This window comes from Bradyrhizobium sp. IC4060 (genome assembly GCF_020193715.1).
In the GTDB taxonomy this organism is placed as follows: domain Bacteria; phylum Pseudomonadota; class Alphaproteobacteria; order Rhizobiales; family Xanthobacteraceae; genus Bradyrhizobium; species Bradyrhizobium yuanmingense.
In genome coordinates this window covers 54,262-109,759 of the sequence record NZ_JADYVJ010000013.1, presented here as the reverse complement: position 1 = coordinate 109,759, position 55,498 = coordinate 54,262, and the positions used below count along the sequence as shown (strand labels likewise).

Annotated in this window: 57 protein-coding genes (1 of these 57 cut by a window edge); 31 read left to right on the top strand and 26 right to left on the bottom strand. The window is 64.4% G+C overall.

Annotation, left to right across the window (positions count from 1 at the left end):
• The first annotated feature begins 104 nt into the window (after nt 1-104).
• Nucleotides 105-1,298: a TrmJ/YjtD family RNA methyltransferase gene (locus I6F16_RS31145; protein ID WP_036027863.1), complete on the top strand. Its 1,194-nt coding sequence runs from the start codon at nt 105-107 to the stop codon at nt 1,296-1,298.
• Between the two features lie 4 nt (nt 1,299-1,302).
• On the opposite strand, the gene I6F16_RS31140 is transcribed toward I6F16_RS31145, so the two are convergent.
• Both I6F16_RS31140 and wrbA read right to left on the bottom strand, forming a co-directional pair.
• Nucleotides 1,303-2,502, bottom strand: a complete 1,200-nt coding sequence (locus I6F16_RS31140; protein WP_225114234.1) for an MFS transporter — start codon at nt 2,500-2,502, stop codon at nt 1,303-1,305.
• A complete protein-coding gene (wrbA, locus tag I6F16_RS31135) occupies nt 2,502-3,128 on the bottom strand; it encodes an NAD(P)H:quinone oxidoreductase (RefSeq protein WP_225114233.1) in 627 nt (208 codons plus the stop codon). The genes I6F16_RS31140 and wrbA overlap by 1 nt, the downstream gene beginning before the upstream one ends.
• A 102-nt stretch (nt 3,129-3,230) precedes the next feature.
• Here wrbA and I6F16_RS31130 point away from each other — a divergent pair, with 102 nt between their 5' ends.
• The 3 genes from I6F16_RS31130 (at nt 3,231) to I6F16_RS31120 (ending at nt 6,129) form a co-directional block, all read left to right on the top strand.
• Complete coding sequence (locus I6F16_RS31130; protein WP_109143213.1) at nt 3,231-4,139, top strand: LysR family transcriptional regulator; 909 nt, start codon at nt 3,231-3,233, stop codon at nt 4,137-4,139.
• A 215-nt stretch (nt 4,140-4,354) separates the two neighbouring features.
• A complete protein-coding gene (locus I6F16_RS31125; RefSeq protein ID WP_225114232.1) occupies nt 4,355-5,884 on the top strand; it encodes a tetratricopeptide repeat protein in 1,530 nt (509 codons plus the stop codon).
• Between the two features lie 44 nt (nt 5,885-5,928).
• Nucleotides 5,929-6,129, top strand: coding sequence for a hypothetical protein (locus tag I6F16_RS31120; RefSeq protein WP_225174274.1), 201 nt, complete (start codon nt 5,929-5,931; stop codon nt 6,127-6,129).
• Between the two features lie 221 nt (nt 6,130-6,350).
• Here the strand turns inward: I6F16_RS31120 and I6F16_RS31115 are convergent, their stop codons facing one another.
• The gene (locus I6F16_RS31115; protein ID WP_225114230.1) at nt 6,351-6,998 is read right to left on the bottom strand and encodes a TetR/AcrR family transcriptional regulator; all 648 of its coding nucleotides are present in this window, start codon (nt 6,996-6,998) and stop codon (nt 6,351-6,353) included.
• Between the two features lie 247 nt (nt 6,999-7,245).
• Here I6F16_RS31115 and I6F16_RS31110 point away from each other — a divergent pair, with 247 nt between their 5' ends.
• From I6F16_RS31110 to I6F16_RS31100, 3 genes are read left to right on the top strand one after another with little or no spacing between them, the layout of a single operon-like run.
• Complete coding sequence (locus I6F16_RS31110) at nt 7,246-7,788, top strand: OsmC family protein (protein ID WP_027576569.1); 543 nt, start codon at nt 7,246-7,248, stop codon at nt 7,786-7,788.
• Nucleotides 7,789-7,823: 35 nt separating this feature from the next.
• Nucleotides 7,824-8,957: an acyl-CoA dehydrogenase family protein gene (locus tag I6F16_RS31105; RefSeq protein ID WP_225114229.1), complete on the top strand. Its 1,134-nt coding sequence runs from the start codon at nt 7,824-7,826 to the stop codon at nt 8,955-8,957.
• Between the two features lie 48 nt (nt 8,958-9,005).
• Complete coding sequence (locus I6F16_RS31100; protein WP_036012962.1) at nt 9,006-9,884, top strand: sulfurtransferase; 879 nt, start codon at nt 9,006-9,008, stop codon at nt 9,882-9,884.
• 117 nt (nt 9,885-10,001) lie between these two features.
• Here I6F16_RS31100 and I6F16_RS31095 read toward each other — a convergent pair whose 3' ends face one another.
• Nucleotides 10,002-11,948, bottom strand: coding sequence for a sigma 54-interacting transcriptional regulator (locus I6F16_RS31095; RefSeq protein ID WP_225114228.1), 1,947 nt, complete (start codon nt 11,946-11,948; stop codon nt 10,002-10,004).
• Nucleotides 11,949-12,108: 160 nt separating this feature from the next.
• Between I6F16_RS31095 and I6F16_RS31090 the strand changes: the two genes are divergently transcribed.
• From I6F16_RS31090 to cynS, 4 genes are all read left to right on the top strand, one after another.
• Nucleotides 12,109-13,488, top strand: a complete 1,380-nt coding sequence (locus I6F16_RS31090) for a CmpA/NrtA family ABC transporter substrate-binding protein (RefSeq protein WP_225174273.1) — start codon at nt 12,109-12,111, stop codon at nt 13,486-13,488.
• 154 nt (nt 13,489-13,642) lie between these two features.
• Entirely contained in the window at nt 13,643-14,482 is an 840-nt protein-coding gene (ntrB, locus tag I6F16_RS31085; RefSeq protein WP_036027853.1) for a nitrate ABC transporter permease, read from the top strand.
• A gap of 5 nt (nt 14,483-14,487) precedes the next feature.
• A complete protein-coding gene (locus I6F16_RS31080; RefSeq protein ID WP_225114226.1) occupies nt 14,488-15,411 on the top strand; it encodes an ABC transporter ATP-binding protein in 924 nt (307 codons plus the stop codon).
• A 74-nt stretch (nt 15,412-15,485) separates the two neighbouring features.
• On the top strand, nt 15,486-15,974 hold the full coding sequence (gene cynS, locus I6F16_RS31075) for a cyanase (RefSeq protein WP_025037304.1): 489 nt from the start codon (nt 15,486-15,488) through the stop codon (nt 15,972-15,974).
• Here cynS and I6F16_RS31070 read toward each other — a convergent pair.
• A complete protein-coding gene (locus I6F16_RS31070) occupies nt 15,961-16,788 on the bottom strand; it encodes an isocitrate lyase/phosphoenolpyruvate mutase family protein (protein WP_225114225.1) in 828 nt (275 codons plus the stop codon). The genes cynS and I6F16_RS31070 overlap by 14 nt on opposite strands.
• 103 nt (nt 16,789-16,891) lie before the next feature.
• Between I6F16_RS31070 and I6F16_RS31065 the strand changes: the two genes are divergently transcribed.
• Nucleotides 16,892-17,866, top strand: a complete 975-nt coding sequence (locus I6F16_RS31065) for a LysR family transcriptional regulator (protein WP_225174272.1) — start codon at nt 16,892-16,894, stop codon at nt 17,864-17,866.
• 5 nt (nt 17,867-17,871) lie between these two features.
• On the opposite strand, the gene I6F16_RS31060 is transcribed toward I6F16_RS31065, so the two are convergent.
• Nucleotides 17,872-18,195: a DUF1476 domain-containing protein gene (locus tag I6F16_RS31060; protein ID WP_225114223.1), complete on the bottom strand. Its 324-nt coding sequence runs from the start codon at nt 18,193-18,195 to the stop codon at nt 17,872-17,874.
• 320 nt (nt 18,196-18,515) lie between these two features.
• On the opposite strand from I6F16_RS31060, the gene purC reads away from it, so the two are divergent.
• The 3 genes from purC to I6F16_RS31045 are packed head-to-tail and all read left to right on the top strand — an operon-like array spanning nt 18,516 to nt 19,731.
• Entirely contained in the window at nt 18,516-19,283 is a 768-nt protein-coding gene (purC, locus tag I6F16_RS31055) for a phosphoribosylaminoimidazolesuccinocarboxamide synthase (protein WP_172782948.1), read from the top strand.
• A gap of 14 nt (nt 19,284-19,297) precedes the next feature.
• Complete coding sequence (purS, locus tag I6F16_RS31050) at nt 19,298-19,540, top strand: phosphoribosylformylglycinamidine synthase subunit PurS (RefSeq protein ID WP_036012950.1); 243 nt, start codon at nt 19,298-19,300, stop codon at nt 19,538-19,540.
• Nucleotides 19,541-19,545: 5 nt separating this feature from the next.
• Nucleotides 19,546-19,731, top strand: coding sequence for a hypothetical protein (locus I6F16_RS31045; protein WP_036043481.1), 186 nt, complete (start codon nt 19,546-19,548; stop codon nt 19,729-19,731).
• A 19-nt stretch (nt 19,732-19,750) separates the two neighbouring features.
• On the opposite strand, the gene I6F16_RS31040 is transcribed toward I6F16_RS31045, so the two are convergent.
• Nucleotides 19,751-20,767 (bottom strand): magnesium and cobalt transport protein CorA, encoded by a 1,017-nt coding sequence (locus I6F16_RS31040; protein WP_225114222.1) that lies wholly within the window; start codon nt 20,765-20,767, stop codon nt 19,751-19,753.
• Between the two features lie 167 nt (nt 20,768-20,934).
• Between I6F16_RS31040 and purQ the strand changes: the two genes are divergently transcribed.
• Nucleotides 20,935-21,636, top strand: a complete 702-nt coding sequence (gene purQ / locus I6F16_RS31035) for a phosphoribosylformylglycinamidine synthase subunit PurQ (RefSeq protein ID WP_036012944.1) — start codon at nt 20,935-20,937, stop codon at nt 21,634-21,636.
• A complete protein-coding gene (locus I6F16_RS31030; RefSeq protein WP_225114221.1) occupies nt 21,633-22,622 on the top strand; it encodes a tripartite tricarboxylate transporter substrate binding protein BugD in 990 nt (329 codons plus the stop codon). Before purQ ends, I6F16_RS31030 begins: the two co-directional genes overlap by 4 nt.
• A gap of 47 nt (nt 22,623-22,669) precedes the next feature.
• Here the strand turns inward: I6F16_RS31030 and I6F16_RS31025 are convergent, their stop codons facing one another.
• The gene (locus I6F16_RS31025) at nt 22,670-23,068 is read right to left on the bottom strand and encodes a RidA family protein (protein ID WP_109143224.1); all 399 of its coding nucleotides are present in this window, start codon (nt 23,066-23,068) and stop codon (nt 22,670-22,672) included.
• Between the two features lie 130 nt (nt 23,069-23,198).
• Here I6F16_RS31025 and I6F16_RS31020 point away from each other — a divergent pair, with 130 nt between their 5' ends.
• The 3 genes from I6F16_RS31020 to I6F16_RS31010 all read left to right on the top strand — a co-directional run bounded on the left by I6F16_RS31020 (nt 23,199) and on the right by I6F16_RS31010 (nt 25,250).
• Nucleotides 23,199-23,804 (top strand): TetR/AcrR family transcriptional regulator, encoded by a 606-nt coding sequence (locus I6F16_RS31020; RefSeq protein WP_225114259.1) that lies wholly within the window; start codon nt 23,199-23,201, stop codon nt 23,802-23,804.
• Between the two features lie 144 nt (nt 23,805-23,948).
• The gene (locus I6F16_RS31015; protein WP_225174271.1) at nt 23,949-24,686 is read left to right on the top strand and encodes a tetratricopeptide repeat protein; all 738 of its coding nucleotides are present in this window, start codon (nt 23,949-23,951) and stop codon (nt 24,684-24,686) included.
• A 138-nt stretch (nt 24,687-24,824) separates the two neighbouring features.
• The gene (locus I6F16_RS31010; protein ID WP_225114258.1) at nt 24,825-25,250 is read left to right on the top strand and encodes a GFA family protein; all 426 of its coding nucleotides are present in this window, start codon (nt 24,825-24,827) and stop codon (nt 25,248-25,250) included.
• A 13-nt stretch (nt 25,251-25,263) separates the two neighbouring features.
• Here I6F16_RS31010 and I6F16_RS31005 read toward each other — a convergent pair whose 3' ends face one another.
• Nucleotides 25,264-26,229, bottom strand: coding sequence for a DMT family transporter (locus tag I6F16_RS31005; RefSeq protein WP_225114219.1), 966 nt, complete (start codon nt 26,227-26,229; stop codon nt 25,264-25,266).
• A 76-nt stretch (nt 26,230-26,305) separates the two neighbouring features.
• Entirely contained in the window at nt 26,306-26,785 is a 480-nt protein-coding gene (locus tag I6F16_RS31000; RefSeq protein ID WP_057029481.1) for a PaaI family thioesterase, read from the bottom strand.
• A gap of 186 nt (nt 26,786-26,971) precedes the next feature.
• Here I6F16_RS31000 and purL point away from each other — a divergent pair, with 186 nt between their 5' ends.
• Nucleotides 26,972-29,182: a phosphoribosylformylglycinamidine synthase subunit PurL gene (purL, locus tag I6F16_RS30995; protein ID WP_225114218.1), complete on the top strand. Its 2,211-nt coding sequence runs from the start codon at nt 26,972-26,974 to the stop codon at nt 29,180-29,182.
• A gap of 126 nt (nt 29,183-29,308) precedes the next feature.
• Here the strand turns inward: purL and I6F16_RS30990 are convergent, their stop codons facing one another.
• On the bottom strand, nt 29,309-30,496 hold the full coding sequence (locus I6F16_RS30990; protein WP_225114217.1) for an acyltransferase: 1,188 nt from the start codon (nt 30,494-30,496) through the stop codon (nt 29,309-29,311).
• Nucleotides 30,497-30,671: 175 nt separating this feature from the next.
• Between I6F16_RS30990 and I6F16_RS30985 the strand changes: the two genes are divergently transcribed.
• Nucleotides 30,672-30,845 carry a DUF1328 domain-containing protein gene (locus I6F16_RS30985; protein ID WP_225114216.1) on the top strand — a complete coding sequence of 58 codons (174 nt, stop codon included), beginning with the start codon at nt 30,672-30,674 and terminating at the stop codon, nt 30,843-30,845.
• 104 nt (nt 30,846-30,949) lie between these two features.
• Here I6F16_RS30985 and I6F16_RS30980 read toward each other — a convergent pair whose 3' ends face one another.
• The gene (locus I6F16_RS30980; RefSeq protein ID WP_036043505.1) at nt 30,950-31,309 is read right to left on the bottom strand and encodes a DUF427 domain-containing protein; all 360 of its coding nucleotides are present in this window, start codon (nt 31,307-31,309) and stop codon (nt 30,950-30,952) included.
• Nucleotides 31,310-31,506: 197 nt separating this feature from the next.
• Here I6F16_RS30980 and I6F16_RS30975 point away from each other — a divergent pair, with 197 nt between their 5' ends.
• Nucleotides 31,507-31,743 carry a BolA family transcriptional regulator gene (locus tag I6F16_RS30975; protein WP_011088461.1) on the top strand — a complete coding sequence of 79 codons (237 nt, stop codon included), beginning with the start codon at nt 31,507-31,509 and terminating at the stop codon, nt 31,741-31,743.
• Nucleotides 31,744-31,785: 42 nt separating this feature from the next.
• The gene (locus tag I6F16_RS30970; protein WP_225114257.1) at nt 31,786-32,979 is read left to right on the top strand and encodes a low temperature requirement protein A; all 1,194 of its coding nucleotides are present in this window, start codon (nt 31,786-31,788) and stop codon (nt 32,977-32,979) included.
• Nucleotides 32,980-32,988: 9 nt separating this feature from the next.
• Here I6F16_RS30970 and egtD read toward each other — a convergent pair whose 3' ends face one another.
• Both egtD and egtB read right to left on the bottom strand, forming a co-directional pair.
• Nucleotides 32,989-33,960, bottom strand: coding sequence for an L-histidine N(alpha)-methyltransferase (egtD, locus tag I6F16_RS30965; protein WP_036027840.1), 972 nt, complete (start codon nt 33,958-33,960; stop codon nt 32,989-32,991).
• Nucleotides 33,961-34,008: 48 nt separating this feature from the next.
• Nucleotides 34,009-35,304, bottom strand: a complete 1,296-nt coding sequence (egtB, locus tag I6F16_RS30960; protein WP_225114215.1) for an ergothioneine biosynthesis protein EgtB — start codon at nt 35,302-35,304, stop codon at nt 34,009-34,011.
• A 238-nt stretch (nt 35,305-35,542) separates the two neighbouring features.
• Here egtB and grxD point away from each other — a divergent pair, with 238 nt between their 5' ends.
• The 4 genes from grxD to I6F16_RS30940 are packed head-to-tail and all read left to right on the top strand — an operon-like array spanning nt 35,543 to nt 39,018.
• Nucleotides 35,543-35,869 (top strand): Grx4 family monothiol glutaredoxin, encoded by a 327-nt coding sequence (gene grxD / locus I6F16_RS30955; RefSeq protein ID WP_018647423.1) that lies wholly within the window; start codon nt 35,543-35,545, stop codon nt 35,867-35,869.
• Nucleotides 35,870-35,872: 3 nt separating this feature from the next.
• On the top strand, nt 35,873-36,424 hold the full coding sequence (locus I6F16_RS30950) for an O-acetyl-ADP-ribose deacetylase (RefSeq protein WP_225114214.1): 552 nt from the start codon (nt 35,873-35,875) through the stop codon (nt 36,422-36,424).
• A 46-nt stretch (nt 36,425-36,470) separates the two neighbouring features.
• Nucleotides 36,471-37,757 carry a serine hydrolase domain-containing protein gene (locus tag I6F16_RS30945; protein ID WP_225114213.1) on the top strand — a complete coding sequence of 429 codons (1,287 nt, stop codon included), beginning with the start codon at nt 36,471-36,473 and terminating at the stop codon, nt 37,755-37,757.
• Between the two features lies 1 nt (nt 37,758).
• Nucleotides 37,759-39,018, top strand: coding sequence for a serine hydrolase domain-containing protein (locus I6F16_RS30940; protein ID WP_036012920.1), 1,260 nt, complete (start codon nt 37,759-37,761; stop codon nt 39,016-39,018).
• A 112-nt stretch (nt 39,019-39,130) separates the two neighbouring features.
• Here I6F16_RS30940 and I6F16_RS30935 read toward each other — a convergent pair whose 3' ends face one another.
• The 7 genes from I6F16_RS30935 to I6F16_RS30905 form a co-directional block, all read right to left on the bottom strand.
• Nucleotides 39,131-40,198: a threonine aldolase family protein gene (locus I6F16_RS30935; RefSeq protein ID WP_036027826.1), complete on the bottom strand. Its 1,068-nt coding sequence runs from the start codon at nt 40,196-40,198 to the stop codon at nt 39,131-39,133.
• Between the two features lie 349 nt (nt 40,199-40,547).
• Nucleotides 40,548-41,165: a 30S ribosomal protein S4 gene (gene rpsD, locus I6F16_RS30930; protein ID WP_225174270.1), complete on the bottom strand. Its 618-nt coding sequence runs from the start codon at nt 41,163-41,165 to the stop codon at nt 40,548-40,550.
• Between the two features lie 222 nt (nt 41,166-41,387).
• Complete coding sequence (locus I6F16_RS30925; protein ID WP_225114212.1) at nt 41,388-42,155, bottom strand: acyltransferase; 768 nt, start codon at nt 42,153-42,155, stop codon at nt 41,388-41,390.
• 221 nt (nt 42,156-42,376) lie between these two features.
• Complete coding sequence (locus tag I6F16_RS30920; RefSeq protein WP_225114211.1) at nt 42,377-43,150, bottom strand: aldolase/citrate lyase family protein; 774 nt, start codon at nt 43,148-43,150, stop codon at nt 42,377-42,379.
• Nucleotides 43,151-43,211: 61 nt separating this feature from the next.
• Nucleotides 43,212-44,009, bottom strand: a complete 798-nt coding sequence (gene murI, locus I6F16_RS30915) for a glutamate racemase (RefSeq protein ID WP_036027824.1) — start codon at nt 44,007-44,009, stop codon at nt 43,212-43,214.
• A gap of 136 nt (nt 44,010-44,145) precedes the next feature.
• Complete coding sequence (locus tag I6F16_RS30910) at nt 44,146-44,952, bottom strand: cyclic nucleotide-binding domain-containing protein (protein ID WP_225114210.1); 807 nt, start codon at nt 44,950-44,952, stop codon at nt 44,146-44,148.
• A 229-nt stretch (nt 44,953-45,181) separates the two neighbouring features.
• Nucleotides 45,182-46,261, bottom strand: coding sequence for a hypothetical protein (locus I6F16_RS30905; RefSeq protein WP_057029492.1), 1,080 nt, complete (start codon nt 46,259-46,261; stop codon nt 45,182-45,184).
• A gap of 226 nt (nt 46,262-46,487) precedes the next feature.
• Between I6F16_RS30905 and I6F16_RS30900 the strand changes: the two genes are divergently transcribed.
• Together I6F16_RS30900 and I6F16_RS30895 are read left to right on the top strand one after the other, a co-directional pair.
• On the top strand, nt 46,488-48,395 hold the full coding sequence (locus tag I6F16_RS30900; RefSeq protein WP_109143239.1) for an acyl-CoA synthetase: 1,908 nt from the start codon (nt 46,488-46,490) through the stop codon (nt 48,393-48,395).
• A 168-nt stretch (nt 48,396-48,563) separates the two neighbouring features.
• Nucleotides 48,564-50,396 (top strand): caspase family protein, encoded by a 1,833-nt coding sequence (locus I6F16_RS30895; protein WP_249785662.1) that lies wholly within the window; start codon nt 48,564-48,566, stop codon nt 50,394-50,396.
• Between the two features lie 19 nt (nt 50,397-50,415).
• Here I6F16_RS30895 and I6F16_RS30890 read toward each other — a convergent pair whose 3' ends face one another.
• Nucleotides 50,416-51,588 (bottom strand): M20 aminoacylase family protein, encoded by a 1,173-nt coding sequence (locus tag I6F16_RS30890; protein ID WP_036012899.1) that lies wholly within the window; start codon nt 51,586-51,588, stop codon nt 50,416-50,418.
• Nucleotides 51,589-51,756: 168 nt separating this feature from the next.
• A complete protein-coding gene (gene purB, locus I6F16_RS30885; RefSeq protein WP_036027821.1) occupies nt 51,757-53,064 on the bottom strand; it encodes an adenylosuccinate lyase in 1,308 nt (435 codons plus the stop codon).
• Nucleotides 53,065-53,627: 563 nt separating this feature from the next.
• Between purB and I6F16_RS30880 the strand changes: the two genes are divergently transcribed.
• Nucleotides 53,628-54,215, top strand: a complete 588-nt coding sequence (locus tag I6F16_RS30880; RefSeq protein ID WP_036012895.1) for a TetR family transcriptional regulator — start codon at nt 53,628-53,630, stop codon at nt 54,213-54,215.
• 35 nt (nt 54,216-54,250) lie between these two features.
• Here I6F16_RS30880 and I6F16_RS30875 read toward each other — a convergent pair whose 3' ends face one another.
• The 3 genes from I6F16_RS30875 to I6F16_RS30865 all read right to left on the bottom strand — a co-directional run.
• The gene (locus I6F16_RS30875) at nt 54,251-54,556 is read right to left on the bottom strand and encodes a hypothetical protein (protein ID WP_074448241.1); all 306 of its coding nucleotides are present in this window, start codon (nt 54,554-54,556) and stop codon (nt 54,251-54,253) included.
• A 110-nt stretch (nt 54,557-54,666) separates the two neighbouring features.
• Nucleotides 54,667-55,320, bottom strand: a complete 654-nt coding sequence (locus I6F16_RS30870) for a response regulator transcription factor (RefSeq protein WP_225114375.1) — start codon at nt 55,318-55,320, stop codon at nt 54,667-54,669.
• 7 nt (nt 55,321-55,327) lie between these two features.
• On the bottom strand, nt 55,328-55,498 hold the final stretch of the coding sequence (locus I6F16_RS30865) for a histidine kinase (protein WP_036027819.1). The gene runs 1,200 nt beyond the window's last position; 171 of the gene's 1,371 nt are visible here — the last part of the coding sequence; the start codon falls outside the window, past its right edge — the gene reads right to left on this strand; it ends in the stop codon at nt 55,328-55,330.

Genomic DNA, 55,498 nt, shown 5'->3' with positions numbered 1-55,498 from the left:
GGCAAACGACAGACCGCGAGGCGGCCCGGTCGTGGGGGCCGCTTGAATCAATTCCTAAGGCGGCCTTGCCAAGGCCTTGAGACGAAGAGTGGAAGCGAAAGCAGATGTCGGGGACTGACAAGAGCAAAGCGGGCCTTTCCCTCGACGGTCCCATCGTGATCCTGGTCGAGCCGCAGCTCGGCGAGAATATCGGCATGGCCGCGCGCGCCATGGGCAACTTCGCCCTCGACCGGATGCGCATCGTCAATCCCCGGGACGGCTGGCCCAACATCGCGGCCCAGCGCGCCGCGGCCGGTGCGGACCATATCCTGGAGAAGGCGCAGCTGTTCGACACGGTCGAGCAGGCGGTTGCCGACCTCGACCTCCTGTTCGCCACCACCGCACGCCCCCACGACCAAGCCAAGCCCGTGGTCGGGCCGGAGGCCGCAGCGGCCGAGATCGCAGGTCACGTCGCGACCGGCGGCAGGGCCGGCATCCTGTTCGGCCGCGAGCGCTGGGGTCTGACCAACGAGGAGGTCGGGCTCTCCAACCGCATCATCACCTTTCCGGTCAATCCGGGCTTCGCCTCGCTCAACCTCGCCCAGGCCGTGCTGCTGGTCGGCTACGAATGGTTCAAGCGCGCGACGTCGGGCGAACTGCCGCACGCCATGCCGGAGCGCTCCGAGCGCGCCTCGCAGCACCAGATGCAGGCCTTCTTCGACAATCTCGTGCGCGAGCTCGACAAGGTCGAATTCCTGCGCCCGGCCGAGAAGCGCGACACCATGCTGGTGAACCTGCGCAACATCTTCACCCGGATGGAGCCGACCAAGCAGGATATGCACACGCTGCACGGCGTGATCATGGCGATCGCCGAGGGGCGCAAGGGTCCGGCCAAGGGCGGCGTGCTCGATGGCGAGCAGGCCACGCGCCTGCGCGCGCTGCTGGCCGAGCACGGGCAGGGCGGCGGCGTGCCGGACAGCGGCTCGACCGTGCGCGGCCTTGCCCGCCTGCTCCGCCGCAACCCGACCGACGCCGAACGCCTGCTCTGGCAGGCGCTGACGCGTGATCGCCGCTTCGCAGGTGGGTTCAAGCGGCAGACTCCCGTGGGGCGCCACATCCCCGACTTCGTCTCATTCCCGCACCGGATCGCGATCGAGCTGGTGAACCCGGGCGAGGGGGAGGCGATTGCGGCCGATCGCGCGGGACGGCGGACTTGGCTCGAGGCGCGCGACTATCGGGTGCTCGACATCCGGGCAGTGGATGTGGAGCGCGATCTCGAGGCGGAGCTGGTGCGGCTTGCCGGGATGTTGGGACAGTAGAATCTCAGCGGGCCGCGGCGTCATCGAAGCGAGCGGATGCGGTGACGATGGCGGCAAGCAGCGCGGCGATCAGGATGATGGCCAGTGCGGCCGTCCACCCATAGGCTTCAACGGCACTTCCGACCGCGACAGGCCCGGCCACCTGGCCGAGATTGCTGCCCTGCATCACCAGACCGGTGACAACAGGAATGAGTGCGGCGGATGGCGCGAGCAACGGGATCGATGAGATCAGGACGGCCGGCATCAGGCCACCAACCGCCGCGAACAGGATGCACAGCAGAAGCGTCGGCGTATCGCTGAACATCTGCAAGAAGATGCCAGGACCTGAAAAGCCCATGGCCAGACAGGCCGCGAAGATCAGCACTGAACGCCGGGCACCGCGCGCGAGCAGGTAGCCGGCAGCGACATTGCCGATGATGTTGCTTGCGGTGGCGAGGGCACTGAGCATGCCGGCCGTGCCATGGGGGATGTTCATCCGTTCCATCAGCAGCACCGGGAGGAAGCTGAACAGCGCGAAGAACATCAGGCTGTAGAGGACAAAACATCCGGCCAGCAGAAGCGGGCCTTTGCTTGCCGCCACGTACACGGCATCGGACATCGTCCGTCGCCACGATGCCGGGGTGCGCTTCGGAGCGGCCGGAATACTCATCCACGCGGCCACGATGGCGATCGCTGCAGGACCGGCGCTGCCCCACCACAGTGCGCGCCAGTCGCTGAAGAACGTCCCGACGAGCATCGCGAGCGCAATGCCGGCCGGCATGAAGCAGCTCCACAGGGCAAGCGGAACGTCCTGTTGCCCGGACGGGACTGCTCTGTTCAGGATCGCCGGACCCGCAACAATGATCAGAAGAAATCCTGAGCCTTCTACGATGCGCGATGCGAGAAGCACCGCATAGTCGGTTGCGAGCGCGCCGATGATGGCGCCAAGGATGAGCAGCCCGAGGCCGAGAATGAGACTTCGCCGATCTCCGGCGCGGGCGACGAGGGAGCCGGCAGGGATACCGCCCAACAGGCCGAGAACAGCGATGATCCCGGTCAGCCAGCCGGCAGCGGCGAGGTCAAGGCCCAGATCCTTTTGCAGCATGGGCGTGGCGATCGCAGCCTTCCCCACCTGGATCGCGGCGACGGCGCCGGAGCCCACGACGATGCTCACCACATGCCAATGCCGATCTCGCAAGGACGAGGCAGGTGCTGCCGCCGCCATCAGGCCGCCTCCGTGAGCCGCCCAGCGGCCAGGGCGCGAGCGATCTCGGCGACATGGCGTCCCTGAAAGCGTGCCCCGGCCAGTTCGTTGGCGCTTGGACGACGATCCCCGCCGCTGCCGTCGTCGGCGAGGGTCGATGCGCCGTAGGGCGAGCATCCGGTGACCTCGTCCATGCGCATCTGTCCCTTGAATGTGTAGGGCAGCCCGACCACGACCATGCCGAGGTGCAGCAGCACGCTGTGCACGGACAGAATGGTGCTTTCCTGGCCGCCATGCTGGCTGCCCGTCGATGTGAAGACGCTGCCGACTTTGCCCACGAGCTTGTTCTCGAACCACAGGCCGCCGCACTGGTCGAGGAAGTTCTTCATCTGCGCGGCCATGTTCCCGAAACGCGTCGGGGTGCCAAGGATGATCGCGTCGTAGTCCGGCAATTCGGCCACGGCAGCGGTGTCGGCGCGTTGATCGAGCTTGTATCCGGCCCTTTGCGCGACGTGATCGGGCACAATTTCGGGTACGCGCTTGATGGCGACTTCGGCTTCGGCCTCCCGTGCACCCCGGGCAATCTCTTCGGCCATCGTCTCGATGTGACCGTAGGACGAGTAGTACAGCACCAGGACCTTCGTCATTTTGCTTCCTCGCTCTTAGGTGGGGGCTAGCAGCCAAAATAGGTCTGTGCTTGATCAGCGGTAGCGTGATAAGATCGATGAGTTCGATCGATTGGATAGATCATGCTGGACGTGCTGACGCTAGATCAGTTGCGAACATTCGTGACGGTGGCGGAATGCGGGAGCTTCCGGGCGGCCGCGGCTCGGCTGTCCCGTGTTCAGTCCGCCATCAGCCATGCCATCGCCAATCTGGAGGCCGAACTGGGTGTTGCGCTGTTCGATCGCACGGGTCATCGGCCGGTCCTGACGCCCGAGGGGCAGTCACTGCTCGCCAACGCGCGTGACATTCTCCTCAGGGTCGATGCGATGCGGGCGCGAGCCCGGGGCCTTGGCGAGGGAGTCGAACTCGAGCTTTCCCTGACAATCGACACGTTGTTTCCGATCGGCATGGTCGGCGCAGCATTGACGAAGATGCGCGCTGCCTATCCCTCGGTTTCAATCAGGCTTGCGGTCGAGCCGCTGGGTGGACCGATCGCCTCGCTGATCGACAAGCGCAGTTCGCTTGCGATCGTGGTCGGCGAGGATTTTCGCGATCCGCGGATCGCACTCGAGGCGATCTCGTCGGTCGAGCAGGTTGCCGTCGTTTCCGTCGATCACCCATTGGCGAGGCGGCAATCGCGCAACAGGATCAGCCTTCAGGATCTGGCCGATCATCTGCAGATCGTTCTGTCCGATCCGACGCCGCTGACGGAAGGGCGCATGTTCGGTGTGCTTTCGCCCCAGACCTGCCGGGTCACCAATCAGGACACCAAGCATGCGATGATTCTCGCCGGTCTCGGCTGGGGCCGCCTGCCGTTCTGGCTGGTGGAGCGCGATCTGAGGGAAAGGCGCCTCGTGCGCCTTGCCACCACCGCCCTCGGACGGCGCAGCCAGGTTGCCGCAGAAGCCTATCTCGCGCACCGGCTGGACCAGCCGCTCGGACCAGCCGCGCTGGCTTTTCGCGAGGCCTTGTTGCAGATCGCCGAGGCGTAGGCGGACACGGCTCGAGGCGCGTCGCGTGCTCGACATTAGGGCAGTGGATGTGGAGCGGTGATCTGGAGGCGGAACTGGTGCGGCTTCAGGCGATGATGGCCAAGTCGGCCTGAGCATCGGGCCGCACGGACCCGTCGCCTGCAAGTGCGCAACCAAGGGCTGTGCATAGACAAGATTGGTTGCTATGAAGTCTCTGGAAATTGAGTGGGGACTGCATGTTTGGAAGGATCGGCCGCGCAGGAGTTCGTGCGGCAGCAAGCTTCGGTGTTGTGGCGCTGACGGCCTTGCTCGAAATGTCAGGCGCTCGCGCGGAAATGCCGTTGGCTTCCAAGTGTAACGCGGTCGGCAATTTCAGCCTCGATGACAGGATCGCAGGCTGCACCGCCATCATTCAGGCGGCGGGGACGGGCATGCAGCAAGGTGTGGTCATGGCGCGCTTCCGCCGCGCCATGTTCTACCGCCAGAAGGGCGAGATCGACCTTGCGATAGCGGACTACAACGAGATCATTTCGCATTATCCAGACAATCCGAGCGCCCGATTCGAGAGGGCTTCTGCGTTTCTGCAAAAGCGAGATTCCGACGCCGCTCTATCGGATTACGACAAGGCGATTGTGCTCGATCCCAAAAATACCCAGGCATATCTGGGGCGCGCGCGAATCTACGGAGAGAGAGGCAACTTCATCCGCGCTATCGCAGACTACGATCAGGCCCTGCTGATCCATCCGGACAATGTCCAAGGGCGTGTCGAGCGAGGTCTTGCTCACCTCCGCAATGGGGATGCCGATCGTGCCATGGCCGACTGTGATCGAGTGGTCGGGATCAGCCCGCAAGACGGCGGTGGCCAGCTATGCCGCAGCCGAGTTTACTTCGCCAGGGGGCACAGAGAGCGGGCATTGGCCGAACTCGAACAAACCATCCAGAACAAGCCAAGGAACGATTCTTTCTATTACTTTCGTGCCGAATCCTTTCTTCAACTGGGCGAGTTCGACCGGGCCATTGCGGATTATGACGAGATCATTCGGCTGGCACCAAGAGAGCAGCGCGCATACTACAGTCGCGGGGTTGCGTACGTAAGAAAAGGCGATCTCGATCGCGCGATTGCCGACTATACCAAGACGATCGAGTTCAATTCCGATCCGTCCCAGCGGGCGCGTAGCACGGAAGCTCACTACAGGAGCGAGCTGGCTCCAGCCCCGTCCAATCAGGCTGTTCAGCTCAATCCAATGTACAAGGCCGCTTATCTGGCGCGCGGAGAAGCGCACAGCAGGAAGGGCAATGCCGATGGAGCAATGTCGGATTTTGCTCGGGCGATACAGATCGATCCGGCCTATCGGGCTGCGTACGTCTACCGTGCGGCCGAATACAGGGCCGCGCGTGATCTCACGCGGGCGATGGCCGATTGCGACCGCGCAGCGTCGCTTGACCCGAAGGATGTATATCCTTACGTCTGTCGTAGCTTGACCTACCTGGCTATGGGCGATTCGGAGCGCGCCGTTGCGGCGTGTGACCGGGCAATCGAGCTCGCTCCGAAGGCAGCCGGCATCTATCGTCCCTGTGCCATGGTACAGCTTCAAGCCGGTTTTCCGGCAAAGGCGGTCACCTATCTGGATCGGTCGAGGGAGATTGATCCCAAGGACAGCTACACCGCGTTGTGGCGCGAGATTGCGGCCCGGCGCGGGAATGCGGCGAGTACGCTCTCGGATGCGACTGGCAAGCTCGACATGACTAAAGGCCTGCGCCGATAATCCGACTATTCTTGGGAACGACTTCGGCCGACGACGTGCTGCACGTGGCCGACGATCCCGATCCGATTAAGAAGAAGGGCCAGATTTGCGAAGCGAATTTCTTCACCGCTGAACTCGCTTTGCAGCGTGGGTTGAAGGAGGAGGCGCGGCGGCTGTTCGGACTGGCGCTTGTAGATTGTCCGCCGATGTTCGTGGAAGCACAGGCGGCCGCAGCTGAGGTCAAGATGCTCGGTGGGAGCCCCTAGCAGCATTTGGGCACAATGTAGTCCAGTTTGAACGACATCTTAGGACGGACAAAGCGTAGCTTGCCGCCATGCTTTGAGCGATCAACTGAGGCGGTAATGGTGGGCACGGCGTTGCGCGCCTTTGCCCACGATATTTTCGTAGCCCGGATGGAGCGGAGCGCAATCCGGGACGGTGTCCCCGCATTCCGCTGCGCTCCATGCGGGCTACAAGAAAAGCGCGATCACACCGCCTCGAGCTGCTCCGCCGCCCGCTTCTTCTTCGCCTTGGCCTGGCCGAGCAGGGGGCCTGCCGTAAGCGCCGCGGTATCCGCGACGGCCGGGTCGCGCGAGATCATGGCGGCGACGATGGCGCCGTCGATGATGAGGCCGAGCTGGTGCGCGAGCACCGCGGGCTCGGCCGAGCCGAGCTCGCCGGCGAGCTTCTCGATGTGACCGAGCACGATCTTCTTGTGCTTCAGCGCGATGTTGCGGAATTGCTTGGCGTCCTTGTCGTGCTCGCCGACGGCGTTGATGAAGGGGCAGCCGTAGAAGCGCTCTTCGGCGAACCAGCTCTTCAGCGCGGGGAAGATGCGCGTGAGTTTCGCCTGCGCATCGCCGCCGCCTTGCTCCATGGCGCCGATGAACCATTCGCGCCATTGCTTGCCTTCGCTCTCCAGCACCGCGTTGACGAGGTTGGTCTTGGAGCCGAACAATTTGTAGAGCGTGGTCTTGGCGGTACCGGCCTCTTCGATGATCGCATCGATGCCGGTGGCGTTGATGCCGTTCTTGCAGAACAGATGCGTCGCCGCGTTGAGCAGGCGACCGCGTGCGGATTCGTCGTCGCCGGCAGCGGCGTGGGGCGGATTCTTCTTCGATGACGGCTTTGCCATGAGCGACAACTTAATCGCAGCCGCCTCGCATCAGCAAGCCGCATCTGTTCGGCGCCGAAAAGATTCGCATCCGCGCGCGCGGCTGCTCCGCCTTTGAGCAGGAGTGGGCTGACCAATCTGCAGGCAGCGACGCTTAAGCGGCTCCAAAGCCTCGCCTTTTGTTTTTCGCGAGATCTGGCACGCTCCATGCAAGGAAACAGACCGTTCGGTATCCTGCCGATTTCCACTTCTGCCAGGGAGAAGATTGATGACTGCCGTCGTTCAGAAGACAGTGCTGACGGGGTGCCTCGCGCCCATCGACAAGAACGGGCTCGAGCAACTGATTGCCAACGGCAAGGCAAACCCGAAGGTCATCAAGACCTTGAAGTGCAAGACGGTCGCGGAGGGCAAATTCCGCCACGCCAACTATATCCGCAACCTGCCGCCCTACATCGTCGACGAGCCGCCGGGGCTTTTGGGTGACGACACCGCGCCCAATCCGTCGGAAGCCTCGCTCGCCGCGCTCGGCTCGTGCCTTGCGGTCGGCCTGCATGCCAACGCCGTGCACCGCGGCTGGATCGTCAACAAGCTCGAGCTCGAGCTCGAAGGCGATCTCAACATCACCGCGGTCTGGGGCACCGGTGACACCTCCGACAAGCCGGTCGGCTTCACCGATGTCCGCGTCAAGGTGGACATGGAATGCGAGGGCATCTCGCCGGACGAGATCAACGCGCTGGTCGCCCATGTGAAGAAATGGTCGCCGGTCGCCAACACCTTCACGCGGCCGGTCAATCTCGAGGTCGGCATCTAGCAGACGGCAATCAGGACAGGGTGCGGGAAACGATCATGGGTTCACTGGCTTTATCGCGGGCCGACGTTCTGGATCAGCCCGCACCGTCCATTGCGGACGAGGTGGCGCGGATCGCGCGCCAAGAGCTTGCGCCGCTCGCAGCCGGCATCGACGACGGTTCGGTCTATCCGGCCGAGGTGCTGCGCAAGTTCGGCGCGGTCGGGGCATGGGGCAGTCACGTGCCGCACGAAGGCCCCGCCGATCTGCGTTGCGCGATCCAGGCGATGGCGGCGATCGGCGAGGTCTGCGGTGCCACGGCCTTCATGGCGTGGTGCCAGAACACGCTGGTCTGGTACGCGGCGAACTCCACCAATGTGAAGCTCGCAAAGCGCTTCGGAGATGCCTTCTCGACCGGCCGCGTGCTTGGCGGCACCGGGCTCTCCAATCCCATGAAGAGCTTCTTCGGCATCGAGAAGCTCAAGCTGAAGGGCCGCAAGGTCGAGGGCGGCTATATCGTGCGCGGTGCGTTGCCCTGGGTCTCCAACCTCGGGCCTGATCACTACTTCGGCACCATCTTCGAGCGCGAGGATGATGCGGGCATCGCAAGTGGCGAGCCCGGCACTGTCATGTTCCTGGCCGATTGCTCCGACCCCGCGATCACGCTGACGCCCTGCAAGCCGTTCCTCGCGATGGACGGCACCGGCACCTATGGCGTGCAGTTCCGCGACGCTTTCGTGCCCGATGAGCTGATCCTGGCCGATCCCGCCGCGCCCTTCGTCAAGAAGATCCGCGCCGGCTTCATCCTGCTGCAGGCCGGCATGGCGTTAGGCGTGATCAAGGATTGCATCAACATCATGGACGAGGTCGACAATCCTCTCGGCCATATCAACCGCTACCTGCCGCAGCAGCCGGTGCATTTCCGCGAGCTCGCCGCCGAGCTCGAGGCCGAGACCATGGCGCTGGCGCGCGATCCCTACAACGAGGAGGAGACCTACTGGCGCAAGGTGATTGCGCTGCGGCTGCGCGCCGGCGAAGCCAGTGTCGCGGCGGCGCATGCGGCGATGCTGCATTGTGGTGCCCGCGGCTACCTCAAGAGCCACCGCGCGCAGCGACGCCTGCGCGAGGCCTATTTCGTCGCGATCGTCACGCCGGCCACCAAGCAGCTGCGCAAGATGCTGGCCGAGTCCTGAGTTCTACGAGTCCACCCGAAGACCCCCAACCTCAACGGAGAGGCTGCCATGACTGACGTTCTGATCACTGCCGTCGAACTCGCCGATCTCTTGAAGACCGAGCCGTGTGTCGTCATCGACACCCGCAATCCCGACGCCTACGCCGCCGGCCATCTGCCGGGCGCCGTCAACGTGCATGAGATCTTCACGTTCCTCGCGACCTCCACGCCCGAGGGCATGGCCGAGCTCAAGACCAAGTTCGCCGATGCGTTCGGCAGCGCCGGCCTTTCCGGCAAGGAGACGGCGGTGATCTACGAACAGTCGATGAACTCCGGCTTCGGCCAGTCCTGCCGCGGCTATTACCTGCTCACCATGCTCGGCTATCCCAAGGTGAAGGTGCTGCATGGCGGCTTCGACGCCTGGTCGGCCGCGGGCTTCCCGGTGACCAAGGATGTGCCCGCGCCTGAGAAGGCCTCGTTCTCGATCGTGCCTGAAGCGGGCGAGATCCTGATCGACGCCAAGACCATGCTCGCCGCCGTCGGCAAGCCGGGCATCGCGATCCTCGACGTGCGCGACGTCGACGAGTGGATCGGCGACAGCTCGTCCCCGTACGGCAAGGATTTCTGCCCGCGCAAGGGCCGCATCCCGGGCGCGGTGTGGCTGGAATGGTATCGCATGATGAAGCCGACCGTCGAAGGCCCGCGCTTCAAATCCAAGGACGAGATTCTGGCGGAATGCGCCACGGTCGGCATCTCGCAGACTACGCCGGTCTATCTCTACTGCTTCAAGGGCGCGCGCGCCTCGAACACGTTCCTGGCGCTGAAGAACGCCGGCGTGAAGGACGTGCGGATGTATTTCGGCTCCTGGAACGAATGGTCGCGCGATCCCTCGCTGCCGATCGAGCAGGGCCTGCCGATCGCATCGGACGTCACCACCAAGGCAGCCTGAGCGCGCGCCTCGTCCTTCGAGACGACCGCTTCGCGGTCTCCTCAGGATGAGGCTAAGCGGCACCGGTGTCTGTTGATACTGTTGCCGCGCCCTCCGACCTCATCCTGAGGAGCCCGCCTAAAGCGGGCGTCTCGAAGGATGGGCCCCTTGCGGACGAGGCGCGATTCCCAGCGCCTTGATCCGTGAGGCCAGCGTGGTCGGCTTGATGTCGAGCATCTCGGCGGCGCCGCCGGGGCCGAAGACTTTTCCGGCGCAGGCCTCAAGCGCGGCGAGAATGTTGGCGCGCTCGTGGTCGCGCATTTCCGACGACGTCATGATTGCGGGGCGCGCGTCGGGCCTCTGGCGGGTGGCGCCGCTGGGCGCTTGTTCACCTGAAGGATCGGGCAGATCGATGCGCAGGCGGCCGTTCTGCGACAGAATCGCAGCGCGCTCGATCACGTTCTGGAGTTCGCGGACATTGCCGGGCCAGTTGTAGCGGGTCAGCCGCCGCGCATCGCCCTCCGACAGACGGAGGTTCGATTTCAGCGCCTTGCTCTCGCGCGTCAGGAAATGCTGGGCCAGCAGGGGAATGTCCTCGCGGCGTTCGCGCAAGGGAACGGTCTCGATCGGAAACACGTTGAGGCGGAAATAGAGGTCTTCGCGAAAGCGGCCGCGCTGGACCTCCTGCTTGAGATCGCGATTGGTCGCGGCGATGACGCGAACGTCGACGGCGCGGGTGCGCGCCTCGCCGACGCGCTCGAAATGGCCTTCCTGCAAGACGCGCAGCAGCTTGCCTTGCAGCTCGAGCGGGATCTCGCCGACCTCGTCGAGGAATAGCGTGCCGCCGTCGGCGAGCTCGAAGCGGCCGATGCGGTCGCGCGTTGCGCCGGTGAAGGCGCCGCGGACATGGCCGAAGAACTCGCTCTCGAACAATTCGCGCGGGATCGCGGCGCAGTTGACGCGGATCAGCGGCCGGTCGCTGCGGGTGGAATCCTCGTGGATGGCGCGCGCGATCAGCTCCTTGCCGGTGCCGGATTCGCCGGTGATCATCACCGCCGCGGCGGTCGGCGCCACCAGCTTGACCTGGCGCAGCGTCTTCTGGATCGCCTCGCTGCCCCCGATGATGCCGCGCGGGTTGGTCTCGATGCGGATTTCCTCCTGGAGATAGGCGTTCTCCAGCTCGAGCCGCTCGCGCAGACGGTCGACCTCGGCAAGCGCCGCGTGCAGCTTCTCGGCGGCCTCGCGGCGCTGGCTGACGTCACGAAACACCACGACGGCGCCGACCACGACGCCGCGATCGCGGATCGGCGTCGATGTGTATTCGACCCAGGCGGGCGAGCCGTCCTTGCGCCAAAACACCTCGCCGTCGACCTGGTGCACGGCGCCGTCGCGGAATGCCGCGTAGATCGGGCAGTCGTGATTGTGATAGTGCCGGCCGTCGTGGTGGGTGTGGTGGACGATCGGGTGGATCTCCTTGCCGACCAGCTCCTCGGCGGTCCAGCCCAGCATGCGCTCGGCCGCGGGATTGACGAAGGTGGTCTTGCCTTCGGCGTTGACGCCATAGATGCCTTCGCCGGCGGCGCGCAGGATCAACTGGTTCTCGCGCTCGATGTCCTGGAACACGCGCTCGACCCGCTGCCAAGTCGAGATGCCGCCGCGCATATGGTCCTCGGCGGCGGCATCGACATTGCGCCGGCGGCGGGCTTCGAGATCGGTCAACCTCAGCAGCAGCAGCGTGCGGCCGTCATGCGGCAGCAGGCAGCCGGCATATTCGAGCTTGAGATCTTGCCCGGTCGCGTGGCGTGGATTGAGCGCCGTGGTCCAGTAGGCGCCCTTGTGCAGCACGGCCTGGGTGAAGACGGTGAGGGCGGCAAGCTCCCCGGCGTGGAGCGTGCTGGCCCTGGTCTGCCGCAGCAAAGCGCGGTCGTAGCCGAGCAGGGCACAGGCGGCGGGATTGGCATCGACGATCTGGTCGCCATAGGGATCGACCAGCAGCATCGCCTCGACCGAGGATTCGAAGGCCGCGATGCGCGGGTCGATGACGGGCGCCACCTCGTCGTGGGCGGGCATTGGCGTCGTTGCCATTGCGAAATCTCGTAATTGAACTACGAAATCTCGTTTATCACGAGTTTTCGTAGCGGCCAAGCGCGGGGGAAAATGCTGCGTCATCAAGGCAATGTCCGCTTCTTCGTCGGTGGCATGCTCCTTGCGTAATTCCTTCTCGCATTGACGCGCAGGAGGGCCGATGTCCACGTTCGACAATCCGTTTGATCCCGATCGCAAGCTTCGAGCCGGCTGTGTTTGCGGCCAGCATCGTTCCGCAGCTGAGCATGAGCAGGCGACGGCGCTGCATTGCGAGCCGGTCGCAAGCGAAGAGAAGCGCTACGAGGGCGTGGTCGCCTCCGCGGTGATGCGCGCGATGTTTCCGCAGGACGTGGCGCGGCGCGCTTTCCTGAAGTCGGTCGGCGCATCGACCGCGCTCGCGGCGCTGTCGCAATTCTTCCCGATTCAGACGGCGACCGAGGTGTTCGCGCAAGCCGGCGCGCCCGAGAAGAAGGACCTCAAGGTCGGCTTCATCCCGATCACCTGCGCCACGCCGATCATCATGGCAGCGCCCATGGGCTTCTATGCCAAGCACGGCCTCAACGTCGAAGTTGTGAAGACCGCCGGCTGGGCCGTGATCCGCGACAAGACCATCAACAAGGAATACGACGCTGCGCACATGCTGGCACCGATGCCGATCGCGATCTCGCTCGGCCTCGGCGCCAACGCGATTCCCTTCACCGTCCCGGCCATCGAGAACATCAACGGGCAGGGCATCGTGCTGGCGAGCAAGCACAAGGACAAGCGCGATCCGAAGGACTGGAAGGGGCTGAAATTCGCCATCCCCTTCGACTATTCCATGCACAATTATCTCTTGCGCTATTACCTCGCCGAGCACGGTCTCGATCCCGATACCGACGTGCAGTTGCGCTCGGTGCCGCCGCCGGAGATGGTCGCGAATTTGCGTGCCGACAACATCGACGGCTTCCTCGCGCCCGACAACATCTGCCAGCGCGCGATCTATGACGGCGTCGGCTTCATGCATCTCCTCTCCAAGGAGATCTGGGACGGCCATCCCTGCTGCAGCTTTGCCGCCAGCCGCGAGTTCATCACCACCGCGCCGAACAGCTTCGCGGCGCTGACGCGGGCGATCGTCGATGCCACCGCCTATGCTTCCAAGGCCGAGAACCGCAAGCAGATCGCTGAAGCCATCGCGCCTGCGAACTACATCAACGCGCCGGTCACCGTGCTGGAGCAGGTCCTGACCGGCACCTATGCCGACGGGCTCGGCGGGGTGAAGACCGATCCCAAGCGCGTCGATTTCGATCCGTTCCCCTGGCAGTCCTTCGCGGTGTGGATGCTGACGCAGATGAAGCGCTGGGGCCAGATCAAGGGCGACGTCGACTACAAGGCGGTGGCCGAGCAGGTGTATCTGGCGACCGACACCAAGAAACTGATGACCGAGATGGGCCTCACGCCGCCGGCAAGTGCCTACAAGTCGTTCGCGGTGATGGGCAAGACGTTCGATCCGGCCAAGCCCGAGGACTATCTGGCGAGCTTCAAGATCAGGAAGGCGTCGTGATGGCCCGCGCTCTATCTTCACCTCGCCCAGCTTGCGGGGAGAGGTCGGGGGTACAGGTCCCTCGACAATCTCACGTGTCGAGGGAGGCCCCTCACCCCGACCCTCTCAGCGCGAGCGAAGCTCGTCGCGCCCCCGTAAGAACGGGGAGAGGGAGATGACCGCCTCCCTCCGCCTCCGCGCCGGCCTCGTCTCCCTCGTGCTGCTCGCCGCCTTCCTCGGCATCTGGCATCTCGCCACACGCTCGACCGGCACGACGGCGACGATGAGCCCGGAATACGCCAAGCTGATGGGCCTCACGGCGACGCAGGGCAAATCGGCGATGCCCGGGCCGCTCGATGTCGGCGCAAAGCTCTGGGAGCATCTGAAGCGGCCGTTCTACGACAACGGGCCGAACGACAAGGGGCTCGGCATCCAGCTCGGCTATTCCATTGCGCGCGTCGGCACCGGCTATCTGCTGGCCGTGCTGGTGGCGATCCCGCTCGGCTTTCTGATCGGCATGTCGCCGCTGCTGAGCAAGGCGCTCGATCCGTTCATCCAGGTCTTGAAGCCGATCTCGCCTTTGGCCTGGATGCCGCTCGCGCTCTACACAATTAAGGATTCCTCGGTCTCCGCGATCTTCGTCATCTTCATCTGCTCGATTTGGCCGATGCTGCTCAACACGGTGTTCGGCGTCGCGAGCGTGCGCAAGGAATGGATCAACGTCGCGCGGACGCTCGAGGTCGGCACCGTCAGGCGGGCCTTCACCGTGATCCTGCCGGCAGCGGCCCCGACCATCCTGACGGGCATGCGCATCTCGATCGGCATCGCCTGGCTCGTGATCGTCGCTGCCGAGATGCTCGTCGGCGGCACCGGCATCGGCTACTTCGTCTGGAACGAGTGGAATAATTTGTCGATCACCAACGTCATCATCGCGATCCTCCTGATCGGGATCGTCGGCATGCTGCTCGACCAGATCCTGGCGCGCTTCACGCGCATGGTCACGTTTCCGGAGTAGAGGCGATGACCGACAAGTTCATCTCGATCGAAGGCATCGCCAAGCGCTATCCAGGTGCGGGCGGCGCGACGACCACCATCTTCGAGAACCTCTGGCTCTCGATGGCGCGCGGCGAGTTTTGTTGCGTGATCGGCCATTCCGGATGCGGCAAGACCACGGTGCTCAACATCCTCGCCGGGCTCGATGCGCCGAGCGAGGGCGCGGTCATCGTCGACGGTCAGGCGATCTCGGGCACCAGCCTCGACCGCGCCGTGATCTTCCAGAGCCATGCGCTGCTGCCCTGGCGCACGGTGCTCGGCAACGTCGCCTATGCCGTCAGCTCGAAATGGCGCAGCTGGGACCGCGCCAAGGTCAAGGCGCATGCGCAGAAGTTCATCGATCTGGTCGGCCTCTCCGGCGCCGAGCACAAGCGTCCCTCGGAGCTGTCGGGCGGCATGAAGCAGCGCGTCGGCATCGCACGGGCGCTGTCGATCACGCCGAAGATGATGCTGATGGACGAGCCGTTCTCGGCGCTGGACGCGCTGACGCGCGGCACGCTGCAGGACGAGGTGCGGCGGATTTGCCTGGAGACCGGGCAAACCGCGTTCATGATCACCCACGACGTCGACGAGGCGATCTATCTCGCCGACAAGATCTTCCTGATGACCAACGGTCCCGGTGCGGTGCTGGCGGAGGTGGTCGAGAACCCGCTGCCGCGGGACCGCGGCCGCACCGACCTGCACCGCCATCCGCTGTACTACGCGCTGCGCAACCACATCATCGATTTCCTGGTGACGCGCAGCAAGACTTTTACCACTGAAAAGCCGGATCACGATCCGCGCAACGTGCCGACGGTGCAGATCGGCAAGCCCGGGCTCTCGATCGCATCAAGCGGCGAAGAGCCGCGACAGACCAGGATGCCGGGGACAAACCCCGGATTGAGCGCCTGATTTTGTAGACGCATGATCCACGGAGAAACCGCTTCACACTTTTCCGGATCATGCTTTTGAAAGGAGACCCCGACATGAAACGCGAAGACCTCACCGAAAAACTGCTCGACATCAAGCGCGAGAAGGGGTGGAGCTGGAAGCACATCTGCGAAAAGATCGGCGGCTATTCCGAGGTGCTGATCGTCGGTGCGATCATGGGCCAGATGAAGCTGACGAAGCCGCAGGCTGCCAATGCCGGCGAGCTGTTCGGCCTGTCGAAGGCGGAAGTTGCGATGCTCAACGAGGTGCCGATGCGCGGCACCGGCACGCCGATGCCGCCGACCGACCCGCTGATCTACCGCTTCTACGAGATGGTGATGGTGAACGGTCCGGCCTGGAAGGCGCTGATAGAGGAGGAGTTCGGCGACGGCATCATGTCGGCGATCGACTTCGACATGGGCATCGAACGCGTCGCCAACCCCAAGGGCGACCGCGTCAAGATCACCATGAGCGGCAAGTTCCTGCCGTATAAATATTACGGCGCCAGTGGCAACGTGCCGGAGTATGGCTTCAAGGAGGAGTGACCGCGGCGAAGGCGGCGCGCAGCTCGCCGACCGGCGCCATCTCGCGGATGTAGGTGAAGGACCCCTTGTCCTTCATCTCGCGCGCGCAGTTCAGGAACGCTGCGAGCGCGTAGCGCGACATGGCTCCGCCGACGCTGATGCGCTTGACGCCAGCGGCGGACAATTGCTCGACGGTTAGCGTCGGGTCGGCAAAGCCCATCACGTGGTTGAAGGGCTTGCCCAGCGAGGACGCCACCGTCCTGATCGTGGCGAGATCGTACAGGCCCGGCGCGTAGAGGACGTCGGCGCCGGCGGCCTCGAAGGCCTTCAGGCGGCGGATCGTATCGTCGATGTCCTTGCGGCCGTGCAGGAAGTTCTCGGCCCGCGCCGTCAGCGTGAACGGAGTGGGCAGCGCGCGTGCCACCTCCACCGCGGCCTGGACGCGCTCGACGGCGTGGGAGAAGTCGTAGATCGGGCGATCGCGATCGCCGCTGAAATCCTCGATCGAGCCGCCCACCGCGCCAGTGTCTGCGGCACGCCGAATAGCTTCGGCGGCGCGTCTCGGCTCATGTGCGCCGCAATTCTCGAGGTCGACGCTGACGGGCAGGTCGGTCGCTTCCACGATCGTGCGTGCGTTGGCGAGGATGACGTCGAGGCTGACGCCGCTGCTGCCGAGCATGTTGGCGACCCCGAGGCTCGTAGTGGCCAGGGCTTCGAAGCCCATCGCCGCGAGCAGCTTCGCGGTGCCGGCATCCCATGGATTGGGAATGATGAAGGCACCGGGCCGCTCGTGCAACGCGCGAAACGCTCTCGCCTTGTCCAACTGGCTCGTCATGGCTCGTCTCCATTGTCTGTCCCAACGAGCTTTAGGCGCACTTTCGTCATCCGCCAAATTTGTTATTCTGTCAGATATCATCAGCTTTTTGCATGAGGTCGCGATGGACAGTGACGCCCTCAACACCTTCCTGGCGGTTCATCGCAGAGGCGGGATTTCGCATGCCGCGAAATTCCTGCACCGCTCGCAGCCGGCGATTTCGCGCCGTATCGCTCTATTGGAGCAGGAGCTCGGCGTTCCCCTGTTCGAGCGGGTGGCAGGCCGCACCCGGCTGAGCGATGCCGGGCGCGTGCTGATCCCCTATGCCGAGCGCGCAGTCGCCGCGGCGCAGGATGCCGAACAGGCGATCCGCGCACTGACCAAGCAGAATGCAGGGCCGGTTTCGCTGGCCGTGACCGGGACGCTCGCTGACAGCCGCCTCTCGACCATCATGAAGCGGTTTACCAAGGAGCATCCCGCCGTCGTGCTGAGCTTGCGGACGGCGACCAGCGCGGAGGTCAGCGATCTCATCCGGCGCGGCGAGGCCACGATTGGCCTGCGCTACAACGCCGACCGCTCCGGCGATCTCGCCTGCGAGCAGATCCTGCGCGAATCGTTGCAAGTGGTCTGTGCGCCCGACCATCCTCGCGCCGGACAGCGGGTGAAACGCCTCGCCGAGCTTGGTGGCGAGCGCTGGATCGCATTCCCCGAGATTCGCGGGCGCCGCGAGATTGCCGCGGCTCACGTGTTCGCGCTGTTTCTGACGCGGGGACTTGGCGAGGTGGAATGGACGGCCGTGGACAGCCTCACTGCGCAGAAGCGGCTGGTGGAATCGGGCTTCGGTCTTGCACTGCTGGCAAAAAGCCATGTGGCGGAGGAGCTGCGTGCGGGCTCGATCGCGACGATCGCCGTGGGCGACCTTGGTGCGCACCAGGATATCATCCTCGTCACGCGTCGTGACGGGTTTTTGAGCGCTGCCGCAGAGGGCCTGCTCGAAACCATCCGCCGCAACTATGCCGGGCCGAATGTCTCGACCACGCGGGAAGGCAGAAGAAGAACGCCGGCGCGCAAGGCTATTGCGCGCCGGCGGGTCGGTTGACTCGATTATTTCCCCGCCTTCACCTCGGCGGCGGCAACCGCGAGCAACTCGCTCATCTTGGCGCGAATCGCCTGCTCCGTGACGACAACGTTCTTGGCGGCGAAATCGGCCGTCAGCTTGCGCAGGACGTCGGCATCGCCGACCTCCTCGAAATCGGCCGCGACCACCTCCTTGGCATACGCGGTGGCGGCATCACCCGTGATTCCGAGCTTCTCGGCTGCCCACAGGCCGAGCAGCCGGTTGCGGCGGGCCTCCGCCTTGAACTTCTGCTCCTCGTCGAGGGCGTACTTCTTCTCAAAGCCTTCCTGGCGTTTGTCGAACTCGCTCATGCCTGTTCCAAATCCTCGCTGAATGGAGCGGGAGCCTTCCGTTGCGGCGACCCGGCTGCATGCCTACATAGATAGCACGAATCGGCAAAACAACGGGCCGTTAAGCCGCAGGCAAGACGGTATAAGTTGGTGCCGGACGGCCGGATCGATTGTGCTCGGACAGCCAATCGGATAGGTTGCCTAAGGCTTGGTTCCCGTTCTGTTTCCAACGGGTTATAGATGGGTTCCTGGCCGTTCACGGCAGCTCCGCTGTGGGTCGTAATCCTAGTCAACCGGAGCACACCAAATTCATGGATTTCAACAAAACACGGTACATCCCCATGAGCCGTCGGCGTCGCATTTACGAAGGCAAGGCAAAGGTTCTTTACGAAGGCCCCGAGCCCGGTACCCTGATCCAGCACTTCAAGGACGACGCCACCGCGTTCAATGCGAAAAAGCATCAGGTGATCGAGGGCAAGGGCGTCCTCAACAACCGGATCTCGGAGTACCTGTTTCAGCACCTCAACGACATCGGGGTGCCGACCCATTTCATCCGCCGCCTCAACATGCGCGAGCAGTTGATTCGCGAGGTCGAGATCGTGCCGCTCGAGGTGGTGGTGCGGAACGTCGCCGCCGGCTCGCTGTCGCAGCGCCTCGGCATCGAGGAGGGCACGCAGCTGCCGCGCTCGATCATCGAGTTCTATTACAAGAACGACCAGCTCAACGACCCCATGGTGTCGGAAGAGCACATCACAGCCTTCGGCTGGGCGACGCCGCAGGAGATCGACGACATCATGGCGCTCGCCATCCGCGTCAACGACTTCCTCACCGGCCTCTTCCTCGGCATCGGCATCCGCCTCGTCGACTTCAAGATGGAGTGCGGGCGCCTGTTCGAGAACGAGATGATGCGCATCATCGTCGCCGACGAGATCTCGCCGGACAGCTGCCGGCTGTGGGACATCAAGTCGAACGAGAAGCTCGACAAGGATCGTTTCCGCAGGGATCTCGGCGGCCTGCTCGAGGCCTACACCGAAGTTGCAAAGCGTCTCGGCATCCTCATGGAGAACGAGCGTCCCCAGGGCACCGGCCCGGTGCTGGTGAAGAGCTGAAGAGGACTTTTGACGTGAAGGCACGTGTCACCGTTACCCTGAAGACGGGCATCCTCGACCCGCAGGGCAAGGCCATCGAAGGCGCGTTGAAGTCGCTCGGCGTCGACGGCGTCGCCAGCGTCCGCCAGGGCAAGGTGTTCGACATCGAGCTCGCCGGCGCCGACAAGGCCAAGGCGGAGGCGGCGCTGAAGGAAGCCGCGGACAAGCTCTTGGCGAACACCGTGATCGAGAATTATGCGATCGAGATGAAAGCCTGAGCGGAGTGGCGGATATCGGCAAAGAGCTGATTTTCGAGCTGCTGAAGCAGATCGAGCAAACGCTCGGTGATGTCGAATACAAGATCGACGAAATCAGGTCTGAGCTGAGCGCCTGTCGAGAAGAGCAGCTTCTCATGCTGCACGACCTTCAGGTGGCGCAGAGCACGTGGTCTGGCAGACGAGGCATGTAACCAGTCTGAGCGTCTGGACTCACAGCCATCCCGCCCGCCGAAAGCGCCAGTACAGCGACCCGCATGCCGCCAGCATCACGCCGAGCAGCATGAAATAGCCGTACTCCCATTCCAGCTCCGGCATGTGCTTGAAGTTCATGCCGTAGATGCCGGCGAGCGCGGTCGGGACCGCGATGATGGCGAGCCAGGATGCGAGCTTCTTGGACACCGCCGTCTCCTGGGCCTGGCCGACCAAAAGGCTCGCCTCGAAGGCGAAGGCCAGCACCTCGCGCATGGAATCGATGCGCTCCTGGATGTTGCGGACGTGGTCGGTGACGTCGCGGAACAGCGGCTGCATGGCCTGCCGCACCATCGACAGGTCGTCATGCTCCAGCCGGCGGCAGACCTCCACCAGCGGGCCGATCGCGGTCCTGAGCCGCAACAGGTCGCGGCGCAGCATGTAGAGCCGCTCGATCTGCGCCTTGCTGATCTGCTTGGAGAGCACGTCATCCTCGATGCTCTCGATCTCGTCGTGGATGCTCTCCAGCACGGGCGAGTAATTGTCGACGATGAAATCGAGGATGGCATAGAGGATGTAGTCCTCGCCGCGCGCGAGCGCCCGCGGGCAGCTCTCGCAGCGTTCGCGCACCGGCGTGTAGGAGGTCGAAGCGCCGTGGCGCACCGAGACCAGATAGCCTTCGCCGACGAAGATGTGGGTCTCGCCAAAGGCAATGCGCCCCTCGATCAATTGCGCGGTGCGCGCGACGATGAACAGGGCCTCGCCATATTGCTCGATCTTCGGCCGTTGATGGGCGTGGTTGGCGTCCTCGATCGCGAGGTCGTGCAGGTCGAACTGCTTCTGCACCGCGCCGAGCAGCGCCATGTCGGGCTCGTGCAGCCCGATCCACACGACATGGCCGGGCTTGGCTCGCCAGCTCGAGGCCTCGCTGATGGCGATATTGGCGACCCGGCGGCCGTCGACATAAGCGCCGGCGGCGACCACGCCCTCGGCGGATACTGCTTCGGCGAGAGATGCGGGCAGCGACGGGACGTTCATGGCTTCAATCCCGGGCAAATCGAGCGGCCAAAGGCGCGTGGCTATGGCCTGTGTACAAGGGCGCTCCGCAACGCTAGCACTGGTAAAATCTCCGTCAAATGGTTATGTCTGTTCACGAATTGGCCCGTTGGCCAGCCTCGATTCCCAGCCGCGTCGGAACCTCTGCCATGAAAGCCGCCATCCTCGTCTTTCCCGGAATCAACCGCGAGCGCGACATGGCGCGCGCGTTGAGGCTGATCTCCGGCAGCGAGCCCGCGATGGTCTGGCACGCCGAGACCGCGCTGCCTGCGGGCACCGATCTCGTCGTCGTGCCCGGCGGCTTCTCCTACGGCGATTACCTGCGCTGCGGCGCGATTGCGGCGCGTGCACCGGTGATGGATGCGGTGCGCGACTATGCGGCCAAGGGCGGCCTCGTGCTCGGCGTCTGCAACGGCTTTCAGATCCTGTGCGAGTCCGGTCTCTTGCCGGGCGTGTTGATGCGCAACGCGCGGCTGAAATTCATCTGCCGCGACGTGCATCTGCGCGTCGAGCGTTCCGACACGCCGTTCACGCGCGGTTACAATGCCGGCCAGGTGATCCGCGTGCCGGTCGCCCATGGCGAGGGCAATTACGAGGCGGACGAAGAGACCATCAAGCGGCTCGAAGGCGAGGGGCGGGTGCTCTATCGCTACTGCTCCGCCGACGGCGTGGTCGACGAGGCCGCCAACATCAACGGCGCGGCGCATTCGATCGCCGGCATCGTCAACGACCGGGGCAACGTGCTCGGCATGATGCCGCATCCGGAAAACCACGTCGAAGACATCATGGGCTGCACCGATGGTCGCGGCTTGTTCGCCGGTCTCGCCCAGCATCTGGAAAAAGCCGCGTGATCTCGTTCGTGGTGAAGCGTGCGCTCGCCGCGATCGCGGCGCTGGCGTTCGCGACATTTTCGATCGCCACTTGCGCATCCGCGCAGGATTATCCCAAGCGTCCCATCACCATGATCGTGCCGTTCGCGGCCGGCGGCACCTCGGACGTGATCGCGCGCGCGGTGGCCGAGCAGATGGGCATCGCGCTCGGCCAGACCATCGTGATCGAGAATGTTGCGGGGGCCGGCGGCTCGACCGCGCTGGCGCGGGCCTCCCGCGCCGAGCCGGATGGTTATACGATTGCGATCGGCAATGCCGGCACCAATGCCGCGACCTACACGATCTATCCAAAACTGCCGTTCACGCCTGATTCCTTCGTGCCGATCGCGATGGTGGCGAAGACGTTCGGCATCATCGCGCTGCGCAAGGACTTTCCGGCGAAGGACCTGAAAGAGTTCATCGCCTATGCCAAGGCCAATCCGGGCAAGATCAATCTCGGCCATGCCGGCGTCGGCTCCTCGAACTATCTGATCTGCAAAAGCTTCGTCACAGCAGCCGGGATCGACGCGACGCTGATCGGCTATCGCGGCGCCGCGCCTGCGCTGACCGACGCGGTCGGTGGCCAGATCGACGGCGTCTGCGACGCGGCCGCCTCGGTGTCGCAGTCGATCAACGACAAGCTGGTGAAGGGCCTCGTGGTCGGCTCGACCGTTCGGCTCGCCACGCTGCCGGATCTGCCGACCTCGGCGGAAGCGGGCCTGCCCGAGTTCGAGGCACAAGGCTGGAACGGCCTGTTCGCGCCCAAGGGCACGCCGCAGGCCGTCATCGCCAAGCTGAATGCCGCGGCGCGCACAGCCGTCGAGACCGAAGCGGTGAAGAAGCGCTTCGCCGACCTGTCGACCGTCGCGCCCGATGCCGACGAACACGCGCCCGACGTGCTGCAAAAGCTCGTGACGCGCGACGTCGAAAAGTACCGCAAGATGCTGGCGGACGACGCCAACAAGTAGCCTGGCCAAGTTGCCTGCCGGCGGCCGGTGTATGGCCGCCCGGAAGCTTACTGGAGCACAGGAATGCGGGCGATGACCTTGATCTCGAAGTCGAAGCCGGCCAGCCAGTTCACGCCGACGGCCGTCCAGTTCGGATAGGGCGGCTCGCCGATCTCTTCGGCGCGAACGGCCATCACCGTCTCGATCTGGCTCGCCGGATCGGTGTGGAACGTGGTGACATCGACGACATCGTCCAGCGTGCATCCACCAGCGGCGAGCACGGCACGCAAATTGGCGAACGCGCGCCGGACCTGGTCCTCGAACACCGGTTCGGGCGAGCCGTCCTCGCGGCTGCCGACCTGTCCCGACACGAACAGCAGGTCGCCGGAGCGGATCGCCGCGGAGTACCGATGCACTTGATAGAGCGCGTGGCGGTTCGCGGGGAAGATTGCCTCTCGCTGGGGCATGGCAGGGCCTTTCGGTTGATGGGCGTGAGCGGATCGTGGGTGTTCCATGGCTGGCGCGTCACGGCAATTTCAGATACGTTTCGTATGTGAGATATCGCTCACATACGAGGCGTATGTCAAGGGGCAGGGCATGGCAAAGGGGAAGCGCGCCGCGGCCATGGCGGAAAATCGGGCCAGGCTCATCCGCGCCGCACGCGCGGCATTTGCCACGCAGGGCTATGCAGACGCGTCGATGGACGAGCTCACTGCGGCCGTCGGTCTGACGCGGGGCGCGCTGTATCACAACTTCGAAGACAAGAAGGGGCTGCTCTGGGCCGTCGTCGAGCAGATCGACGGTGAAATGGCGGAGCGGCTCCGCATCGTTCGGGAGCGAGCGCCCAGCCCGTGGCTGGGCCTGCTCGCCGAGGGAAGCGCCTATATCGAAATGGCGCTCGAACCTGAGATCCAGCGCATCATGCTCCTGGATGGACCTGCCGTGCTCGGCGATCCCTCCAAATGGCCCGGCGAGAACGCCTGTCTCGATATCACCATGCGAACGATCCGTGCGCTGATCGAGGAGGGAATCGTGAAGCCGGTCGATGTCGAAGCGGCGGGGCGGTTGCTGAACGGGGCTGCGCTCAGCGCCGCCTTGTGGGTCGCGGCAGCCGACGATCCCAAGAATGTGCTGAGCAAGGCCGTCGACGCGTTTCGAGTGCTGGCGAGTGGATTGCTACGCGAGGCGCGTGAACCTGCATAGATTTTGCGGCGACTGACTCCTCGTCACCATTACGGCGCGCGTTCGGGTTCGCTGATTCTTGCCGGTTGAGGCAACTCAAAGTTGTTTCATCGGTTCGATTGCGATATCAGGAGGCCGGCTGTCGTTGTGCTTTCCGGATGTCACATGCCTGTTGCTTTGGTCGTTCTGCTGCTCGATATCACGCTGATCTATCACGCCTCGCGAACCGGACGGTTGCGGCCCTGGGCCTTCATCATCCTGCTGGTGCCGATGATGGGCGCGATCGCCTATATCGCGGTCGAGCTCATTCCTGAATGGTTTTCCAGCCCCGGTGCCCGGCAGGCGCGCCAGCGTGTCGCCAATCGCCTCGATCCCGAGAAGCGCTATCGCGAGCTGTCCGACCAACTCGCCGGCACCGACACCATCGCCAACCGTGCGGCGCTGGCGGAAGAGTGCGCGAATATCGGCCGGTTCGGCGAAGCTGAAGCGCATTATGATCACATCCTGAAGCTGCCGATGGGCCACGATCCCGCCTACGCGCTGGGCAGGGCGCAGGCGCAATTTGCCGCCAGCCGCCCGGCCGATGCGCTGGCGACGCTGGACGATCTGCAGAAGCAATGGCCCGATTTCGATTCCGCCGACGCGCATCTGCTCTATGCCCGCGCGCTCGCCGAGGTCGGACGTGTCGACGAGGCGCTGGAGGAATATCACGCGCTCGCCGGCTACTTCCCCGGCGCCGAGGCGCGGGTGCGCTACGGCATGCTGCTGCAAACGGTCGGCCGCACCGCAGAGGCGCGCATGGTCTTCAACGAGCTCCTGATCCAGATGCGGCGCGCGCCGAAATATCTGCGCAAGGCGCAGGCCGAGTGGCTGTCGATTGCGGAGAAGCAGTTGTCGGCGTGAGGAGTCCGGCCCGCGTGAGTTGTTTTGATGCCTTGGGCGATTCCTTTTGATTGTTCGGCCCACATTTGAGAGAACGTTGTGCCCGCTGACGTCGCCGAGCGGCGTCGTCATTCGCAGCAACGCCAGGAAGCATGCAACATGGTGAGTGACACAAACGTCCGGGCTGGTCAGTGCCATTGCGGAGCGGTGCGTTTCGAGGCGTCGCTGAGCGACGGTTTCAATTCGATCCGCCGCTGCACCTGCTCTTACTGCCGGATGCGCGGTGCGGTCGTCGTCATGGCGGAGATGGGCGGCATAAAGTTCCTGAAGGGCGAGGATGCGCTGACGAGCTACCGCTTCCATACCGGATCAGCGCAGCATTTCTTCTGTTCCCGCTGCGGAATCTACACGCATCATCAGCGTCGATCGGACCAGAATCTGTATGCTGTCAACGTGGCTTGCCTCGACGGGGTAAGTCCGTTCGATTTTCCTGAGGTGCCCGTCATGGACGGCGTCAATCACACCAACGACACAGGAAAACCGACGCGCCGTGCAGGTACCCTCCGCTTTATTTCGGCGGATTGACCATCGCCGTCGGCTACCGCCACTTCAACCGCTCCGCCGGCACCGTCATCGCCGCAACACCGGCCATCACCAGCAATAACCCCAGTGCGAGGTTCGACGGCACGCTCTCGCCGAGCAGCAGCACCGAGAGGCCGACGCCGATCGGAATGCGCAGATAGCCTTGGGCGTTGGTCGTCAGCGTGCCGAGCCGGCCGAGGCAGACGTAGAACAGCAACAGGCCCAATGCGCTGGAAACGATGCCCATGACGATGGTGGCGACGATCGCGGTCGGAGTCGGTTGCAGCGTCCAGGGCTGGTCGATGATCAGCGCGGGCGGCAGCAGCACGAGACCGCCGAACAGCAGAGAGCCGGTTGCCACCACCATCGGATCGTACTCGGAGAGACGGAGGCCGAAGATGGTCGCGCAGGCAAAGGAAATGGTGGCAAGCAGGATCGCGATCTCCGCTACGATCTCGCTGCCAAGGCCATGCAAAGCATCGAGCCCGACGATCGCGACGGTGCCGGCCAGTCCCAGGATCGCGCCCGCGAGCTTGAGCAGCGTCGCCGGCTCGTGCCGCGTGATCAGCGAGGTGATCAGGAAGGCGAAGATCGGCGTCGTCGAAGCCAGCACCACCGTGTTCGACGCCGGCACGTATTGCTGCGACCAGGTGATGACCAGAAACGGAAAGGTCGAGTTGATCAGCTGCTGGGTCGCAAACAGCTTCCACGCCTTCACGTCGGTCGGCAGCTTGACGCCGCGCATCCGCAGGATCGCGAACAGAAAGAGGAACGCGATCAGCGAGCGCGCCGAGATGAAGGTGATCGGCGGAATGGTGGGAAGCGCGAGCTTGGTCAGCGGATAGGTCGAGCTCCAGCAGCAGGCGAGCGCGAGCAGCAACGCATAGTCGCGCCAGTTTCGCACGCCGGTAGCGGCTGTGGACGGCAACGGCGTCGATGCGGACGCCGCCGTGCGACCCGCCTCCGATGTGCTCTGCGGCACCTTGTTCTTGCTCCCCGACGCAAACGCGCTTGCCGGCGAGTCTGGGCGAGGGCGCGCGAAAAGGGAAGGCGTCGAGCTATGCGTTTGGCTGAGGGAGTGCCTTCCGCTTCATCCGCTTGATCGTTCCGGAAAAGGTCAGCAGCAGCCGCTCGCCCGACACCATCTTGCCGCGCAGGAAGATCAGCGAGCCGCCGGCGCGGGTGACCTCGCCGGTGCATTCGATCAGCTCGCCCTCGCGTGCCGCATCGAGGAATTCGCAGGCGAAATTGGTCGTCACCGCCCGGCTGTCCAGGACATGGGTGGCGATCGCAAACAGCGAATAGTCAGCAAAGGCCATGTAGCAGCCGCCATGGACGTTGCCGGAGCCGTTGAGGTGTTTCCTCTCGACGCGGAAGGCGCTGCGGACGCTGCCGTCGGCCTCGATCCGGTGCCAGAACGGGCCGACATGGGACTCAAAACTGTCGCGAATCCAGGTCCGCCACCCCACAAATTCGCCCTCGGTGGCGACGTGGAGGTCGGGGCGGCGGGGCGGGGGCGCTTTGGTCAATTCGTGCAAGGAAATAGGCCTTCAATTGCGGGTCTTTAGACCTTAAATCCGATCCGACCGCGCCGTGCAATTCCCGTTCCCGCCGGCCCTGCCGGCGCAAAACGTGGGACAGCGGGAAAATGCGCCATAAAGGGCTTTTCGAAGCCGTCCGATGTTCCTAAGAACGGCCAAACCGCCGCCGAAAGCCTCGAATCCATGAAGAACGAACCCAAGATCACCCCCGAACTGGTTGCCGCCCACGGGCTCAAGCCCGACGAGTATGAGCGCATCCTGAAGCTGATCGGGCGGGAGCCGACCTTCACCGAGCTCGGCATCTTCTCGGCGATGTGGAACGAGCATTGCTCGTACAAGTCCTCGCGCATCCATCTGCGCGGCCTGCCGACCAAGGCGCCCTGGGTGATCCAGGGCCCCGGCGAGAATGCCGGCGTGATCGACATCGGCGACGGCCAGGCCGTGGTCTTCAAGATGGAGAGCCACAACCATCCGAGCTATATCGAGCCTTATCAGGGCGCGACCACCGGCGTCGGCGGCATTTTGCGCGACGTCTTCACCATGGGCGCGCGCCCGATCGCCTGCCTCAATGCGCTGAGCTTCGGCGCGCCCGAGCATCCGAAGACGCGGCATCTCGTCTCCGGCGTCGTGGCGGGCGTCGGCGGCTACGGCAATTCCTTCGGCGTGCCGACGGTGGGCGGCCAGGTGCGCTTCCACACCCGCTACGACGGCAACATCCTCGTCAACGCCATGGCGGTGGGCCTCGCCGACGCCGACAAGATCTTCTATGCGGCAGCTTCCGGCGTGAACATGCCGATCGTCTATTTGGGCTCCAAGACCGGCCGCGACGGCATCCACGGCGCCTCGATGGCCTCGGCCGAGTTCGACGACAAGTCCGAGGAGAAGCGCCCGACCGTGCAGGTCGGCGATCCCTTCGCCGAGAAGCTGCTGCTCGAGGCCTGCCTTGAGATCATGGAAAAGGGCTGCGTCATCGCGATCCAGGACATGGGCGCAGCGGGCCTGACCTGCTCGGCGGTGGAGATGGGCGCCAAGGGCGACCTCGGCGTCGACCTCGACCTCGATGCGGTGCCGACCCGCGAGGCCGGCATGAGCGCCTACGAGATGATGCTCTCGGAGAGCCAGGAGCGCATGCTCATGGTGCTCAAGCCCGAGAAGGAGAAGGAAGCCGAGGCGATCTTCACGAAGTGGGGGCTCGATTTTGCGATTGTCGGCTACACCACGCCGAGCAAGCGCTTCCTGGTCAAGCATGGCGGCGACGTCATGGCCGATTTGCCGATCAAGGAGCTCGGCGACGAGGCGCCGGTCTATGATCGCCCGCACGTTCCGTCCACAGCGCTGCCGGTCGTGCATGCCCGCGACGTGCCGGCGCCGATGGGCCTTGGAGCTGCGCTGGAGAAGCTGATCGGCACGCCGGACATGTGCTCGAAGCGCTGGGTCTGGGAGCAGTACGATCACGTCATCCTCGGCAACACCATGCAGCGTCCCGGCGGCGACGCCGCCGTCGTGCGCGTGCAGGACGGGCCGAAGGGCCTCGCGCTCACTGTCGACGTCACGCCGCGCTATTGCGAGGCCGATCCTTATCAAGGCGGGATGCAGGCGGTCGCGGAAGCCTGGCGTAACATCACCGCGGTCGGCGGCAAGCCGCTCGCGATCACCGACAATCTCAACTTCGGCAACCCTGAAAGGCCCGAGATCATGGGCCAGTTCGTCGGCTGCCTCAAGGGCATCTCGGAAGCCTGCCGCACGCTGCACTTCCCGGTCGTGTCCGGCAACGTCTCGCTCTACAACGAGACCAACGGCCGCGCGATCCTCCCCACGCCCTCGATCGGCGGTGTCGGCCTGCTCGACGATTTCACCAAGTCGGCGTCGCTCGCCTTCAAGGCCGAGGGAGAGGCGATCCTCCTGATCGGCGAGACCCATGGCTGGCTCGGCCAGTCCGTCTATCTGCGCGACATCTGCGGCCGCGAGGAGGGCGCGCCGCCACCGGTCGATCTTGCGGCCGAGAAGCGCAACGGCGATTGCGTGCGCGGCATGATCCATGCGGGCACCGCGACCGCCGTGCATGATTTGTCGGACGGCGGCCTCCTGATCGCCCTGGCCGAGATGGCGATGGCGGGCGGCATCGGCGCCAAGCTGCTGGCGGCACCGACTGCGCTGGTGCCGCAGGCCTACTGGTTCGGCGAGGACCAGGCGCGCTATCTCGTCACCGTGCCGGAAACCGAAGCCGGCCGCGTGCTCGCCAAGATGCGCGGCTGCGAGGTGCCCTGCGTGCGGATCGGCACCACCGGCGGCGATGCCATCGCGATCGCGGGCGAGACGCCGGTTACGATCGACAGCTTGCGCAAGTCGTTCGAGCGCTGGCTGCCGGAATATATGAGCGGCAAGGCGGCGTAAGGCGCTGCCACAAATCAGATCTGTAGCCCGGATGGAGCGTAAGCGTAATCCGGGACCGCTATCACTTGTGGCGAGGTCCCGGATTGCGCTGCGCTCCATCCGGGCTACGGACCGAGAGACCGCGCCTCACAACACGCGTGACGCACCCGGGATCTGCCGCAACGCTCGCGTCAGCGCCCAGCTCGCCGCGACCGTGAGTACGAACCCGACCGTAGCCTTGACGACCGCCGGCAGGTCATAGTCGAACAGCCAGTATTGCAGCCACAATGCGATCGGATAGTGCACCAGGAACATGCCGAACGCGTCGCCCTGCATTGGATCGAGCAGCCTGGCTGAGCCTGATTGCTTGAACCTCTGGAAAAGGGCCAGGATCAGAAACATGATGGCCACGCTGAAGACGGTGAAGCAGATGGCATACAGCGCTTCATACCAGTCCGGCAGCGGCGACGGGTTGCCCAGTATTTCGCGCTTGATGAAGATCAGCCCCCACAACAGGCAATAAGGAACGATCGCGAGGACCATCCAGTCCCAGCTGACCTTTGCCATGCGGCCGTCGACCGAGAGCAGCCCACGATCCATTTGCGCAACACCGATGCCGGCACCGAAAAAGAAATAGGTCGCGTACAGCATCACGCGCCCGTGCTGGACCGAGAACGGCCCGAACTCGAACCAGCTGCTGTGTCCGTAGTGAACCAGCCCGGGAATGTAGAACGCGGCGGTGACGGCCAGCATGACCGCGAAGAACACGGCGGGCCGGCGGCGACCGTGTAGCGAGAGGCGATTGATCGGATCGAGCAGGTTGGGTGACAGCCGGTACAAAAGGCAGGCAACCAGGTCGAAGGCGAACAAGACCCAAAGGAACCAAATCGGTCCGCTCGGCCACGGGCCTTTCGTGACCATATTCCACCAGAATTCCGCAAAACCGATCTCGGGATGGTGCCGCAGGGAGATCGCGTAATAGGCGAGCGGAATGACTGTAAAGGCGCAGATCGCGAAGGGTAGGCCAAGCCGAAGCAGGCGATCTGCCAAATAGCTCCGGACTCCCTTCCGGGCGATGCCAGACCAGGCGAACAGTCCCGACAGGAAGAAGAACATCGCCATGAAGAAGCTGTCGGTGGCGAGCACGATCATGTCGAAGCCGAAGAAATAACTCGGATCGGTATGACCGAAATAGGTATAGGGGATCACCGCGTGATGCAGCAGCACCACCAGAGTGAGGAAGGTGCGGGCGCGATCGATCGCCAAATTGCGCACCTTGCTCGTGGGCGCGGCATGCACCTCCGCGCCGATCGTCGCTGAATGTGACATCGTCATCGTGGCCGCCCCGATCCTGACCTCGGCTGGACTCTGCCGCCGGGAACTCGATTCAGCAAGGGCCGTTTGTTTCGGAGGTCGCCCCCGACCACCTCTAGGAACCAGTTCCTCGCAGCAATGTTAGCGTTCGCCGAAAACAGCGTAGGCCGTGAGACGCGGCAGTTCGGAGCTGGCGATGTCGATCCTGAAATGGGCCCTGATCTTCCTACTTGTCTCGATCGTGGCCGGCGTGCTCGGCTTCACCGGAATCTCGGCCGCCTCCGCCGATATCGCACGCTTCCTGTTCTACGTCTTCGTGGCGATCTTCCTGGTGCTGCTGATACTGGGACTCACGATCTTCAGGGCGTAGCTGATTCAGCCCTCTCCGCCGTCATCGCCGGCTCGACCCGGCCATCCACGCCTTACCGCGTGCAGAACGTGGATGCCGGGCATGACGATTGGGGGTTGCGGCGCTTATCCCACTTCCTCGATCTTCACCTTGTCCGGATAGAACGCGAGATGGCCTGAAATCTCCGTCATCGCGGGGAAGGGTGTCTCGTAGGTCCAGATCGCGTTGTCCAGCGTCTTGCCGTCCGCCTTGACGCTGTAATAGTTCGCGTCCCCCTTGTAGGGGCAATGGGTGACGCGGTCGGTACGCTCCAACAGGGCCATGTTGGCGTCCTCCCGCGGTACATATTGCACTGCCGGATATCTGGCCTCCTTCAAGGTCAGCGCCTTGCTGGTCTCGGCGATCACGATGTCGCCCGCCGTGACGCGGACGCGCCGGGGATTTGGGGTGATGGTGATCGGGTGGTCGGGCCCTGGAAGCTTCATGATTTCACGCCTTTTCGATCAATCTGCCGCGCGCGGCACTTTGTCGTGCCTTTGTCCTGATGGGATCAGGGATATAGTGCCGGAAGGCGTGACGTAGAAGGCCGTTCACGCTAAGTTTGACCTTGCCGGCGAGGGGACCCCCGGCAGCGATTCGATGATGAGGCTGCTTTGCAGCCGAGATAAGGAGCAAGACCCGAATGCCCATGGACGCCCACGATATCGAGGCGATGATCAAGGCAGCGATCCCCGATGCCGAGGTGACCATCCGTGACCTCGCCGGCGACGGCGACCACTATGCCGCGACCGTGATCTCGGAATCCTTCCGTGGCAAATCGCGCGTCCAGCAGCACCAGATCGTCTACCAGTCCCTGCGTGGCCAGATGGGCGGCGTGCTGCACGCGCTGGCGCTGCAAACCGGCGTGCCAGGTACTTGACGAAGCTGCACCTGACCTGACCAGCGCCACGAGGGGACGATGATGGCTGCGGACAATCCGCACGGCGCGATGTTCCGCGTCATTGTGCCGAACCAGCACAGCCGCGTCACTTTCGTCGAGCTGTTCTTCGACCTTGTCTTCGTCTTCGCCGTCACGCAGATATCGCACACGCTGCTGCACCATTTCACGCCGCTCGGCGCCGTGCACGTCGCGGTGCTGTTTCTCGCGGTGTGGTGGCTGTGGGTTTTCACCGCCTGGGTTACCAACTGGCTCAATCCCGAGCTGACCCCGGTCCGGCTCCTGCTCTTTGCGATGATGTTGGGCGGCCTCGTGCTGTCGACCACGATCCCGACCGCCTTCGACGGCCGTGGCCTGTGGTTCGCGATTGCCTATGCGGCCATGCAGGTGGGGCGTACCGCGTTCTGGCTGCTCGCAACGCCGCTGCATCGAACAGCGGTGCGGCATAACGCAATCCGCATCCTGACCTGGCTGTCGATCTCCGCGGCGTTGTGGATCGCGGGCGGCCTGGCCGAGGGCGAGAGGCGGCTATGGCTGTGGATCGCGGCGGTTACCTGGGAATACATCTCGCCGGCCGCGCGGTTCTGGGTGCCGAAGCTGGGCTTTTCTTCCGTTGAGGCCTGGGCGGTCGAAGGCGGCCATATGGCCGAGCGTTGCGGTCTATTCGTCATCATCGCGCTCGGCGAGGCCATTATCGTCAACGGCGCGACCTTCGCTGAACTGGAGTGGACCGCGAGCAACATTCTCGCCTTCGTCTCAGCGCTGGTCGGCGCCATCGCGATGTGGTGGATCTATTTCCACAAGGGCGCGGAGGCCGGCTTGGAGCGGATCTCGAAGTCAAGCGAGTCCGGCCGCCTGGCGCGGCTCGCCTACACCTATCTGCATATGCCGATCATCGCCGGCATCATCCTGACCGCGGTCTCGGACGAACTGGTACTGAAGCATCCGTCCGGCCATTCCGACGTCCGCACGGTTCTGAGCACGATCGGCGGCCCGCTGGTGTTTCTGATCGGCACCATCCTGTTCAAGCACGCGGTCCGCGGCTTCCTCCAGCTTTCGCACGGCATCGGCATCATCGCGCTATTGGTGCTGTGGTGGTTTGCGTCGGATTTGTCGCCGCTGTGGCTCTCGATCGCGACGAGCGCCATTTTGATCGTGGTGGCGGTGTGGGAGTCGGTGTCGCTGGGGTCGGCGCCCGAAGAAGCCGAGGAGCATTGAAGCCCGGCCTTACTCCGCGACCTCCAGCGCGTGCACCGAGAACATCTTCGCCGCATCCGTCCAGCTCTCGCGGACCCGCCAGCCCGCGCCCTGGGCCAGCGCGGCAAAACGCGCGATGCTGTATTTGTAGCTGTTCTCTGTGTGGATGCTCTCGCCCGGGCGGAACGAGAAGCTGGTGCCCAGCAGGCGCACGGTCTGGCTCTTCCTGCTGATCAGGTGCATCTCGATGCGGTGCCGCTCGCGGTTGTAGATCGCGCGATGGGTGAAGGCGGACAGGTCGAAATTGCCGCCGAGCTCGCGGTTGATGCGCACCAGCACATTGAGGTTGAAGCGCGCGGTGACGCCGGCCGCATCGTTATAGGCGTCGAAGAGGATCCGCTCGTCCTTCTCGAGATCGGCGCCGATGATCATCTGCGCGCCCTTGCCGAGGATCTTGCGCGCGCTTTTCAGGAAGGCCTGCGCTTCCTGCGGCTCGAAATTGCCGATGGTGGAGCCGGGGAAGAAGCCGACCTTCGGCATGGATGCAACCTGCTTGGGCAGCTCGAACGGCGTCGTGAAATCGGCCGCCACCGGATAGATGCCGAGCGCTGGGAAATCCCGCTTCAGGCCGCTCGCCTGTGCCTTCAGGAAGTCGCCGGAGATGTCGACGGGGACATAGGCTGCGAATTTGCAATGATCGAGCAGCAGGCGCACCTTCGTGGTCGCGCCGGCGCCGAACTCGACCAGCGCGGCGTGCTCCGGGATGATGCTTGCGATCTCGCTTCCGCGCTCCTTCAGGATCGATAGCTCGGTGCGCGTCGGATAATATTCCGGCAGCTTGGTGATCGCCTCGAACAGCTCCGATCCGGTCGCGTCGTAGAAATATTTCGGCGACAGTTTTTTCGGCTGCTGCGAGAGGTCCTCGATGGCCTCGCGGGCAAAGGCGGTGGTCTGCTCGTCGGGAAGATGGGCCTCGGCCAAAGCGCTGGCGTGCACATTCATGATACTCTCCTGAACGCGCTGTCCGGCGCGCATCTGTCGTCGGAATACTTAGTCGTAATCGGCAAGCCGCAGCCCGGTGAACTGCCAGCGGTGGTGCGGATAGAAGAAGTTGCGATAGGTGGTACGGCTGTGGCCTTGCGGAGTTGCAAGCGAGGAGCCGCGCAGCACCAGCTGGTTGACCATGAACTTGCCGTTGTACTCGCCGAGCGCGCCCTCGACGGCGCGATAGCCGGGGTAGGGCGCGTAGGGGCTGCGGGTCCATTGCCAGACGAGGCCGAAGGCGTCGTTGAGCTGGCCAGCGCGGGCCGCGACCTCCCATTCCATCTCGGTCGGCAGGTGTTTTCCGGACCAGCGCGCGAACGCGTCCGCTTCGTAATAGCTGATGTGGCAGACCGGCGCGTCCGGATCGACCGGCTTGAGGCCGGCCAGCGTCATCACCTGCCATGCGCCGTCGACCTCGCGCCAATAGCCGGGGGCTTGCCAATCTTCCTTGCTGGCCGCGGCAAAGCCGTCCATCAGCCACAGGGTTGCGGTCCGGTAGCCGCCGTCCTGCATGAAGGCGAGCCACTCGGCATTGGTGACCAGATTGCGGGCGATCCTGACCGGGCCGACCAGGGCGCGGTGCGCCGGCTTCTCGTTGTCGAAATGAAAGCCGTCGTCGACATGGCCGACGGTGTGGATGCCTTCGTTCAGCGTCAGCCAGTCATCGGCGCCGCGCGTTGCGGCCGGGAAGCGCCAGGCCGGGTCATACGCCGGATAGATCGGGTTCTGCGCAAAGGCATGCAGGATGTCGGTGAACATCAGCTCCTGATGCTGCTGCTCGTGATTGAGCCCGACCTCGACCAGCGGCGCGATTGCGCGGAGCTTGTCCGCGCCCGCCTCGCGGAAGAATTTGCTGACGGCCGTATCGACGTATTTGCGATAGGCGCCGACCTCGTCGGCGCTGGGGCGGGTGATGTCGCCGCGATGATTGCGAGCATGTCGCGGGCCGGCGCTGACGTAGTAGGAATTGAACAGGAACGCGAAATCGGGGTGGAAGGGCCGGTAGCCCGCAGCATGCTCGCCGAGCAGGAATTGCTCCCAGAACCAGGTCGTATGGGCCCGGTGCCATTTGGTCGGGCTGGCATCCGGCATGGACTGGATCTGCTGGTCCTCGGGCGACAGCGGTGCGGCCCGGCGTTCGGTCTCATTGCGGACAGTCGAGAACGCCGCTTCCAGCCGCTGGGCGAGTTCGTCCTCGCGGGAGGACGGTGACGAACGCAGGGAGGCCGTGGCTGAGGCTTGTTTCGTCACGTTTTTCTCCAGACAGGACAAGAGAACGTTGTTCGCACGACCCGGTTCCATGAACAGGGTTCGTCCTAGATAGGGGCTCCGTTACGGTATGAAAGTCCTCTGCGGCGATGATATTGATGTCATCAGCCTATGGACCCGGCTGGGGTCAATCCGGCCGCGGGGACCCGTCGCCGCCATTTTACTTTGGATGCACAACGGTTTGGGCTACATATATGGGCAGGTATCGGGTTAAATCGGCTGAGCCGGCCCGAAGCAATTGGTGAGGGCTCTGCCCCAGAAGGACATGGATATGAGCATCGCGGAATTCATCGACAATGAAGTGAAGTCGAACGACGTGGTTCTGTTCATGAAGGGGACGCCGCAATTTCCGCAGTGCGGTTTCTCCGGCCAGGTGGTCCAGATCCTCGACCATATCGGTGTCGGCTATAAGGGGCTCAACGTTCTCGAATCCGCCGAGCTGCGCAACGGCATCAAGGAATATTCGAACTGGCCGACCATCCCGCAGCTCTATGTGAAGGGCGAGTTCATCGGCGGCTGCGACATCGTCCGCGAGATGTTCCAGGCCGGCGAATTGCAGCAGCTCTTCTCCGAGAAGGGCGTCGTCGTCGCGGCCTGACACGTGACCGTGCTGACGCGCCGGATTGGCGGCGCGGAGCTCGAGGTCATCGTCGCCGATATCACCACACTCGGCGTTGACGCCATCGTCAACGCCGCGAACACGTCGCTCCTTGGCGGGGGCGGCGTGGATGGCGCGATCCATGACGCCGCTGGTCCCGAGCTTCTCGCCGAATGTCAGACGCTCGGGGGATGCCCGACCGGCGATGCCAAGATCACGAAGGGCTATCGTCTGCCCGCCCGATACGTGATCCATGCCGTCGGTCCGGTCTGGCACGGCGGCACTCGCGGCGAGGCGGCGGCACTTCGTTCCTGTTACCGCCGTGCGCTGGAGCTCTCCCAGGCCAATGCGCTGACTTCGCTGGCGTTCTCCGCGATCTCGACCGGCGTATATCGTTTTCCTGCCGACCAGGCGGCAAAGATCGCGGTCCATGCCGCCATCGAAGCCCTGCCTGCTGCGCCGTTGGTTGCGCACGTCATATTTTGTTGTTTCTCGGAGGCAAGCGCCGCCCTCCAGTCGGATGTCTTGGCGCGGTACGGCAGCCCTTGTGCCTGATGACGCGGTCGGTACACTCCGAGGCGCCATGTTCCGGGGAGGGGATATGATTTCACAATTTGGACTGCGTGCGCTCGCCTGCGGCGCGTTGGTGTCGCTTGCCGCGATCTCGCCGGCGCGCGCGGAGGGCACTTACGAGATTCCGGCCGGCGCACGTTTCAACCAGGAGAAGCTCGGCAGGATCACCGAGTTCTTCAAGAACGAGGTTGCGACGGGCAAGATCGCCGGTGCAAACGTGCTGATCCAGCAGCATGGCAAGCCGGTCTATCACGAAGTCTTCGGCGTTCAGGACGTGGTCAGCAAGGCTCCGATCACGGACAAGACCATCTTCCGCCTGTTCTCGATGACCAAGGCGATCACTGCGGTGGTCTCGATGCAATTGGTCGAGGAGGGCAAGATCAAGCTGGACGATCCCGTCTCGAAATACATTCCCTCCTTCGCCAATGTGAAGGTCGGTGTCGAGAAGAAGGCGGAGGACGGCACGAAATCGCTCGAGCTGGTGCCGCCGAAGCGGCCGATGACCGTGCACGATCTGATGACGCACACCTCGGGCATCACCTACGGCTTCTACGGCGACAGCCTGGTCCGCAAGGCCTATCGTGAGGCCAACATCTATGCCGGCGACTTCGATCTGGCCGAGTTCGCCGAACGCATCGCCAAGCTGCCGTTGCACAACCAGCCGGGCGCGCTCTGGCAATACGGCCACTCGACCGACGTGCTGGCGCGTGTGATGGAGGTCGCCGCCGGCAAGCCGCTGATCGACATCATGCGCGAGAAGCTGCTCGATCCTCTCGGCATGGTCGATACCGGCTTCTTGGTCACGGACCCCGCGAAGCAGAAGCTTCTGGCCCAGCCCGTGCCGAACGATGCCGATTTCCGCGTCGGCCGCATCAATGATCCGACGGTCGTCAAGAAGATCCAGTTCGCCAGCGGCGGCATGGTCACGACCATGGCGGATTACAGGCGCTTTTCGCAGATGCTGCTCAATGGCGGCAGTCTCGACGGCAAGACCATCCTCAAGCCCGAGACGTTCAAGCTGATGACCACTGATCAGGTCGGCCCCGGCTCCGGCGTCGAGCGCGACTATTTCTATTTCCCCGGCGACGGCTTTGGCTTCGGCCTCGGGCTTGCGGTCCGTACCGGGCCCGGCAATGCCAAGCCGCCGCCGCCCGGCAACCTCGGCGAACTCAAATGGGACGGCGCCTCCGGCTGCTATTTCGTGATCGACCCCAAGCAGGACATGTTCTTCGTGCTGCTGGAGCAGACCCCGAGCGAGCGCCAGCGCGTGCAGCGGACATTGAAGCAGCTGGTTTATGAAGCCATGGAGAAGTGACATGAACGGGCGCCGCGCGCTGTTCGCGGCGCTCGTTCTTTTGTTCGGCGCCGTAAGTGCGCGGGCGGGCTCGGAGGGCCGCGCGCACAGATTCACGCCCGAAGGCCTGGCAAAAGTCTCCGACTACATCAGGAATGAGATCGCGACCGGCAAATTTCCGGGAGCGATTCTGCTGCTCCAGCAACACGGCAAGCCGGTCTACTGCGAGAATTTCGGCGTCCGCGACGTCGCGACCCAACTTTCGATGAGTGCGGACACGATCTTCCGCCTCTATTCGATGACCAAGCCGATCACCTCGGTCCTGGCGATGATGCTGGTCGAGGAGGGTAAGCTTGCGATCAGCGATCCCGTCTCGAAATACATTCCGGCCTTTGCCGGCATGAAGGTCGGCGTCGAGAAGAAGGCCGAGGACGACAAGGTCTCGCTGGAGCTGGAGCCGCTCAACCGTCCGGTGACGATCGAGGATTTGATGCGGCATACCGCCGGGATTCCTTATGGCTATTATGGCGGGGACCTGGTGAACAAGCTCTACGCCGACGCCGGACTGTTCGACAGGAATTCGACCAATGCCGAATTCGTCGCGAAGATCACCGCGCTTCCGCTCGCCGAACAGCCCGGCACGATCTGGGACTACGGCCACTCCACCGACGTGCTCGGGCGCATCATCGAGGTGATCTCGGGGACATCGCTGCTCGAGTTCGCGAAGACGCGGCTGCTCGACCCACTCGGGATGAAGGACACGGAATTCTACCTCGCCGATCCCGCCAAATGGCCGCGTATCGCCGAGCCGATGCCGCAGGATCGGGCGATCAGCCCGATCACGCAGGTTCGCGATATCAGGAAACCGCTGCGATGGGAGTCGGGCGGCGGCGGCCTCGTCGGCACGGTCGGCGATTATGCCCGCTTCTCGCAAATGCTGCTCAACGGCGGCACGCTTGAAGGTCGACGTTATCTGAAGCGGGAAACCATCGCCTTGATGGCGAGGGATCATATCGGTCCCGAAACCCGCGTCGAGCGCGACAAGCACTACTATCCGGGTGAGACCAGCGGCTACGGCCTCGGCTTCGCCGTACGTACCGCAGTGCCGCCGGGCACGAACTGGCCGCTTGGCGAATATCGCTGGGACGGCGTTGGCGGCACCTTCTTCTTCATCGATCCCGAAGACGACCTGTTCGGAATCTTCATGGTGCAGACCCCCTCGCAGCGCGGCCGGATCCAGCTCGAGCTGAAGACGCTGATCTATCAGGCGATGGGGCGGTGAGACCTCTCCCCCTTTGCGTAGCCGGATGGAGCGAAGCGCAATCCGGGACGTCCTCACCGCGTGGATAGATCCCGGATTTCGCTGCGCTCCATCTGGGCTACGGGGCTGAGCTTTACGCCCCGCGCACGATCTCGCGCACGTACCCGATCGTCTCCTCGATCTGGCTCGCATTGACGTCCAGATGGGTGCAGGCGCGGATGCGGCCGTCCATCATCGCGAGCGTCACGCCGCGCTGACGGAGGGCCGAGACCATCTTGTCGCCGGGAATGCCGGCGCCGTCGGGCTTGAAGAACACGAGATTGGTCTCGGGCTCCTGCACCTCCATGCCCGAGATCTGCGACAGGCCGCGGGCGAGCGCGCGCGCATTGGCGTGGTCGTCGGCCAGGCGCTCGACGTGGTGGTCGAGAGCATAGATGCACGCTGCGGCGCAGATGCCGGCCTGCCGCATCGAGCCGCCGAGCCGCTGCTTCCACTGCCAGACCGCGTCGATGAAGGCGCGCGAGCCTGCGAGCACGCCGCCGATCGGTGCGCCCAGGCCCTTGGAGAAGTCGATCCAGGCCGAGTCCCAGCCCGCGGTCATGTCGCGTGGCGAGATGCCGCTCGCGACCGTGGCGTTGAGCAGGCGCGCGCCGTCCATATGGGTGACGAGGTCGTGCTGCCTGGCGATCGCGACGATCTCGTCGAGCACCGCCTTCTTCCAGATCGTGCCGCCGCCGATATTGGCGGTCTGCTCGACGCTGACGACGGTCTGCGGCGGCTGGTACCGCGTGCGCGGATGCAGCGCCTTGCGAAGGGTCTCCGGCGTGAACTGGCCATCGGGGCCCTTGAGCTGGGTGACCTGGAAACCGCCGATTGCGGCATGCGCGCCGCCTTCGCGCGCGATGATATGCGCGGTCTCATGGGCGAGGATCTCGTCGCCGGGGCGGCAATGCACCAGCGTCGCGGTGACGTTGCACATCGTGCCCGAGGGCATGTAGACCGCAGCTTCCTTGCCGAGCAGATCGGCCACGCGCTCGCACAGCGCGTTCACGGTCGGATCGTCGCCGACCTGTTCGTCGCCGACTTCCGCCCGCGCCATCGCCTCCCGCATCCCTGCCGTCGGCTTGGTCTGCGTGTCCGAGAGCAGATTGATGCGCACCGGCGGCGCCTTGGGATCGACGGGGGGAGGGGTGTAGAGCATGGCGTGTCTCATCTCTAGTCGAACAATTGCGACGTATTGCGTGCGTGCCCCGATGACCTGTACTAGCCACGAGAACGTTGAGCGACGCGCTGTCGCGCGGCAAGGAGGATGTCGTCTGGCGTGTCTGCTGTGAAGATATTGCAATCGGGCAGAGCGAACAGCCCCTGATATCGGCAGATCTGCTCGGCGCGGGAGAGGGCCTCCCACGCGCGAAGCGCCGCTTCAGTCGGCGTTGCAGAAGGCAGAGTGTTGGCGAACTGGTCGGCCGCGCGAGACATCGATGACATGCTACCAAACAAAAAGGCCCCGGAGAACCGGAGCCTTTTGAATGTCGATCTGCCGAAACTTATCAGCGCGAATAGAATTCGACGACCAGATGCGGCTCCATCTGCACCGGGAACGGCACGTCGGAGAGGCCGGGGATGCGGGCGTACTTCGCGGTCATCTTGCCGTGGTCGACTTCGAGATAGTCGGGGACCTCGCGCTCGGGAAGCTGGCTGGCTTCGAGCACGTGGGCGAGCTGCTTGGAGGCTTCCTTGACCTCGACCACGTCGCCGACCTTGAGCTGATAGCTCGAAATGTTGACCTTGCGGCCGTTCACCTTGATGTGGCCGTGGTTGATGAACTGGCGTGCGGCGAAGATCGTGGAGACGAACTTGGCGCGGTACACGACCGCGTCGAGACGACGCTCCAGCAGGCCGATCAGGTTCTCGCCGGTGTCACCCTTGAGGCGGCTGGCCTCGACATAGATGCCGTGGAACTGGCGCTCGCTGATGTTGGCGTAATAGCCCTTCAGCTTCTGCTTGGCGTGCAGCTGCACGCCGAAGTCGGAGAGCTTGCCCTTGCGGCGCTGGCCATGCTGGCCGGGGCCGTATTCGCGGCGGTTGACGGGGCTCTTTGGGCGGCCCCAGATGTTCTGGCCCATACGGCGATCGATCTTGTACTTCGCCTCACTGCGCTTAGTCATCGCGTCCTCTTCAGGTCATGGTTTGAGGAAACGCGCCCTCCTGTGTGACGGGATGATCCCGGCACCGACAGGTCCGATCCCCAAAGCTTAAGGGAGAGGACCACGGGTCGCGAAACGCTTCGCGGGCCGAAATCGGCCCGCGAGCAGGCGGCTTTTAGGGGAGTTTGGGGTTGGCTGTCAATTCTTTAGCTTGTCAGTCCGGGGCGTGCGACGACGGTATTCTCACGTCCTGACCGCCCGGACTGGCTTTGACCCCGCCGCCCGCAATTCGGCAGCAATTTCAGTGTTCAGGGCCTGTTCCAGCCGGGTCAGGACTCTCGCGATCGGGGCGGCGTCGGTGACGCGGTGGTCCCAGCGGATCACGACATGGATGGTCTGATCCGGCTCGACCAGCCCATAGCTCAGGACAAAGGGGCCCGGCGTGATCGGGTGGAGCTCGCCGCCGCCGTAGGCGGCGACCGAGCTTACCGCAAAGCTGCCGAACCAGTTACCGCGCTGACGGCCGAAATTCAGACCGATGGCCAAGGACAGGCGCCGCAATGGCAACGGCAGGCGGGTCGCCCGCATGATCTTGCGGTACATCGGAACATCCTCGATCGGGGCCGTCTTGCCGCGTCGGATTTCCGCATCGACTTCTGCCAGCGAAAGAGCCTCGGGACCCGCGATTCGCTGCAGCAGCACGCATTCCTCGCCATCCTCGACCCGCGCGATCGCGACCGTCGCCACGCTCTTTGGAAGCTCATACAGAGCCGGCCAGGGCCATTTGACGTAAAGGGTGCGCAGGATCGGCTCGTCCTTTGCAACCAGGGCGAAAGCCTTGACGAACATCGCGGCCCAGCCGGCGGGCGCGGCCGCGTCCGCGCGGGCCTCCAGCAGGGGGCGGATATTGAGCGAACGGGCCAATGAAACGAAAGGTACGCCCTTCGAGGCGTGCATGAGGTCGCAGATCACACGACGACGCAGCGAAATGGTCTTGGGCGTCCCGCGCATAGGCCTCCGGTTCCAAATCAAAAGATCAAAATATGTGCAACGAGCGGGGCCCGCCTGCTCGCTCTAGCACGAACCAACCCGCTTGGGGCCGGTCGGTTCGCCGCACCGAGCAGCGCCAAAGATGGACCCCCTTTAGACCAAAAAATCATCCATTTTCAATGATTTATATCTCGATCAGGCGCTCTTGGTCGCGTCGGTCGGTCATGCGTCGATCGGCCCGATCAGCGCCTGACCCCCTCGTAGGCCGCCATGATGCCGCGCTGGAACAGCGACCAGTCGAAGCCCAGCGCAATCGCGCGGTAGCCGCGGTCGATCAGCGCATTGGCCTGATCGGCGGTGCGCGCCACCCCGCCGATCGGCACCCCGCTCTTGAGGATGCCCGCCTCGGCGCGCGCGATCAGGTCCAGCAATTGCGGATCATCCATCTGGCCGCGCTTGTTGATGGAGGTGGCGAGATCGCCGGGACCGATGACCGCGACATCGATACCGGGCGTTGCCATGATCTCGTCGATGCGATTGACCGCGTCGACGTGCTCGATCGTGATCATGCAGATCATCTCGTCGTCGACAGAGGCCATGTAATCAGGCATCGACTGGCCCCAGCGGAACGGCGCGTGGAAGGGACCCCAGAGCCGATCGCCGCGCGGCGGGTAACGCACGCTGCGCACCGCTTTCTCGGCATCCGCGCGGCTCGTGATCATCGGGAAGTTGATGCCGAAGGCACCGATGTCCATCGGCGCTTTCGCCAGCCACGGCTCGTTGGCGGCGATCCGCACCAGAGGCGTGCACGGCGTGCCCGTGGTCGCGGCGATCATCGCGTGGGCTTCGGTCAATCCGATCGGGCCGTGCTCGAGATCGACGATGATCCAGTCGAGCGAGCGCGCCATGATCTGCACCATCTGCACGCTCGGGATGGTCGCGATCGCACCGAAGGCGGGGCGACCCTCGCGCCAGAGCTGGCGGAGGCGGTTCAGCGGCTTTGCGGGGACCGACATGGAAAGTCCTGCGGGACGATGGCGACGGCAAAGCCTAGCAGCGCGCCGCCAGTGCGCAAGCTCAGGCCACCGCGCGTCCGCCGAAGAACGGCGTCAGCGTGGCGCTGAGACCATGCACGCGGTTCGATGTAAAAATCATCTCGGCGCCGGACTGCGCGATGCCGCCGGTCGGCGGGCCGAGCAGGTCGGAGACGCGACGGGCGATCGCGGGCGCCGGATCGATCCAGTCGACCGGCCAGGGCGCGAGCTTCTTCATCCGGTCCAGCAGAAGCGGGTAGTGCGTGCAGGCGAGCACCACGGTGTCGGTGCGCGCGCTCGCATCCGAGGCGTCGCCGACGAAGCAGGGAGCGAGCTCGGCGAGGATGGCTTCGTCGCTGATCGGGCTACCGCCGAGCGCGGCTTCGGCCAGCGAAGCGAGCTCGGGCGAGCCGACCAGCGTCACCTCGCATCCTTGTGCGAAATCGCGGATCAGCGCCTTGGTGTACTCGCGCTTCACCGTGCCCTTGGTGCCGAGCACCGAAACGCGGCGGGTCCTGGACTGCGCACAGGCCGGCTTGATCGCCGGCACCGTGCCGACGAAGGCTACGGAATAGGCGGCGCGCAAGTGAGACAGGACCAGGGTGGAAGCCGTGTTGCAGGCGATGACGACGAGGTCTGGACTATGCCGGCCGATCAGCTCCCCCATCAGCGGCACGACGCGGGCGATGATCTCGTCCTCGCTGTGGTGGCCATAGGGGAAGAAGGCGTCGTCCGCGACATAGACGTAATGCGCGTCGGGCCGCGCCGCCACGACCTCGCGGAGCACCGTGAGCCCGCCAAGGCCGGAATCGAACACCAGGATCGTCGGAGAATTGGTCACGTCGCCACCCTAGCCCGGCATGGTTACCATTCGGTTTTTAGGGCGATTTTGCGGCGATCCCGCAAAGACCGGGGGGCGTCTCGTGTCACGGACGCGCTGCGTCATCATCCCCGGCGTCAGATCGGCCGCGCGGCGCTCACGCGATCCTGTTGGTGGTGGTCCCGCGCTCGGTTGCCAGCTGCTTCTGCAGGCGATCGATGTTCTGCAACAGGCGCTGGCTGGTCAGCACCAGGAAGTAATAGCCGAATTGCGGATCCTGGAAGTAGATCTCGAGCAGCCGGTCATAGGTGATGGTCAGCACCTGGCCGTCCTCGATGCATTCGACCGTCCCCGTGCGCCGGTTGTCCGGCGTGAGGAAGCCGAGCTCGCCCATCAGCGCCCCGGGCCCGATCTCGACGTTGATCTCCTTGACCAGGAACTTGCCGGTGACGGTGAGGAACATTTCGTTGGCTGGGTCACGCATCTTGAAGAGGATGTCGCCGCGCCGGTATCTGCGCTCGGTCATGAATGGCTTGAGCCATTCGATCGACATGTCCCCTTCGGCCGCATGGCGCGCCTTCTTGACCAGCTTCAGCATCTGCCGCAGGCGCAGCGCGTTGATCGGAAGCATCAGGAGATAGAGCAGGAACGTCGCGACGTTGGCGGAGAGCGCGCCGAAGAGAGCGAAGAACGCGCAGCCGATCATGTTGGCGACGCGCAGCGGCACCATTGTCCGCATCAAGAGGGTGGCGACGAAGAAGACCGCCCCGACCACGGCGAACAGATTGGCGAGCGTGATATTGTGGACGAAGATCTCCAGGAGCCGGTTGAAGATCGCCTCGTAGGTGACGCTGTCGGGATCGAGGCCCATCTGGACCAGGATTTTCGCGATCCTGAGGTTGTCCGTGGCCGCTTCAAGGATGCGGTCGAGGATCGACGAAATGTCTGCGCTGCCGGACGGCATGGTACTAACCCCACGTAAGGCATTCAGTCCTGGTCGGCACCCGTATAGCCGAAATCGAATGACGACCGCTTGAATGACGCTTCCGGCCATCGTGCCGCAAGGGGCAAATTTTAGCCTGATCGGGCGTTTCGGCAATTGCCCGTTGGTTGCGCGTCCGGCCGCGCAGGCCCGTGATTCGGGCCAGCCGTGCGGGCTTGAGCGTCGCTGACGGGCCCGAAGCGACCTTCGTTTACGGCTTGGCGGCGGGTTGCACGACCCGCTGCTCGACGAGGCCGAGCCGCCCCGGCAGAGAGCCGGCGCGCAGCAGCATGGCGACGCTGTTGGCCTCTTCCAGGGTGAAATTGCCGGAAATCTGGCCGGAGCCGCCGGTGATGGGCTCGCGGATCACGGGCGCGGAGATCACCTTGTCGTCGAGCACGATGGCAAAAGGCTTTCCGACATTCTCTGCCGTGATATGGGCGAAGCGCCGCGTGCCGCGGCCGTTGAAGCGGAACGATGCGATCGGCTCCTTGCTGTCGCCGGTCAATCCCGGGCCGGCATAGCTGATCTCGCCGCCCTCGAGGGCGCTGTCCTTGGCGACGAGATAAGGAAGCTTGTCCTTGAAGCCGAGCAGGACTTCCGTGCCCGCCGGCGGTGTGCCCGATTGCGCCTGCTCTGCGGACATCGAGAGGTCGATCAGGCGGAAGCCGACCTTGACCTTCCTGGCGAAGATCGCGGTGATTTGCTCGGGCTCCATCAATCCGGGCAGGAAGATGCGGATACGGTCCATTCCCTCGGGCTGGACGCTGGCGAGCTTGACGCCGGCGTCCTTGAGGCGCTGCTCGATCATGGCGATGGAATCTTCGACGAGATCGCGCAGCCGCGCGGCTGATGCGGCATCGGTCGGCGCGAGCCTGAGCAACCCGTCGCCGGCGTCGGTGACGTTGAGCGCGTGTGTCGGCAACCCCTCCGCCGCCGCGACGAGCTTGCGCGTGAGCTGTTCGCGGCCTTTGCCGTCAGCGATCTTCACGTCGACGCCGCCGTCGCGGATCGCAAGTCCGGAGAACGCGATGCGGCCCTCGCGCAGAATCTTGTAGACGTCGTCGCGCAAATCCGTGACGACCGCCTCCCGCAAGGCATCGGTGTCGACCCTGTAGACGATCCGCGATCCGCCCAGCTTCTCCATCTTGTCGGCGATGAAGGCGGCGACCTTGACCCGCACCTTGTCGAGCTGGCTGTCGGCAAGCGAGGCACCGGGCAGGGCGATCGCGGATACCATTGTGAACGCAGCGACCAGCCGTGCGATCCGGTTCCGCAGGGGCGTCGTCATGATGACCTCGAGTCTTGCGGCAGGGCGCTGGCGAGTGAATTCAGTGGCAGTTCTTGGTCCCTCGATCAGGCGCAGAGGTTCAAGTGGCGCAGCCGGTAGGCAATGGACGAACGGCAAATCATCCATCATTCTGGTCCGGCTCGGCCGAACACGGCCGAGACCTCGCCGAACCAAACTGTCAAAAGATACGGCGGCGGGGACATGCATCTGAGGGAGGACGGAATTCATGGCGGGCATCCACGCGCTCGATCGGTTGATCGGCAACGACTATCCGGAACTGTTGACGGACGAGGAGGTCCGGGCGTTCGAGCAGGTCCCCTACGCCGACCGCGTCGCGGCCGAGAGCACCTATGACGCCATCAGGCTTGGTGCCGAGCGCAATCCCGACGGGGCGGCGATCCAGTTCCTGCAAAATGCCGATCCCGCCGACGCGCCGCTGGTCGTCACGCACCGCGATTTCATCGCGCGCGTCACCCAGGCCGCCAACATGTTTCACGCGCTCGGCGCCGAGAAGGGCGACGTCATCAGCTTCATGCTGCCCTTGGTGCCGGATGCGTTCGTCACTCTGTTCGGCGCCGAGGCCGCCGGCATCGCCAATCCCGTCAATCCGCTGCTCGAGCCGCACCAGCTCGCCGAAATCCTGGAAGCTGCGAACACCAAGATCCTGGTGGCGCTCGGGCCGATGCCGGGCACCGACATCTGGCAGAAGGTCGAGCAGATCCGCCCGCATCTGAAGCATCTGAAAGCCATCGTGCAGGTGTTCGGCGGCGGCGATCCGGCCAATGGCATCTTCGCCTTCAGCGACCTGATCAAGCAGCAGCCGTCGGATCGGCTGGTCAGCGGGCGCAAGATTCGCGGCAGCGACATCGCAGCCTATTTCCACACCGGCGGCACCACGGGTACGCCCAAGCTGGTGCGGCATACCCATGCCAACCAGGTCTATCAGGCCTGGGCACTCAATCTGCTGTTGAAGGGCAAGCCCGGCGCCAACCTGCTGTTCGGCATGCCGCTGTTTCACGTCGGTGGATCGCTGACCCAGGTGCTGACGACGCTGTCGGGCGGGGGCTCGCTGGTCGTGCTGTCGCCGAGCGGCTGGCGCAACCCGAATGCGGTGAAGAACATCTGGCAGCTCGTCGAGCGCTTCAAGCCCGAAGCGCTGTCGAGCGTGCCGACCGTGCTCGCCGCGACGCTCGCGGTGCCGCCGGGGAATGCGGATATCTCGAGCCTGAAATATGCGGCCGGCGGCGGCTCGGCGATTCCGGTCGCGGTCGGCTCGGCGATTCAGGAGACGCTGAAGCTGCCGGTGGTCGAGGTCTACGGCATGACCGAGACCTCGAGCGTGCACACGCTCGCTTATCCGGGCCGGCCGATCCGGCTCGGCTCGGTTGGCCTTCCCATGCCCTATGCGCGCGTGCGCATCGTGCAGCTCGACGCCGACGGCCGCCTGATCCGCGACTGCAAGCCGGACGAGATTGGTGTCGTCATCATGGCCGGGCCCGGCGTGTTCGGCGGCTATCTCAACGACGAGCACAACAAGGGTGCCTTCATCGACGGGGTCTGGGTCAATTCCGGCGATCTCGGCCGGCTCGATGCCGACGGCTATCTGTGGATCACCGGCCGCGCCAAGGATCTCGTGATCCGCGGCGGCCACAACATCGATCCGGCGCCGATCGAGGAGATCATGTTCCGCCATCCCGCCGTCGGCTTCGCCGCGGTGGTTGGCCAGCCCGACGCTTACGCCGGCGAACTGCCGGTGGGCTACGTGCAGTTGAAGCCGGGCGCAAAGGTCGAGCCGGGCGAGCTGGAGGCCTGGGTGCGCGAGCGCACGCCGGAGCGCGCCGCCGTACCGGTGCAGGTCATCCCGATCGATCCAATGCCGGTGACGGGCGTCGGTAAGGTGTTCAAGCCGCAGCTGCGCTGGGACGCGGCCGCGCGCGTGTTCACTAAGGTGCTGGCGCCGCTGGTCGAGCGCGGCATCGATTGCAAGGTGAAGGTCGGTCCGCACGGCAGCCACGGCTCGATCGCGACCGTGACGCTGACGGGCCTGCCGGCTGGGCAGCGCGAAGCGGTGGAGGGGGAGGTGCACGCACTGCTCGCACCCTTCGTGATGCGCCACGAGGTGGTGCAGGCGTAGGTCCGCGCCTGCGGGGCGAGGGCTGACTGCATTAGCTATAAGCCGCGATCGAGGCGTTTATGTGATGGGCCTCACATAGAAAAATTTGGCTTTCGTCGGCGCTCCGAATAGTCTCAGGAAATTGCATCCGAGGGGGCTGCAGTGATTCCGTTTCGGCTATTTGGTTTATTGATTTTTGCGACCTTACTGGCCTGCGGATCGGCACACGCCGATCGGCGGGTCGCGCTCGTCATCGGCAATTCCGCCTACAAGAGCGCGCCCAAGCTCACCAATCCCGCGAACGATGCCACGCTGATCGGCGGCATGTTCAAGAAGGCGGGCTTCGATTCCGTCGACGTCAGGCTGGATCTCAGTGCGAGCGAGATGAGGCGCATGTTGCGCGAGTTCGCCGGCAGGTCACGCGATGCGGACATGGCGGTGATCTACTATGCCGGCCACGGCATCGAGCTCGACGGCAACAATTATCTCATTCCGACCGACGCGACGCTGGAGACGGATGGCGACGTTCTCGACGAAACCATTCCTGTCGAGCGCGCATTGTTCGCGGTCGAGCCGGCCAAGCAGCTGCGCCTGATCATCCTCGATGCCTGCCGCGACAACCCCTTTGCGAAGACGATGAAGCGCACGCTGGCCTCGCGGGCGATCGGACGCGGCCTCGCTAAGGTCGAGCCAACCAGCCCGAACACGATGATTGCCTTCGCCGCGAAGGCCGGCTCGACCGCATCCGACGGCGATTCTCGCAACAGTCCGTTTGCTGCCGCGCTGGTCGAGCACCTGCCGAAGCCGGGCCTCGATCTGCGCAAGGCGTTCGGCTTCGTGCGCGACGACGTGCTCAAGAGCACCGGCTACAAGCAAGAGCCCTATGTCTATGGCTCGCTCGGCGGCGACGACGTGCCGCTCGTAATGAAGCCGGCCGCAACCGGTCCGCAGGCAAACCCTCAGGACGCGGTTCGCAGGGACTACGAGCTCGCGCTCCAGCTTGCGACGCGCGATGCCTGGGAAGCCTTTTTGGCGACCTATCCGGACGGCTTTTATGCCAGCCTCGCCAAGGGACAGTTGAACAAGATCGGTGCCGAAGAGACGCGTCTGGCTGCCGAGCAAAAGGCCAAGGCGGCCGAGCAGGAAAAGGCAAGGCTTATCGCCGAGCGCGCTCAGAAAGCCGAGCAGGAGAAGGCGGCTGCTGCGGCCAAAGCCGCTGAAGAGGCGCGGATCGCTGCGGAGAAGCAAAAGCAGATTGAACAGGCCAGGGCGGAAGCGGCCGAGCAGCAGCGCAAAGCTGCCGAGGCGGCGGCCGCGAAAGCGCTGGCCGAGAAACAGGCGGCAGAGAGGGCCAAGGCCGAGCTGGCGGCCAAGCAGGCGGCAGAGAAAGCGGAGCAGGCTGCAAAGCCGGCCGCCGATCGGCAGATGCCCGAGGTCGAGAACCAGAAAGTGGCCGCGCTCGCGCCCGGGCCCGGGCCGAAGACGACCTTATCCCCGGCCGAACTCACGAAATCCGTGCAGAGCGAATTGCGCCGCGTCGGCTGTCTTACCTCGGCGGCGGAGGGCGAGTGGAGTTCGGCCGCGCAGCGCTCGCTGACGCTTTTCAACAAATATTCCGGCACCAAGTTCGACGTGAAGCTGGCCAGCGTCGACGCACTCGATGCTTTGAAGGCCAAGCCGGGACGGGTCTGTCCGCTGGTGTGCAATTTCGGATTCAAGGCCGACGGCGACCAATGCGTGAAGATCACCTGCCGGGCCGGTTATCGTGTCAACGACGATAACGAATGCGAAAAGGTGCAGGAGAAGAAGCCGGTTGCGACGCGCGAGAATTCCAGACCGCGAGACGATGAGCGGAAGGCAAGCGAGTCCGCGCCGTCAAAACCGCAGGCGACCGGTCAGGTCTTTTGCAACAGTGCAGGGTGCCGGCCGGTCCGGCAGGGTTGTCGGCTCGAGACGTGGGGCAATAGGACTGCCGGCCAAACGGCCGGCGGCGGCACCAGCATGGTCGAAGTCTGCAACTGAGCTGGTGATTGCCCGCCTGCTACCCCGCAGGCATTCGTGTTTCCACCAGCCGCGCCCAGAACGAGGCGCCGTGACCCAGAATGTTGTCGTTGAAGACGTAAGCCGGGTGGTGACACTCGTTGCCGTCGCCCATGCCGACCAGCACCATCGCGCCGGGGCGTGCTTCCAGCATGAACGAAAAGTCCTCGGCGCCCATCATCGGGACGAACTTGTCGTTGACGCGCTCAGTGCCGACGATGTCGCGCGCGACGTCGGCGGCGAGTGCGGCCTCGCGGGCATGGTTCATCGTCACCGGATACATCCGCGTGTATTTCGTTTCGGCCGAGCCACCATAGGCGCGGGCGATGCTGTCGGCGACTTCGCCGATGCGGCGTTCGACGAGATCGCGCACTTCGGGGTCGAGCGTGCGCACGGTGCCGGCGAGCTCGGCGACCTCCGGGATGATGTTGAAGGCGGTGCCGGAGTGGAATTGTGTGATCGAGATCACCGCCGATTTCAGCGGATCGACGTTGCGCGCCACGATCGATTGCAGCGCGTTCACGATTTGCGAGCCGATCAGCACGCTGTCGACAGATTTGTGCGGACCGGCGCCGGCGTGGCCACCCTTGCCGCGGACCGTGATCTGGATGTTGTCGGAGGAGGCGAGCATCGCACCCGGCGTGGTGGCGAAATGGCCCTCGGGCAGGTTCGGCATGTTGTGCATGCCGTAGACCTCCTGGATGTTCCAGCGCGTCATCAGTCCGTCCTCGACCATCGCCTTGCCGCCGCCGCCGCCTTCCTCGGCGGGCTGGAAGATCATCACGGCCGTGCCGTCGAAATTGCGCGTCTCGGCGAGATATTTGGCCGCGCCCAGCAGCATCGCGGTGTGGCCGTCATGGCCGCAGGCGTGCATCTTGCCGGGGACCTTCGAGGCATAAGACACGCCCGACGTCTCCATGATCGGCAGCGCGTCCATGTCGGCGCGCAGGCCGATGGTCTTGCCGGAGGCCGACTTGCGGCCGCGGATCACGCCGACCACGCCGGTGCGGCCGATGCCCGTCACCACCTCGTCGCAGCCGAATTCGCGCAAGCGATCGGCGACGATGCCGGCGGTGCGGTGGACTTCGTAGAGCAGCTCGGGGTTCTCGTGGAAGTCATGGCGCCAGGCGGCCATTTCGTCGGAGAGGGCGGCGACGCGGTTGACGATGGGCATGAGGGAATCCGCTTTCTGGTTGTCGTTTGTAGGGTGGGTTAGCCCCGTGGATGCGCAAGCGCATCCACTTGGCGTAACCCACCACGGTTTCCGTGGGAGCGAAAGAGGTGGGTTACGCCCAGCGGACTGCGCTTCGCGCAGGCCGCACGGCTAACCCACCCTACGATCCTACGCTTCCCCGAACACGCGCCTGAAGATCGTGTCGACGTGCTTGAGGTGATAGCCGAGGTCGAACTGCTCCTCGATCTCGGCGTCGGTGAGATATGTCTTCACCTCACTGTCCTTCTTCAGCAGCTGAAGGAAGTCGCCTTCGCCGCGCCAGACCGGCATGGCGTTGCGCTGCACGAGCTTGTAGGCGTCCTCGCGGCTGGCGCCCTTCTGCGTCAGCGCCAGCAGCACGCGCTGCGAATGCACGAGGCCGCCGAGGCGGTCGAGGTTCTTTTGCATGTTGGCGGGATAGACCAGCAGCTTGTCGATCAGGCCGGCGAGGCGCACCAGCGCGAAGTCGAGCGTCACGGTGGCGTCCGGGCCCATCATGCGTTCGGCCGAGGAGTGCGAGATGTCGCGCTCGTGCCAGAGCACGACGTTCTCCAGTGCCGGCGTCACATAGGCGCGCACCATGCGGGAGAGGCCGGTGAGGTTCTCCGACAGCACCGGGTTGCGCTTGTGCGGCATGGCGGAGGAGCCCTTTTGTCCCTCCGAGAAGAACTCTTCGGCCTCGAGCACCTCGGTGCGCTGCATGTGGCGGATCTCCACGGCGATGCGCTCGATCGAGGAGGCGATCACGCCGAGGGTCGAGAAATACATCGCGTGACGGTCGCGCGGGATCACCTGGGTCGAGATCGGCTCCGGCACCAGGCCCATGGCCTTGGCGACATGCTCTTCGACGCGCGGATCGATCTGCGCGAAGGTGCCGACGGCTCCGGAGATCGCGCAGGTCGCGACCTCCTTGCGCGCCGCGATCAGACGGTCCTTGGCACGGGTGAATTCGGCATAGGCATAAGCGAGCTTGAGGCCGAAGGTGACGGGCTCGGCATGGATGCCGTGGCTGCGGCCGATAGTCGGCGTCATCTTGTGCTCGAAGGCGCGCTTCTTCAGCGCGGCCAGCACCTTGTCGAGGTCGGCGAGCAGCAGGTCGGCGGCGCGGGTGAGCTGGACGTTGAGGCAGGTATCGAGCACGTCGGAGGAGGTCATGCCCTGGTGCACGAAGCGCGCCTCGGGGCCGACGATCTCGGCGAGGTGGGTGAGGAAGGCGATGACGTCGTGCTTGGTCTCGCGCTCGATCTCGTCGATGCGGGCGACGTCGAAGATGGCGTCCTTGGCCTTGGCCCAGACCGTCCGGGCGGCCTCCTTGGGGATGGTCCCGAGCTCGGCGAGGGCGTCCGCCGCATGCGCCTCGATCTCGAACCAGATCTTGAACCGGGTCTGCGGCTCCCAGATCGAGGCCATTTCCGGGCGGGTGTAGCGGGGGATCATGGGGCGGCTCCAGGAAGGTGGGCGGGCGGTCCCGAGAACGGCGGCGCCGGCCAAAATGCTTTTTACGCCGTGATGTAACAGAGCAGGCAGGGCGAAACAAACGGTCTGGGCCCCGGAAGAAGGGCATCGCCGACCTTTCCACCGGACCGGCCGGCCGGGATGGCGGCGCCTGGCCGCAGATATCAACTGTCAATCACGGATCATTGACTGACAGATATTGAAATCTGTCAGCGGGACGTGTATATCCGTTCTCGGACGCTCCGATTGGGCGTCCCGCGACAAGCCCCGGGGAGCCCGACATCCGAGCCACGCTCGGATCGGAGGGCGGATTGAAGAGCGGGGACCGCGGACGAATGGAGACTTAGACAATGACGACCGAAATCCTCAATTTCACCGGCGTGATTGGGCATTGGCTCAATTTGCTGGTGGCGCGCCAGATCGCGGCGCAGGCTGCAAAACTGCCGCATTAAGGCATAGGCTTTCCGAAACGACCGGCCAGGGCGCTTCGGAAGCAGCCCTACTGCCGGAGTAAACTGAGCCCTGAATGGGAACATGGTGCTGGCATGAATGAAGCCGTTGTCTTGACGCCGGAGCGGATCCTCGAAGTCACCGAGGACGTGCTCAGGCGTTACGGACTTGCCAAGGCCACCGTGGTCGACGTTGCCCGTGCGCTCGATGTGAGCCACGGCAGCGTCTACCGTCATTTCCCCAGCAAGGCCTCGCTGCGCGAGGCCGTTGCCAAGCGCTGGCTGGACCGCATCGACGCCCCGCTGCTGGCGATCGCCAGGGAGCAGGGCTCGGCGCCCGACAGGCTCGACCGTTGGCTGCGCACGCTGTTCGCGGCCAAGCGTTCGCGTGTGCTCGACGATCCTGAAATGTTCGAGACTTATCTGACTCTGGCGCGTGAGGCCTGCGCGGCCGTCAAGTGCCACAAGGACACTATGATCGACCAGATCGCCGCGATCCTGACCGACGGCGTGCAGCAGGGCGAGTTCGCCGTAGGCGACGTCAAGGTGACCGCGCGCGCGATCTTCGATGCGACCGTCCGCTTCCACCATCCGGCCCATGCCGAGGAATGGAAGGACGCCGATCTCCCCGCGCGCCTCGATGCGACGCTGGCGCTGCTGCTGCGTGGGCTGAAGGCGGCCTAAGGCCGCAGAACCCGTTCAGCCCTGGGTGCTGTCAATCAACCTCGCGTTTTCTGGAGAGCGGCGCCGTCGCGGGGCAAGGGTGCGGATGCCGAATGTCTGCGCGTGTGGAAGGCAGGATCGGACGATGGCACGACCGGCGGACTATCCGGATAAGCGTTGACCGCGATTTCGACGGCATCCTTCGATCGCCTTCGAAGCCGGTAGAATGTCAGCTCCTGATCGAACATCGGGCAGCGAAAGTGGACGATGGCGGTGTCCGGCAGACGGCAAAGTTCGTCGATGAGCTCGCCTACTGTGATGATGGGGGGATGGTCGACTGCTTTGGGGTGACCCTTACTCATGACCCTTTACTCCTTGTCTGCCGTACTAACCGGAGCCGGATCGGAACCGTTCCAATTTCGTTCGGCAGATTGAGGATCGCGAGGGATGAGGCTGTGCGGCAGCTTTGCTGCTAGATCCTCGTCAGCCCGCAGGTCGCGGCGAGCCGCACCAGCTGCGCATCGGTGCGCGCGCCGGTCTTCGACTTGATCAGGTAGTGATAGTTCTGCACGGTCTTGACGCTGAGATTGAGATGCGCCGCGATCTCTTCGGTGGTGGCGCCGCCGGCGAACTGGCGCAAGATCTCGATCTCGCGCTCGCCCAGCTGGTCCAGCACCGAGCCGGTCGGGGACAGGCTGTCCTCCGCCAGCACATGCGCGATGTCATCGCTCATGGCGCGCTCGCCGCGGGCGACGCTGCGGATGGCATTCACGACCGCGGACGGCTCGCTGCTTTTGGTGACGAAGCCGGAGGCGCCAGCGCCGAAGGCCGACTTCACCAGCACGGCCTCATTGTGCATGGTGAAGACGAGAATGCGCGCACGCGGGCTGCGGGCGCGGATGTTGCGCATCGCCTCCAGCCCGCTCGCGCCGGGCATCGAAATGTCGAGCACCACCACGTCGGGGTCATGCGCCTTGAACGCGCCGTAGGCGTCGGCGGCGTTGTCGGCTTCCGCCACGACATGCAAATCGCCCTGGCTCTCCAGCACGCGCCGATAGCCTTGCCGCACGATCGGATGGTCGTCGACCAGCAGCACGGAGATGCCTGTTGCCGCCACCTCGTTCATTCCGGCCTCATGCAGCGAGCGGAATGGTGGCGGCGATGCTGAGGCCGCGGTTCGCGGGCAGGATCGACAGCGATCCGCCGGCGGCCGTGACGCGCTCGCGGATTCCGGTGAGGCCGAAGCCGGCCGATTGCGCGACGCGCTCCGCATCGCCGCCGCCGTCGTCCTCGACGCGGATCAG

Coding starts and splice junctions, on each gene's coding strand:
- I6F16_RS31145 (WP_036027863.1), top strand. CDS start 105: ATGTCGGGGACTGACAAGAGCAAAGCGGGCCTTTCCCTCGACGGTCCC.
- I6F16_RS31140 (WP_225114234.1), bottom strand. CDS start 2,502: ATGGCGGCGGCAGCACCTGCCTCGTCCTTGCGAGATCGGCATTGGCAT.
- wrbA (WP_225114233.1), bottom strand. CDS start 3,128: ATGACGAAGGTCCTGGTGCTGTACTACTCGTCCTACGGTCACATCGAG.
- I6F16_RS31130 (WP_109143213.1), top strand. CDS start 3,231: ATGCTGGACGTGCTGACGCTAGATCAGTTGCGAACATTCGTGACGGTG.
- I6F16_RS31125 (WP_225114232.1), top strand. CDS start 4,355: ATGTTTGGAAGGATCGGCCGCGCAGGAGTTCGTGCGGCAGCAAGCTTC.
- I6F16_RS31115 (WP_225114230.1), bottom strand. CDS start 6,998: ATGGCAAAGCCGTCATCGAAGAAGAATCCGCCCCACGCCGCTGCCGGC.
- I6F16_RS31110 (WP_027576569.1), top strand. CDS start 7,246: ATGACTGCCGTCGTTCAGAAGACAGTGCTGACGGGGTGCCTCGCGCCC.
- I6F16_RS31105 (WP_225114229.1), top strand. CDS start 7,824: ATGGGTTCACTGGCTTTATCGCGGGCCGACGTTCTGGATCAGCCCGCA.
- I6F16_RS31100 (WP_036012962.1), top strand. CDS start 9,006: ATGACTGACGTTCTGATCACTGCCGTCGAACTCGCCGATCTCTTGAAG.
- I6F16_RS31095 (WP_225114228.1), bottom strand. CDS start 11,948: ATGGCAACGACGCCAATGCCCGCCCACGACGAGGTGGCGCCCGTCATC.
- I6F16_RS31090 (WP_225174273.1), top strand. CDS start 12,109: ATGTCCACGTTCGACAATCCGTTTGATCCCGATCGCAAGCTTCGAGCC.
- ntrB (WP_036027853.1), top strand. CDS start 13,643: ATGACCGCCTCCCTCCGCCTCCGCGCCGGCCTCGTCTCCCTCGTGCTG.
- I6F16_RS31080 (WP_225114226.1), top strand. CDS start 14,488: ATGACCGACAAGTTCATCTCGATCGAAGGCATCGCCAAGCGCTATCCA.
- cynS (WP_025037304.1), top strand. CDS start 15,486: ATGAAACGCGAAGACCTCACCGAAAAACTGCTCGACATCAAGCGCGAG.
- I6F16_RS31070 (WP_225114225.1), bottom strand. CDS start 16,788: ATGACGAGCCAGTTGGACAAGGCGAGAGCGTTTCGCGCGTTGCACGAG.
- I6F16_RS31065 (WP_225174272.1), top strand. CDS start 16,892: ATGGACAGTGACGCCCTCAACACCTTCCTGGCGGTTCATCGCAGAGGC.
- I6F16_RS31060 (WP_225114223.1), bottom strand. CDS start 18,195: ATGAGCGAGTTCGACAAACGCCAGGAAGGCTTTGAGAAGAAGTACGCC.
- purC (WP_172782948.1), top strand. CDS start 18,516: ATGAGCCGTCGGCGTCGCATTTACGAAGGCAAGGCAAAGGTTCTTTAC.
- I6F16_RS31040 (WP_225114222.1), bottom strand. CDS start 20,767: ATGAACGTCCCGTCGCTGCCCGCATCTCTCGCCGAAGCAGTATCCGCC.
- purQ (WP_036012944.1), top strand. CDS start 20,935: ATGAAAGCCGCCATCCTCGTCTTTCCCGGAATCAACCGCGAGCGCGAC.
- I6F16_RS31025 (WP_109143224.1), bottom strand. CDS start 23,068: ATGCCCCAGCGAGAGGCAATCTTCCCCGCGAACCGCCACGCGCTCTAT.
- I6F16_RS31020 (WP_225114259.1), top strand. CDS start 23,199: ATGGCAAAGGGGAAGCGCGCCGCGGCCATGGCGGAAAATCGGGCCAGG.
- I6F16_RS31015 (WP_225174271.1), top strand. CDS start 23,949: ATGCCTGTTGCTTTGGTCGTTCTGCTGCTCGATATCACGCTGATCTAT.
- I6F16_RS31010 (WP_225114258.1), top strand. CDS start 24,825: ATGGTGAGTGACACAAACGTCCGGGCTGGTCAGTGCCATTGCGGAGCG.
- purL (WP_225114218.1), top strand. CDS start 26,972: ATGAAGAACGAACCCAAGATCACCCCCGAACTGGTTGCCGCCCACGGG.
- I6F16_RS30990 (WP_225114217.1), bottom strand. CDS start 30,496: ATGACGATGTCACATTCAGCGACGATCGGCGCGGAGGTGCATGCCGCG.
- I6F16_RS30985 (WP_225114216.1), top strand. CDS start 30,672: ATGTCGATCCTGAAATGGGCCCTGATCTTCCTACTTGTCTCGATCGTG.
- I6F16_RS30980 (WP_036043505.1), bottom strand. CDS start 31,309: ATGAAGCTTCCAGGGCCCGACCACCCGATCACCATCACCCCAAATCCC.
- I6F16_RS30975 (WP_011088461.1), top strand. CDS start 31,507: ATGCCCATGGACGCCCACGATATCGAGGCGATGATCAAGGCAGCGATC.
- I6F16_RS30970 (WP_225114257.1), top strand. CDS start 31,786: ATGGCTGCGGACAATCCGCACGGCGCGATGTTCCGCGTCATTGTGCCG.
- egtD (WP_036027840.1), bottom strand. CDS start 33,960: ATGAATGTGCACGCCAGCGCTTTGGCCGAGGCCCATCTTCCCGACGAG.
- egtB (WP_225114215.1), bottom strand. CDS start 35,304: ATGGAACCGGGTCGTGCGAACAACGTTCTCTTGTCCTGTCTGGAGAAA.
- grxD (WP_018647423.1), top strand. CDS start 35,543: ATGAGCATCGCGGAATTCATCGACAATGAAGTGAAGTCGAACGACGTG.
- I6F16_RS30945 (WP_225114213.1), top strand. CDS start 36,471: ATGATTTCACAATTTGGACTGCGTGCGCTCGCCTGCGGCGCGTTGGTG.
- I6F16_RS30940 (WP_036012920.1), top strand. CDS start 37,759: ATGAACGGGCGCCGCGCGCTGTTCGCGGCGCTCGTTCTTTTGTTCGGC.
- I6F16_RS30935 (WP_036027826.1), bottom strand. CDS start 40,198: ATGCTCTACACCCCTCCCCCCGTCGATCCCAAGGCGCCGCCGGTGCGC.
- rpsD (WP_225174270.1), bottom strand. CDS start 41,165: ATGACTAAGCGCAGTGAGGCGAAGTACAAGATCGATCGCCGTATGGGC.
- I6F16_RS30925 (WP_225114212.1), bottom strand. CDS start 42,155: ATGCGCGGGACGCCCAAGACCATTTCGCTGCGTCGTCGTGTGATCTGC.
- I6F16_RS30920 (WP_225114211.1), bottom strand. CDS start 43,150: ATGTCGGTCCCCGCAAAGCCGCTGAACCGCCTCCGCCAGCTCTGGCGC.
- I6F16_RS30910 (WP_225114210.1), bottom strand. CDS start 44,952: ATGCCGTCCGGCAGCGCAGACATTTCGTCGATCCTCGACCGCATCCTT.
- I6F16_RS30905 (WP_057029492.1), bottom strand. CDS start 46,261: ATGACGACGCCCCTGCGGAACCGGATCGCACGGCTGGTCGCTGCGTTC.
- I6F16_RS30900 (WP_109143239.1), top strand. CDS start 46,488: ATGGCGGGCATCCACGCGCTCGATCGGTTGATCGGCAACGACTATCCG.
- I6F16_RS30890 (WP_036012899.1), bottom strand. CDS start 51,588: ATGCCCATCGTCAACCGCGTCGCCGCCCTCTCCGACGAAATGGCCGCC.
- purB (WP_036027821.1), bottom strand. CDS start 53,064: ATGATCCCCCGCTACACCCGCCCGGAAATGGCCTCGATCTGGGAGCCG.
- I6F16_RS30880 (WP_036012895.1), top strand. CDS start 53,628: ATGAATGAAGCCGTTGTCTTGACGCCGGAGCGGATCCTCGAAGTCACC.
- I6F16_RS30875 (WP_074448241.1), bottom strand. CDS start 54,556: ATGAGTAAGGGTCACCCCAAAGCAGTCGACCATCCCCCCATCATCACA.
- I6F16_RS30870 (WP_225114375.1), bottom strand. CDS start 55,320: ATGAACGAGGTGGCGGCAACAGGCATCTCCGTGCTGCTGGTCGACGAC.